Below are 57,671 nucleotides of genomic sequence, written 5' to 3' on the forward strand. Positions count from 1 at the left end.
GGAATTTAGCTTTAATATCCGCTTTGTTATTTGGAGATAAAGGCTATAATGCCGCCCTATTGCAGTATAAGGTTCGGTAGTGTGTTTAAACCTAAAGCAGCCAGTTGGATAAGTTTATATTTTTCAGGATTATTCTTTGCCTGGGGGATCTTTTTGCCTTTTTGGGCGCTGTGGCTTGAAAGCGAAGGCTTAGATCCAAGCCAAATAGGCATGTTACTCGGCTTTAGTATGCTGGCCCGTTTTCTTGGCAATGTGCTCCTTATGCCACGAATAAAATCGGCCAAACACTTATTACCTGGTATTCGTTATGTAAGCTTTGCCAGTATCTTGGTCGTCGCGAGCCTATGCTGGTTAAACGGCTACTTTTGGTTAACGCTACTTACACTAGCCGCCAACTTTTTTATTGCCACCCTTATTCCTTTGGGTGATGCAGTGGCCACCAAATGGGTAAGCCAACTACAGCTAGATTATGGCCGCGTTCGGGTATTTGGCTCCATTGCATTTATTGTCTCTTCCACCCTTTTAGGTCTTGGCCTCACCTACTACTCTCACTCACTCATTTTATATGCAACGCTTGCCTCACTGGTGGTGATGTGGGGCTTAAGCCTGCTTACGCCAGCAAGCCCATTGGTAGATGAAAACAATGAAGGAGAGCCAGTAAGCAGCAAGCTTTGGCCAGTGCTTAAACAAGCACATGCGCTTAAATTTGTGCTGGTAACCGCTTTAATTCAGGGCTCACATGCGGCTTATTATGCCTACAGCACGCTTTACTGGAAAAGCATTGGCTATGCTGAATCGACCATCGGTTACCTATGGTCGATAGGTGTGGCATTAGAGATGAGCATTCTTATTTTTGGCAGTAAATGGTTTAAAAGCTGGAATGCCAACAAGATGTTTTTGCTAGCGGCGGTGGGCGGGGTTATTCGTTGGGGTATATTTGGTAGCACAGAGCTACTGCCACTAATGATGCTATCGCAAGGCTTGCACGCATTAACCTTTGCCCTTACCCAACTTGCAGCAATTAAGTACATTGCGTCTGAAGCTCCAAGCTCTCAAGCTATCCCGCTACAGGCATTGTACTCCGCCATTGCGCTAAACATGGGAACCGCCCTGCTCACCTTCCTAAGTAGCGCCTTGTATGAGCCAATGGGTTCGGGGATCTTTTTAATTATGGGCGGCCTATCTGCGCTGGCCATTCCGCTATTGTTGCTAAATGCCAAGTCAGCTAAAGCAAGAGCCTAGAGATTAAATATCAGCTAACCGTTCGCTATAGGACCCAACAAAAAATCCGAGTGTAATAAACTACACTCGGACTTGATTTGGAGATGCGTTTTCTCGAAAGGCGAGAAAACTAGCTAAGCAGTTTTGCTAGTTATTGCCTAGCCTTCACCTTGTTAATTACCGATATGGTAATGCGACACAGCGAATTTAAAAGCTGCCCGCAGTTGATGCACCGTTCCCAGTATTCACAGCGTTATTGCCGCCAGATTGCCACTGAATCACGTTGCTAGGATCTGTTTCGTTACGAATAATACATTTCCATTCAATGTCGGTCGCCTGAGGAAGCTTGATGGTAGCACTCCAAGTTGGGTAACTTGTTGGGCTAAGTAACACTGCACTCGCTGCTTGCCAGTTACCTAAAGCTGCATTGTTACCTACTGCGTAAACGCTATCGCCCATATTGGTATAACCGTTATTACAGGTGAAGCTAACGTCCACTTCATCTGTTGGCTCAATATCTCCATCGGTTTCTGCTAGCCACATTCTTGCTGAGCCAGCTGGCACATTTACGGTGTAGTAAGAGCTATTTGCCTTAAAGCTTGAACCAGTGAATACATCAACATAGTTTTTCGCACTGTTTAAATTGCTCGCGTTAATGCTAATGTCTTTGGCGTAGCCACATTTGTTAATACCCAGTACGCCGGCATCACCGCGGCGTAAAACAATGGCACATTGGTCGGTATACAATACTTCTTCATCTGCACCCTGAACGCCATTGTGAAACTTAACCATGGCTTTAAGGTTGTCTTGCTTGTAATCATTTACCCAACGGCCATTATCCACACCTGTTGCGTCACTAAACACCATTGGAACACCCTCTTGGCGACCCATAATATAAGCGTAGGCAAGGTGCTCATTAGCTTCGCTCATAATCTGATAACGGAAGCCGTCATTACTTGGGATGTCGTGGGTAATGGTAAAGGTAAGTGCACGAATACCATCAATTGCTCCGCCCCAAGATTTAGGGTTAGCTAAGGCTTCTAAACTGCCGTTAACATCAAAGGCATCACGTAATGTTTTTAGTAGTGGGAAGTCGTAGGCACTGTGCGAGGTTTCACGGAGGTAAGGTTCTAAGAAGGTATCGTAATCAGCATTACCTGCTCCAGCACCAGTGATAATCTCACCAAATAAATACATATCTTGTTTGATGTTAGCGTCGAACACTTGGTTGATATGCCAAGTCGTCATGTGTTTGGCAGCATCAATTCGAAAACCAGTAACACCCATGTTTTTAATGGCTTGAACATAGCTTTTTTGCTGTGCACGAACCCAGTCATTAGGATCTAAATCAGGTAAGCCGGGGTCGCCATTACCACCACAGATACGGCCATTCATTGACTCCCATACATCTGTCCAGTTGGTGATACAGAACCCAGCATGAAAATCACCAGGAGAAAACAAGTTGTTACTCAAGTCACCAAAAAGCTGTTGTCGATTCCAGTAATCACTGTTACTTGCATAGTCGTTAAGCGTGTCATTACCAGGGAAGTAAGTAGAGTTGCCTCGCTCATTCGCCATTTGATTAATCACGATGTCAGCATAGGTATTTACGCCATGTGCTTTCAAGGCATTAATCATGTTTTGAAAGTCTTCTTTATTGCCGCGGTTATTATCGATAACACGATAGTCCTGCGGCTGATAGCGCGCCCACCATTGGGTATTGCTGCTATCCGATTTTAGCGGCGGAGCCACCAATACATTTGTGTAACCAATATCTGCAATTTCAGCAGCCTTTTCGGCAACTTCTGAATATCGCCAATCAAAGGCATGTAAAATAACATCGGCACTGGCCAGCTGTGAAAATACAGCTAATGAAGTACCTAATAGGCACGTATTTATTGCATCCGCTTTAGTTTTGTATTTCATTATTAGTAAATCCTTTCCCATGATTACTATATTTAATGAACACAAAGACCAATTTATAGAATTAAATTATGTTGTTACAGCATCGTTTAAAACAGTGGGAGCAATCAATACACTATTTCCTAGCTCTAAATTTTACTTGTTACTTATAAGTGAACAACAAAAACTGTTCAGTAATCTTGTTTAGAAGCTAAGACATAAAACCTGCATTGCGGAGATCTCCACTATTTTATCGCTGCATCACTGGTCCTTGTGGCTAAGTGAGAGTTTATAACTCTTTGCGTTTACTGCCTTATCGATACCGACAACATCAACAAAACATCAACTTCAGGTAATTTACTCACATATCAGAGTGTGTCAACGACGAGGAAAAGAGATATTCTAAAGTGTGACACAAGTGCTTATTACAGCTGGAAGTTATTTGATGTTACCTAAGGTTAAATCAGCAAATAAATTAAAAATAAAGCTTTTACTGCTTATTTAATAAGGTTACTAATACAATACTTTAAAATGTATAAGTATTTTCAAGCGCTAATTACTTTCTTTTTTAAACTTAAACGCCTTATTCCCACCTTTATTTATCTTCGCTATCAAATTAAATCAGTAAGGTGCGGTCAAAAGGCTAGCGAGGAAACCGCACTAGACGCTAAGCATCCCTTAGATGAACAAAGTTTAATCTTGGCACCAGCCAAACTTTGTTACATTAGGACCTAGGCAAAAACCAATTACAGCCAGAGGATTACCTCTTAGCTTGAATAATGCACAATACGCCCTGATATTATTAAGGTCTGTTGGTGTTTTGAGCTCTTTTTTACAGCACTTAGCTGGACTACTTGTACGAGACAAAGGCTTTTAGGCGCAGCTAGCCAACATGAGAAGCCAGTAGCGCTGTAGCAATGAGCCTAAAACGATGTTCCCTAGAACAAAAAGTTCCACCGAGAAAGGCTAACAGGCCCTCGTGTTCACCCATAAAAGGTTGCAGTTTCATTAATGAATTTATCTCGACTATCTAGCGTTAAAACTAAAGCCGATGACCTAGCTAAGCTAACTATGGATAAGCATATGCGTTTAGCAGTAACGGGCTTAAGTGGCGCAGGTAAAACCGCCTTTATCACTTCTTTAGTCAATCAATTGTTATTGGGTGCAGAAAACCATCAACTCCCCTTATGGAAGTTAGCCCGTGAGCATCGGTTTTTAGGTGCTAAGCGCACTCAGCAGCCTCACTTACATGTAGCTAGTTTTGATTATCAAGGTGGAATGGATGCACTGCAAAGCCAGCCACCACGCTGGCCTTCGCCTACTCATGGGGTGAGTGAAATACGCCTTAAGTTGCGATACACCCCACAATCAATGCTGTGGAGAAAGCTAAACCACACCGCCACGCTTAACCTAGACATTGTTGACTACCCGGGCGAGTGGCTACTCGATCTGCCCCTGCTCGAGCAAAGCTATGCGCAGTGGTGCGAACATATAGAAAGCAGTTTAAGGGATTCGCGTAAAGCTGAACTCGCCACAACTTGGCAAGACATGGTGCAACAATTAGATATTCATAGCACTGCCGACGAAAATCGCATGGCCGACATTGCCAGCACTTACACCGACTACTTGCACCAATGCAAACAGAAATTAGGCATGCACCACATTCAACCAGGTCGATTTGTACTACCTGGTGAACTGGCCGGTGCGCCAGTGTTGGCATTTTTCCCACTACCAGTAGCGCTGGCAAAAAGCCCAAGCAAGGATAAAAAACAACGTAAGCAATCCTACTTAGGCTTGTTGGAGCAACGCTTCGAGTACTACAAAGAACATGTTGTGAAGCAGTTTTACCAACAGCACTTTATTAAATTTGACCGACAAATCGTATTGGTAGATTGCTTAAGCCCGCTCAACAGCGGCCACGATAGTTTTTGCGATATGCAGCTAGCAGTAAACCAAATACTGCACAGCTTTAACTACGGAAAAACCAGTTTACTGCGCCGTTTATTTGCTCCCAAAATCGACAAGCTGCTGTTTGCCGCCACTAAAGCCGACCACGTGAGCAACGATCAACACAACAACTTAGTACAATTGCTAAGTGAAGTGGTTGCCGAAGGCAAACGCCATGTGAAGTTTGAGGGGATTACTACCGACACAATGGCCTTAGCCTCAATCAAAGCCACCCAAAGTGGTAAAGCCCAACTCAAGGGCGAAAGCATTTCGGCGATTAAAGGCATTTTGCAAAGCGACGTAGAAACTCAGCAGCAAACCACTTTGTTTCCAGGAGAAGTGCCTAGCCAGTTACCCAAGCAAGATTTTTGGCAGCAACAAGGCTTCGAGTTTAGTCCTTTTCAAGCGCCAAGCACCAGCCCTTATCAAGCTCTACCTCATAACCGTATCGACCAAGCGATTGAGTTTTTGCTAGGAGATAAATTTAAATGAATACCCCAATTAAGCAGCGCCAAGTACTGCAAACCGAAGTTAAGCCAAATGAACAAGCAGTTGAGACGCAAGCCGAACCTGCGCCGTTGGCGAGCAAACAAGTACTCGATGACGAGCTCAACTGGCAACAAGACAACACTCAAGAGCAGTTAGAATCACTAGACATTGAACTACAGCCTAAAAAAGCCAGCCCTTGGTTAAAGTATGGCATTAGTGCTGCGCTAATTATCGCCTTTGGCGAAATGGCACTAAGTCTGAGTGAGCTTTGGCAAAGCTCGCCAACTCGCGCGGCTATTTATAGCGCGGTACTAGCCAGCATTGTAATAGGTTTAGGGGCAATAAGTTTTAGAGAGCTAGCCAAACTACGTCGCTTAAAGCACTACCAAAAAGAACATCAAATGGGCGCACAGCTACTAGAACAAACCAGCGACGATAACAGCAAAGCCCATGATTACTGCGAAAAACTGGCGAAATTACAAGGCTTAAGCGACAGCCAAGAATACTTGAACTGGAAGAACTGGCTAAGTGACAGCCATACCAGTCAAGAAATAGTGAGTTTGTATAGCGAAACGGTACTCAGCCCTTTAGATAATCGCGCCAAACAAGTTATTAGCAAATGGTCGAGCGAAGCGGCGGTACTGGTTGCAATAAGCCCCTTAGCATTGGTGGATATGCTGATTATCTTTTGGCGCAACATTAAAATGATTGAAGCCGTAGCCAAAATCTATGGCATAGAGCTCGGTTACTTAAGCCGAATTAGGCTTATCAAACGAGTATTCTCTAATATGATTTACGCAGCGGCTAGCGAAGTTGTCGCCGATGTAGGCAGCGACCTATTGGGCGCAGAACTCACTGCTAAGTTATCAGCCAAAGCTGCACAGGGCATCGGCGCTGGGTTATTAACAGCCCGCTTAGGTTTCAAAACCATGGAACAAGTAAGACCTATTCCATGGACCTTAAACAACAAGCCTAAAACTCAACAACTAAAAGGCATACTGTTAGAGAAGGTGAAGCAGAAGCTAAAAGGCTAAGCAAAGTTGGTTAAGCAGGCCATTAGCTAAATGGCCTTGTTCCTCTTATCACCAACATAAACACTTAGCTATTTCAGCCTTAAAGAAAACACTTCAACACTATAAGCTGGCAGCGTTAACTCAAGTTCTTGCTCAGTCACTTGTTCACTTACCTTAAGGCCACTAAGCAACTCCTTGCCTAGTTGGACTTGCTTATTAGCCACACTGGTTCCCGCTAATTTTACCCCAGCTACTACCTCTTCATCGCTAAGGTTTACCACCACTAACAGGGTTTCATCGCTGTGTTTACGTAAAAATGCAATCGAATGGCGACTGCTATTGCCAGTGGTTTTAAGCAACTCGAACTCTCCGCTAGCTAATGCCGGGTGCTGATTTCTCAGAGCGATTACCTTTTGGTAATGCTTTAGCATCGAATCAGGATCTTCGACTTGCTGAGCAACATTAAATTGCGGATAGTCGGGATTTACATTTCGCCAGGTAGTTCCTGTGGTAAATCCGGCATTTTCAGTGTTATCCCATTGCATTGGAATACGCGCGACCGCGTCATCCCAAGGCACTAAGGAGCGCTCAATAACCGTCATACCAATCTCTTCGCCATAATAGACAAAAGGGATCCCAGGGCCTGTAAGCATTAGGCTAGCGGCCAACTTCGCCTTATCAAGGTTGCCTTTCATCGCAGTGGCGGTGCGCTCCCCAGCAAAGGGATCATGATTTGACAATAAAGTGGCAAAGTTAGCGCCAGCTGGCGCGCTGTTCGCCATGGTCAGGTAGGCTTGAACTCCCCGCTTGCTGCTTTTTATCACGCCATAAATTAGCTTTTGGCTGCACTTAAAACAAAAGGCAGAGTGAAACTCATTGCTGCCATCCCCCATGTACATATCGCCGGTGAACGGAGCCTCAGCAACGATAAACGCCTTGGGATATTGGTTAATTAGCTGCCTAAATTCCTTATAGAAAAGGTGGTTGTCTGGCTGGTTTTCTTGAGCCCCATTGCCATTTTCAATTAGGTGACTAGCAGCATCTACCCGAAATCCATCTACCCCCATATTAAGCCAAAGCTTTGCGCTGTCTTTCATATAGGCAACCACTTCTTGGTTACGGAAGTTCCAATCGGGTAAAAAGTCGAAAAACAAGCCGTAGTAGTAACCATGTTCTGAAGGGTGCCACACTGTGGCAGAACGATCCCAAGGGCGGCCCCAGCCTAGATCAGAATCTGCCCATATAAACCAATCTCTATATTTGCTATTGGGATTACTTACCGCATCCTGAAAAATAGGATTAGCACTGCTGCTATGATTGACCACTAAATCCATGATTACGCCAATGCCACGCTGGTGTGCTTCATCAACTAGTTGCTGAAAATCTTCCATGCTGCCGTAATCTTGCTCAATGGCTCTGATGTTTTTCACATCGTAGCCGTTAGTGTTAAATTCGCTTTCTGTCACTGGCATTAACCAAAGGCCTGTTATCCCCAACTCTTGTAAATAGTCCAGCTTGCTAATTAAACCTTGAATGTCTCCATGCCCGTCGCCTGAAGAGTCGTAATAAGCACGCACAAACACTTCATAGAATACGGCGCTTTCCCACCAACGCTCCGGCAGACTGCTACTTGGAGGCTTAACTTCAATCTGTTCTTTATAGGCGTTTGGATCATTGACCTTGTTTAATGCGACAGATTCAGATTCTGGTTGACTGGTTGAAGAGCAGGCAGCCGCAAAAGCCGCCAGCATAAAACAGATTATTACGTTTCTCACAATCCCTTCCTTGCAGTTATCACTTTTATAGTTATGTTTTTTCGAAACTATAAAAGTAATAGATTTAAATCAGCTGGATTGGAAGTTTAAGCATCAATTATTGTGCGCTTTGTAATTAAGCGAGTGCCTTAATAAACAAAAACTGAGGGTGTTCACTTAAACGCTGAAAATGCTCTGGCGAGAGCGTTTTTAAGGCTTCACTAGGTTTGCCTTCGTTTAACTCGGCTAGCAGCATTCCGTTGTTGGTAATGGCACCAATTAAGGCAGAAAGCGGCCTGCGGTAAAAGCTCACCTTAACTGGCTTACCTACGGTGTCCCACTGCTCTGTAATGAGCTCGGTGTTAAAGTATTTGCCACTAGAGCTGGCCTCAATATCAACCATCGGGTGATGGGTAGAAAATACAAACTGCCCGCCACTCACTAGCACCCGTTTCACGTCAGTAAATAAGGGGTTAAGATCTTCCAAGTAATGCAACATTAGCGGGCAAATAACCATGTCATAGCTGGCGTCACTTTCTTCAGGTAAACCCGTGCCTAGGTCTTGCTGATAACAGCGAACTTTTCCTGCTAGCTTTTGATTGACCAGCTCAATCATTTCAGCTGAACCGTCTATGGCAGTTACCACTGCGCCTTCTGCTAGCAAGTATTCGGCGTAAACCCCAGATCCACAACCTAAATCAAGCACACGCTTGCCCTGTAAGTCACCTAACATAGCTTGCAGAGATGGCCTCTCATAATGGGCATTAAACACATTGTCGCGAATTGCCAAGTCGTATTCATTCGCATAGGTGGAATACATGGGCGCCTTTTCGGCAGAGGGTTGCGTCATTGATTTATTGGCTTCTTGGTCGGTAGGCACAGTATCAAGTATGTATTCTAAAGTACTGGAACCACTAAAGCCGAGTAACCAATTAAGATAGGGGTAAGTTTCGGTTTTTACTACTTTAAACCCCTTACTAAGGTAGAGTTTTTTAGCTCGCGGATTGGTATCGATAACATCTAAACGTAGCTTGCTGAACCCCTGCGTACGCGCTTGCTCAATAATGCCATCTAGTAACATTGAGCCTAAACCTAAGCCGCGATAAGACTCGTCAACCACAATACCGTCCATCACCATAGTTTGCTGGCTAGCTTTGCGCTCAAATAAGCTAAACACTATGGCGGCCCAAGCACCTTTAAAATAGCCTAACAAATCAACTAAACCTTGCCAACCAATGCCACTGGTAAAGCCTGCTTTAGGTGTTTGAAAGCCAGCCACCGCAACCAACTTACCTTGGTCAATCACCGATAATGAATACTCTGCTTGAAAAGCCTGAGCCAATAATGTGATGCGTTGCTGTTGATCCGGCACTGCCAAGCGAAATTTTTGACCAAATGCTTGCTCATATAACTTGGCAACCTGCGCTCTTTGCTGTTCGGGCCAAGCAAGCTGAGCGCGCAACGGCGACTTATTCATCGCTAACTCCTGTAAACCTAGGGACTGTTAATTCTCTTATTAATTAGAGTGTAAGCGCCATCACCCAATCGTCCATCACATAACCTTGGCCAATGTCGGTACACTGCTCAGCCACTTTAACAAAACCCATTTTTTGATATGCCGCGATAGAGTCATGATTGTGTCGGTTTACTGTCAGCGAAATACGCTGCAACTTGAAATCCTTGGCCAATTGCTTAGTAAAGTTCATCGCTTGTTTAGCCAAACCTTGGCCTCGATGTTGAGAGTGCACATAAATTTTGCTTAAAAACAGCTGCTCTTCTTGTCGCTGCACACCTAAGTAGCCAGCGTATTTCCCTTCAGATTCAATGAAATAGTATGAGTAATCTTCCGCCGCTATTTGTTGCTTGATGCGCGTTGCAGAATGAAAGGTAGCCAGCATGTACTTCACTTGCTCTAGGCCAATAATCGGCGTGTAATGTTCTAACCATATCTCGCTGGCTAATTCGGCAAGCTGTTGAATATCATGCTGTTCTTTAATCTGGTGGAACACTGCCACCTCCTTGATGATGTCGACTATTGGCTTCCAGCTTATCACTATTAAGCGATTGCTATAGGGGCGGTTGACCTTTCGCGATTAAATTTCGTTCGAGGCAGAATCGTTTTAGGCTTCTCATGCAAGCTAGCAGCACATTAAAGCCTTTGTCTTGTATAAATAAGCCGCAAACTGTTGCAAAAATCAGCTCGAAAGATCAACAGCCCCAGAGTAGAAAGCTAAAACAAGATTGATCTAATTAGCACCAATGTCACAGTTTTGGTGTAAAATCGCCGCTCATTTATCACCAGCTCGCGCTGGGTACTTCACACGCCATTACGCACAGACTTAAGGTTTGCCCAAATATGATTAAACTTATCGCCCTAGATATGGACGGCACGCTTCTCAATGACGAGAAAAAAATTACTCCTCGTACTTATCAAGCTATTCAGCAAGCTAAGCAAGCAGATGTGAAAGTGGTACTTGCTTCAGGCCGTCCACTAGAAGGTTTGCGCCCGTATCTGGAACAACTAGAGCTAACCAGTGAGCAAGACTTTGTCATCTCATATAATGGTTCACTGGTACAGCGAGTTGGCAGCGGTGAAGTTATTCACAAAACCACACTAAGTGGTAGCGACGGTACCGAGCTAGCTAAAGTTGCAGAGCAATTAGGTGTATTCATTCACGCTTTCTCAGCAGAACATGGGCTGATTACTCAGCAGCACAATCCATGGACTGATATCGAATCATCAATTAACGGCATGGATGTAAGCGAAGTAGACTTTGCTAGCCTTCAAGCCAACGACGCTCTTACCAAAATTATGTTTGTTGCCGAAGAAAGTGTATTGGATAACGCCATTGCCAACTTACCTGCAAGCTTGCGCGAACAGTATACCGTTGTGCGCAGCGCTCCCTTCTTCTTAGAGTTTTTACATATCGAGAGCAACAAAGGTGTCGGCGTAGAGCAATTGGCGAATATTCTTGGTTTACAAGCCTCACAAGTAATGTGTGCCGGTGATGCCGACAACGACCGCCACATGCTGCAATACGCTGGTTTAGCAGTAGCCATGGGCAATGCCGACGAAGACATAAAAGCCATGGCCAACTACATTGCCCCCAGCAATAAAGAAGACGGTGTCGCTGTTGCGATAGAAGAAAACGTACTTAAAGCGCTTTGCACTGAGCAATAAAAGCTATCTTTAAGTAAACCATACAAAGGCGAGCCTCTTAATTTGAGTCTCTCCTTTTTATTTATAAAGCTACGATGTATAAACTTAGCGTATTAAAACCAGCCAAATATACTTTTTATAAAATCGAAGCGAAACAATGACTAAAATCTATAAAAACCCCGTCACAAGCCATTACAAATAAATCATAAAAATCATTAGTAGAACCTTTCCATTTTAGATGATTTAGATAAACGTTCGCTAAAGCAACACTTAAAACCCAAGCTATTGTGGTTACATTTCTCGGTGCTATATTCTCAGCTCAAATTATTAATAAATAAGGAAATTTGAATTATGAGCACAAAGAAAACCGCAGGAATAGTAGTGGCAGTTTTGGGCGTGATTTTGCTAGCTATTGGCGGCTTTAGCCTAAATGATATCGCAGTAGCAGAGCAGCAAGCTCAGGCGCTAGGCGGTTTATTTGGCGGTGCTGGAAATGACTTGTTAGGTGGTCTAGGTTTAGACGCCGCATTAGAAGCAGAAAGAAATAAAGCTTACGGCTTTATTGTATTTGGCATAGCTTCTATCTTAGGTGGATTATTCCTAGTTAAAACTTCTGGCGAAGACGCTGCAGAGCAAGCATAAATAGATAAAAATAATCACTTAACCTACAGCTATGGGTTAAGTGATTTAATAGTATACAACCGACCAAATGCGGTAGAAACAGGATTGCATTCAATGAGTTATTTCTAGTTATCAACTCACCTCGTTAAATGATTACTAAAAACATACCTATAAACATACCTATAAACAGCTATTTAAACTGTAAATCACTGCAGACTAACTGATTTTTCCCTAGTTATGTATTAAGCTGTGTACGTGTAACAATCAGCTTTTAGTAGAGGTATTAATGAACATTTTGACAAAAAAAATTAAAAAACATACCACCTTTATCTTTATTGTTTCGGCACTTATTTCACCTAGCTCCCTTGCAGAGGTGTTGCAGCAAAAACCTGTTAGCTTACCTTTTAACGAGATAGTGGATGTTAGCTCAAACCCCTCTCAAAATAAGGTCGCTGATTCCAATTTAAGTTACGAGATCCCACCTAATTCTGGTCCGGTTAAAATGACAATCGCCACGTTTATCGACAAGACCATATTTGTGCCCAACATTGCTGTTCTAGATGAACATGATTCTATAGTTGCTGAATATACATCTAAAGATTTAACCTATGTTTCAATGCAACCTAGCGATAAAGATAAGTTGACCGGAGAGTTTATTATCAACCCCTTGGCTAAAAACAATGCAATGAAGGTTGTTATTTATACTACCCAGCAGGATATTGAAGGCTTCACTGAAACGTATCCGGCATATCGCAAATTCTTAGAATCAGCGGCATTCTCTGACATTAAAATTCCTAACGAAAAAGTTCCTCATAGTAACCAAGGAACATTAGAAATTAACTTTGAGTCCGCTTATAACTAAACATTATCAGTAATAGAAACATCGTAACTCGACTTTCGTACTGCGATGTTTCTACTTTTCTATAGTCTTAACAATGACTAGGCTTTAGTTGAAAAAATACTTACTATTGATCATCACCTCTTATCTATATCCAATCAAAAGTGAAAACTTCACGGTAAGGCTTCCTCCGCCATCGGCGCTGCTTTTTTATAATGCTCTGGGCTAATACCAATAAGCTGCGGAAAGGTCACTCCCAAAGATATCGACGACCAAGTACCAAAAGCAATTCCTAAACACAGAGCAATAGCAAAGCCTTCTAAGGCAGGTCCGCCTAACAACCACAAGCTACTCACCGTTACCAAGGTGGTTCCCGAAGTAATCAAGGTTCGAGAAAAGGTTGCCCGTACCGCATCGTTAATCAGCAAGTTCGCCTCTTCATTGGGTTTGGCTTTAAACAACTCTCTGGTTCGGTCAGCGATAATAATCGAGTCATTTAGTGAATAGCCCAGCACCGCCAACACCGCCGCTAAGGTAGTAAGGTTGAACTCTATTTGGGTTAGGGCAAACATCCCCAAAACAATCACCACATCGTGAGTAAGTGCTAACAACGCCCCCAGGGCTAAACGCCACTCAAAGCGATAACTTAGATACAGCATGGTTAAGAGCAAACAAGCAAATACCGCTAAGCCGCCCTGCTCTACCATGTCTGAACCCACTTGAGGCCCAACAATGCTGCTGTTTAATACCTCAATCGAAGCACTAGAAGATTCCAACACAGAGACTAGGCTCACGATTGTGTCTTCTACTTGGTTGTAACGAAAGGTCCAGCGACCAGCTTCACTAGAGCCAATAAGCTGAACATCTTGCTGCAGTGCCTTGTCCACTATGGGCTTTATATCTGCGGCTTTTAGCTGCTGATCTAATCGTACTTCGGCCACCACACCGCCGGTAAAGTCCAAACCCCAGTTCAAACCTTTGCCTGCCAGTAAAGCAATGGCAAGTAACAACAAAATGCCGGAAATAGCCGACATGCTAAAGCGCGTACGAGTGAGTAATGAATGAGAAATCGTCATAATTAAACCCTTAGCTCTCGGCGTTGATCACGCCCCCAAACAAGATTGATGATGGCGCGAGATAAAAACACACCGGTAAACATGCTGGTTAACAGCCCCAAACCTAGAGTTACAGCAAAGCCCTGAACCGGCCCATTGCCAATGGTATATAAGGCTAGCGCCACAATCATGGTGGTGAGGTTGGCATCAAAAATTGAACTAAAAGCACTGCTAAAGCCTTTATCAATACTTTGAGCAAAGGTTCGCCCTTCCTGCATTTTGTCTTTGATGCGCTCAAAAATAAGCACATTGGTATCTACCGCCATGCCTACGGTTAATACCATGCCGGCAATGCCAGGTAAGGTGAAAACCGCTCCAGGTAGCAGCGCAATTAAGCCAAATAAACACACCATGTTGGCCAATAAAGCCAAATTAGCCACCCAGCCCATCTTGCGATACCACAGGGCGATAAAGGCCAAGGTTAAACCTAGGCCCAACGCCAATGCGGCAAAGCCATTGCTTACATTCTCGGCTCCTAAAGAGGGCCCAATAGTACGTTCTTCAATGATTGTCACTGGCGCGGTTAAGGAGCCGGCGCGCAGCAATAACGCTAACTCCTGCGCCTCTTGCATACTGCCTGCACCGGTTATGCGAAAGCGAGTTCCCAATTGCGACTGAATAGTGGCAACGCTAATCACCGTGCTTATTTGTTGGCTTTCACCTTTAGCATCTCGGCTGTATTCGCTATACACCGTCGCCATGGGGTAACCAATATTGTCGCGGCTAAACTGCGACATTGTTCTGCCGCCGCTAGCATCGAGCGAAATGCTCACCTCGGCAGCGCCCATCTCACCCATTCCGGCACGCGCGTCAATAATATGTTCGCCACTTAAGATTGCTCGGCGGTTTATCTCAAGCATTGTTCCATTTTTATCTGGAACGGTTTGGCTATTACGCGAAGCGGATTCAGCTAGGCTGTGGAATGACAAAGACGCGGTCGCACCAATCACATCCTTAGCAGCGGCGGGGTCTTGAACACCAGGCAGCTCAATTCGAATTCGGTCTAGACCTTGGCGCTGAATAGACGCTTCAGTAATTCCTAACTCAGCAATACGGCCGCGCATAATTTGCAAGTTTTGCTGTACTGTTAGGTTGCGAAGTGTGGATTTTTCCTCATCAGACAGCGACAAACTAAAAGTATTGCCGCTAGTACGGCTATCCCAATGAGCAAATTGATTGCGAATCAGTGTTCTAGCAGCAGCTAAATCTGCATCATTATGTATGCTTATCTGCACTCCGCCATCAACTAAACGGCCACGGCTTGAGCGTATTTCACGGCTGAAATCGTCGATAAGCGATTGAGCCTGTGCTTGATAAACCGGCGCCATATCAACTTCCAGCAGAAACTGCACGCCGCCTCGAAGATCTAATCCTAATGCGATGGGGCTAAAGCCCAAATCCAACAACCATTGTGGGGCTGCAGGCTCCATAGCTAAAGCAAGCGTTGTGTTATCGCTAAGCTTGCTAACTAATACCGATTTTGCGCTTGCTTGTTCACTTTGATGCTCAAGTAATACAACGGTGCGGTCTTGTTGCTGCTCGACCCGCGTAGCAGTAATACCTTGTTGCGCCAAAATGCGGTGAATCTCAGAGGCATCTACTTGCTGTCCTCGGTGGTTAATATGCAGAGCGGCATGCTCTCCGTAGAGCGACGGTAAAGCGCTAAACAACATCACCAGCAAGGTGACGGCCAGCACAAGGTATTGCCACTTGGCAAAACGGTTTATTGGCTTATGTGAATATTTTTTCAATGGAAAACTCTCCAAAAAGTAAACGGCCACACCCCAAACAGCCTTACCCCAAAAACCTTCAAGCATTTAATGAAAGGTAATCCAAGGCATAGCTGAGCATCATGCTAGGCATGAACTCTAAATTTGAGTGTGAGTTTTATTAAGGCTCAGACAGCGCTGAGCAAAGAGAGCTAAGTAGTGCGGGTATGTATATGAGAATACAGGGTGTTCGCTTCTTTCCAAGCGGATAAGCGAGAGGGAGACGAGCTAGCGTGGCCAGTCCAATGGCTTTGAGTAGGCTCTGGGTGCTGGGCTTGCGTAGCCATTGCTAACAATGGTGGCGGCAAAAACGCCACTAACAAATAGTAACTAGGGGCAATCCCTTGGTCGGCGCAATTATCGGTGCTCACTACGCGCCGAGAGATTGAAAGAAAGAATTGAGTTGATTGGGTATTTAATAGCGGCCCCGGCTCATCGGGCAAAGACTGCGATGCAGCCTGACAAGCATCAGATGAAACCGGCTCTTGTACTAAGCAGCTAATACCTACCCCAGATAGCGAATCATCGTTTGCTAGGTGCTCACCAGCGCTCACTGTGTAAGTACACACCGAGAAAATTAAGGCGATAAAAAAATGACAGCAAGCTTTAAGCAATGATTTATATACCTGTGAAAACTGCGCAGAACTATAACAGACAAACAAGCAAAGATGTTGATCTAAACACCATTACAAAAAAATAACAGAACTCTCTCATTAAGGCTGTTTAAATCGCTAAGGCAACTAACTGAAATAATTTATAAAAAGCATTTTCATCAATATATTTTCTTTAGCTTTACGCTGCACTTGTAAGCGGATTCCGTTCACTTTGCAATCAAAATGCCACAAATAAGTCACCTAATTGACATGTCTAGATAAGCTGACTGTCACATTCGAGGCCTAATTTATTGTTCAAAACAACGGCAGGATCGGCTTATGAACAATCAAGTAATCACAGTAAAACAGCTGAACAAACACTTTGAGTCAAACCACGCCCTTAAAAGCGTAAACCTCAATGTTCAGCAAGGTGAGATGGTGGCGTTGCTTGGGCCTTCTGGCTCTGGTAAATCAACCTTATTACGCCACCTCAATGGCTTGGTTAGCAGTGACAAAAACAGCAAAGGTTATATCGAAGTGCTGGGCACCCCTGTACAGAAAGATGGTAAGTTTTGCAAAACCGTTCGTAAAAGCCGCAGCCAAACCGGCTACATCTTCCAGCAGTTTAATTTAGTCTCACGCCTTAGCGTTCTGCAAAATGTATTGATTGGCGCATTAAGCGCTACACCTAGCTGGCGCAGCCTTAGCGGTCGATTCACCTTCGAGCAAAAACGCCAAGCCTTAGCCGCGTTAAAGCGCGTTGGTTTAGAGCAATTTGCCTTACAGCGTGTATCAACCTTGTCGGGTGGTCAGCAACAACGGGTGGCGATAGCTCGCGCACTGATGCAACAAGCCAAAATTATCCTTGCCGATGAACCCATTGCTTCGTTAGACCCAGAGTCATCGCGCATCGTGATGGAAATTCTCACCGACATTAATAAACAAGAAGGCATCGCAGTTGTGGTGACCTTACACCAAGTTGACTACGCCAAACGTTATTGCCCACGAGTTGTGGCGTTAAAACTTGGCGAAGTATTTTACGACGGGCCTAGTGAGCAGTTAACCGAAGCCAAACTCGCAGCCTTATATGGCTCGCAAACCGAATTAACCAACACCGAAAACCAAGACCAAGCAGTACCACAACTTTGGCCACAGATGGCCTAAACCCATTCAATAAGGAGATAGATGGCATGTTAAAGCTAATCAAGCAGACAGCCTTTGCAACCGCAGTTGTTGCGACAGCGTTCAGTTCAACCATGGTTTCAGCTGCTGAAAAAGCGATGGACACCATCAATTTTGGGATTATTTCTACCGAGTCTCAGCAAAACTTAAAAACTACTTGGACACCGTTTTTAGAAGCGATGGAAGAGAAAACAGGTTACAAAGTAAAAGCATTTTTTGCTCCAGACTACGCCGGCATCATTCAAGGCATGCGTTTCGATAAAGTAGACGTAGCTTGGTATGGCAACAAATCAGCCATGGAAGCAGTAGACCGTGCTGGCGGCGAAATTTTCGCGCAAACAGTTGATGCTACAGGTAACCCAGGTTACTGGAGCGTGTTGGTTACTCACAAAGACAGCCCGCTAAACAGCCTAGAAGATGTTATTGCCAAGCGTGGCGACCTTACCTTTGGTAACGGCGATCCAAACTCTACTTCTGGTTTCTTAGTACCTTCGTACTACGTCTTCGCTCAAAACAACATTTCAGTTTCAGACTTCAAACGCAGCATGAACTCAGGTCACGAAGCTAACGCTTTAGCCGCTGCAGCCAAGCAAGTAGATGTTGCTACGGGTAATACCGAAAACATGGACCGCCTAAAAGTAACGGCGCCAAAAAAATTCGAACAGCTAAAGGTTATTTGGAAATCACCACTTATCCCTTCAGACCCAATCGTATGGCGTAAGAACCTACCAGAAAGTGTGAAAGGCGAAGTATATGACTTCTTCATGGAGTACGGCACTTCTGGCGACGCGCAAGAACTAGCGGTATTAGAAGCACTGCAGTGGGCCCCTTTCAAAGCCTCTAGCGACCTTCAACTATTGCCTATCCGTCAATTGGTATTGTTCAAAAACCGCATCGTAACCGAGAACGACACCAAGCTATCTAAGGCCGAAAAAGCCGCTGAGCTAGCCGTAATCGACGCCCAACTTGCCGACCTAAACCGCAAGCAAAGCGCTATTACTGCAATGGCTAAATAGCCAATTATGAGCTGGGCTTATGCCCAGCTTTTTTCAAGGCAACTTATCTAGACATATTGAGAACTGAAATGAATACCGAAGCAGCCATTCTTAACCCAAACAGTAAGCCTTCATGGTTAAGCTTACTATTTTGGGCCATCGCCATCGCCGGTTTAACTTGGAGCTGGCAAGGCGCAGAAATTGCCCCAATGAAGATCTATAACGATGCTGGCAACATGGCTGAGCTAGCCAGTGATTTCTTTCCACCAGATTTTACTGACATAAATTACTACCTCGAAGAAATGCTTGTCACTCTGCACATTGCCATTTGGGGCACGATTTTCTCGATTTTTTTGTCTGTTCCTTTCGGTTTAATGTGTGCCGAAAACATGGTTCCGGCTTGGGTTTATCAACCGATGCGCCGCCTTATGGATGCCGCTCGCGCGATTAACGAAATGGTATTTGCCATGCTGTTTGTGGTTACCGTGGGTTTAGGTCCTTTTGCTGGGGTAATGGCCTTGTTCATTCACACCACTGGGGTATTAGCCAAGTTGTTCTCAGAAGCAGTAGAAGCCATCGACCCAGGCCAAGTTGAAGGCGTACGCGCCACCGGTGCTAACAAACTTGAAGAAATTGTTTACGGGGTTATCCCTCAGGTATTGCCCTTGTGGATCTCATTCTCATTGTATCGATTTGAGTCCAATGTTCGCTCGGCCACGGTAGTTGGCATGGTGGGTGCTGGCGGTATTGGCGTTATTCTCTGGGAAAGTATTCGCGGCTTTATGTTCCCCCAAACCTGCGCAGTGATGATCATTATTGTTGCCACCGTAAGCCTACTAGATTTCGCCTCGCAGCGAGTCAGAAAACTGTTTATTTAGTCGAGTTCACTATGCCGCGTTATCAAGAAATAGCCCTAAGCCTAGAGAAAGAAATTAGCCATGCTTACCAAGCAGGCCAATACTTGCCGCCAGAGCAGCGCCTTGCCGAGCGCTACAAGGTAAATCGCCACACCTTACGCCGAGCGATTGACGAGTTAGTGCTAAAAGGCTGGCTATTACGCCAACAAGGCAAGGGCGTAATGGTGCTCAGCAAGCCGGTGCGTTACCCGCTGCACTCTGGCTCTAAGTTTACCGATAACTTACTTAATGCAGGCGCCAAACCTAATAGCCGGGTACTAAGTTTTAGCCAAACTAACGCCAATCAACAGGTCGCCAATGGCTTAGGCATCGCCGTTGCCAGCCCGGTTTTGCAGCTTAAAACCTTGCGTTTCATCGACCAAATGCCGATTAGCATTGTGTTTCACCACCTGCGTTTAGGCGAGCATGAAAAGCACTTAAGCCAATATCAACAAGGCTCCTTACATAGCTTTCTTAAGCAGCATTGTCAGGTGGAGTTACGCCGCCAACACACGGTAGTGGGGGCGCAACTGGCCAACCAAGAAGATTGTGCCTGCCTGCAAATAGATGGCAGCCACCCCTTGCTCACTCTGCAAACCATTAACGTCGATCAAGCACAGCAACCCTTTGAATTTTCTATCTCCCACATTAGAGCCGAGCTAGTAGAGCTCAGCTTGGAGCATCCTCTATGAGTACCCAAAACTCCAGTTCATCAGCAGATATCGCCCAGCGTCAGCAATGGATGAGCATCTTAGCCAATGCCTCCTATCAAGAACTATCGCGTCGCTGGCAACAACTGGGTCTAGACCCTGAATGCGAGATTATTCGCCAGCCCGAAATTGGCCTAGCCAAACTACAAGGCCGCATAGGTGGCAGTGGCGAGCGCTTCAACTTCGCCGATACCACCATCACTCGCGCAGCCGTGCGCCTTAACAATGGCACCTTAGGTTACGGCTACCTGCGTGGCCGCGCCAAACAACATGCCTTGCTCAGCGCATTAATCGACGCGCTGATGCAACAAGCCGAATACGCGCATAGCCTGCAAGAAGCTGTGATTCAGCCCTTGGCAGAGTTACAGCAACAAGCTAAACAGCAGCAAGCTACGCGCGCCGCCGAATCGAAAGTAGATTTCTTCACCGTGGTTCGAGGAGAAGACTAATGCAACAAATTGAAACTGGCTTTAGCCACAGCGTACATAACGCCCAGCATTGTTTTCGACAAATTCTTAAAGCCCTAAGTGAACCGGGCCACCAAGTTGAGCTCGATAAACACCAAGGCTTCGCACCGCTAAATGCAGCCGCCAGCCAAGTAATAATGAGCTTATGTGACCAACAAACCACAGTGTATTTAAGCCCAGCACTGGGTGACTCGACCACCAGCAACATTGAACAGGCTTGGCACAACCTAAGTTTTCATAACGGTGTAATGGCAGCGACGCTTAATCAAGCCGATTTTGCGGTAGTTAGCGCCAGCGAAAACCTCAACTTTAGGCAGCTAAAAGCCGGCAGTGATGAAAGCCCAGAACATAGCTTAAGCCTAATAGTGCAAAGTACAGGTTTTAACCAAGGGCCGCGCTTTCGTCTATCAGGCCCTGGGGTAAAACAGCCACGAGAAATTCAACTAGGCGAGCTGAGTGACAGCATCATCAACTACCTGCTAAAACCTTGCCACCGCTACCCCCTGGGCATTGATTTCATGTTCTGTCATCAACAATCCCTGCTGGCAATTAGCCGCACTTCTAAGCTGGAGTTAATCTAATGTATGTAGCAGTAAAAGGCGGTGAAAAAGCCATTGCCGCAGCACATAAACTGCAAGCGGAGCGTCGCCGCGGAGATCGCGAGATTGCCGAGTTAAGTGTTGAGCAAATCAGCCAGCAGCTCAGCTTAGCCGTTGAACGCGTGATGACCGAAGGGGGTATTTATGACCGCCAATTAGCGGCTTTAGCCATTAAACAAGCCAGTGGCGACCAAATAGAAGCAATATTCTTGTTGCGCGCTTATCGCACCACACTGCCGCTGTTAGCCACTTGCGAACCCTTTGATACCAATAAGATGCAAGTGCAAAGACGCATCTCAGCCACCTACAAAGACTTACCCGGCGGGCAGCAACTAGGCCCAACTTATGACTACAGCCATCGCCTGTTAGATTTCAACCTACTGGCAGAACAGCAAGCCGATGAGCAAACGGCAGCGGCGTCTGATTCATTGGCAGATAAAACCGATGCGACCGAGAGCCAGCCCAATTGCCAAGCCTTTAGCAAAGTCTTTTCATTGCTTGAGCAACAGGGCTTAGCCCAGCCCGAACAAGATAGCGGTGAAGAGCCTGCCGATATTACTCAACAAGCCATTAGCTACCCTTGCTCTCGGGCTGCGAGGTTGCAGCAGCTTAGCCGCGGCGACGAAGGCTTTTTGCTATCGCTGGCCTACTCCACCCAACGAGGTTACGGACGTAATCACCCCTTTGCTGGCGAAATCCGCAGCGGTGAAGTGGCCCTAGAGATTTGCCCCGACGAACTCGGTTTTAAGGTCGAAATAGGCAGCATTACCCTCACCGAGTGTGAAATGGTTAATGGCTTTGTTAGCCCAGAGGATAAAGACGCCCACTTTACTCGTGGCTACGGCCTTGCCTTTGGCTTTAGCGAGCGAAAAGCCATGGCGGTTGCGCTACTCGACCGCTCTTTGCAAACCGAGCGCTATAACGAGCCCGTTGCCAGCCCCGCTCAAGATGAGGAGTTTGTGCTGGCCCACGCCGACAATGTGGAGGCAGCAGGCTTTGTTTCTCATCTTAAATTACCTCACTACGTTGATTTCCAATCGGAACTAGAACTGCTGCGCAAAATGCGCCAGACAGGAGCCAAGCATGACGAGCTTTAGCCAACAAACTGCTGCCATTGATGACGCCAACCAACAGTACAACTTTGCCTATTTAGATGAGCAAACCAAACGGATGATTCGTCGCGCCATCTTAAAGGGCGTCGCCATTCCGGGTTATCAAGTTCCTTTTGGTGGCCGCGAAATGCCCATGCCCTATGGTTGGGGAACCGGCGGCATTATGCTCAGTGCCTCGATTCTTGGTCAGCAAGATGTACTCAAAGTGATTGACCAAGGCGCCGACGACACCACCAACGCCGTATCTATTCGCCACTTTTTTAGCAAGGTGTGTGACATCGCCACCACCGAGCAAACGGAGCAGGCCAGTGTGATTCAAACTCGCCACCGCATTCCCGAGCAAGCATTAAGCAATGAGCAAATTTTGGTGTTTCAAGTGCCTATTCCCGAGCCCTTACGCTTTATTGAACCACGCGAAACCGAGACCAAGAAAATGCACGCTTTGGAAGAGTACGGTTCGATGCAAGTTAAGCTCTACGAAGACATCGTAAAGTACGGATACATTGCCACCAGCTACGCCTATCCGGTGAAAGTACATGGGCGTTACTTAATGGATCCTTCACCGATCCCTAAGTTTGATAACCCCAAATTACACCAGTCTGAAGCCTTGATGATTTTTGGTGCTGGCCGAGAAAAACGCATTTACTGCATTCCGCCCTACACTGATGTACACAGCCTCGATTTTGAAGATCACCCTTTCAGCATTCAGCAATGGGACGAGCCTTGCGCCCTATGCGGCAGTCACAACACCTTCCTCGATGAAGTGCTTATCGACGACCAAGGGCAACGCATGTTCATTTGCTCAGACACCGATTACTGCCAGAAGCAGCAAGCAGGAGCTAATCATGACTAATCTCGCTAGCCAAGTTGCGCCAAGCAAGCCTGTTACCTTTAGTCAGGCAGACCAAGCCTTATTAGAGGCACAAGACCTCAGCATGTTATATGCGCCCGGCAAGGGTTTTGAAGGTGTTGATTTAAGCCTTTACCCAGGAGAAGTATTGGCCATTGTTGGCGAATCAGGCTCTGGCAAAACCACTCTGCTAAAAACCTTATCTGGCCGCTTAGCCCCGCAAAGCGGCAGCGTGAATTACAGCTTAGAAGACGGAAAAACCGCCGCGCTTTATCAGATTAGCGAAGCCGAACGCCGCAGCTTAATTAGAGCTAACTTCGGCATTGTGCATCAACACCCCATGGATGGGCTGCGCCCAAGAGTATCGGCTGGCGGCAATATTGGTGAGCGGCTAATGGAAAATGGCTGGCGTAACTACCAGCAAATTCGCGAACAAGCGCTAACTTGGCTTAAAGCGGTGGAAATAGACCCAAGCCGCATCGACGATATGCCGCTTACATTTTCTGGCGGCATGCAGCAGCGCCTACAAATTGCCCGCAACTTAGTCACGCATCCCAAGTTGGTGTTTATGGACGAACCCACCGGCGGTTTAGACGTATCGGTGCAAGCGCGCCTATTAGATTTAATTCGCAATTTAGTCACCGAACTGCAACTCGCGGTGGTTATTGTTACTCACGATCTTGCAGTAGCAAGGTTGCTGGCGCACCGAATTATGGTGATGAAACAAGGCCAAGTGGTAGAAAGCGGATTAACCGATAGGGTGCTAGATGACCCGCGTCATCCCTATACCCAATTGCTGGTTTCATCGGTTCTTCAACAATAATCGCCTAGCTTACAAGGAGTCATCATGCATCCCGTCATGATTGCTAAAAACATCGACAAAACCTTTGTATTACACAACCAAGGGGCTGCGCGATTACCGGTACTACGCCAGCAAAATTTAGAGATTTTTGCCGGCGAATGCTTAGTGCTAAACGGCAGCTCGGGCTCGGGTAAATCAAGCCTGTTACGCTCGCTTTATGGTAACTACCAAATCGATCACGGTGAGTTACTGATTCGCCAAGGCGAGCAATGGCTCGATTTGGCCAGCGCTCCCGCTCGAGAAATTATTGCGCTACGCCGCGATACCATTGGCTGGGTCAGCCAATTTTTAAGAGTTATTCCGCGTTTATCGGCCTTAGACATTGTTATGCAGCCAATGCTAGAAAATGGCATTAGCGAAGCCCAAGCAAAGCCTAAAGCGCAATCGCTATTGCAGCACTTAAATGTGCCAGAGCGACTATGGGGCTTAGCGCCAGCCACCTTTTCTGGTGGCGAACAGCAGCGGGTAAACATTGCCCGCGGATTTGCCCTCGATTACCCGATTTTATTATTAGACGAACCCACCGCTTCTCTCGACAAACACAATGCCCAGCAAGTGGTTGAATTGATCCTAGCCGCCAAGCAGCGCGGTGCCGCCATTGTGGGTATTTTTCACGATGTATGGGTTCGAGAACTGGTCGCAGACCGTTTACACAACATGCAAGCCGCGACCCCAATAGCAGGATAAGACAATGATTATTACTAATGTAAACATGGTGTTAGAGCATGAAGTTGTTAAAGGTTCATTAGAAGTACGCGAAGGCCGAATAGTGGCGCTCAGCGATACCTTAAGCCAACACAGCAGCGCCATTAATGGCGACGGTGCCTACCTATTACCCGGCTTAATTGAACTACACACCGACAACCTCGAGAAGTTTTTTACCCCTCGGCCCAAGGTGAGTTGGCCTAGCGGTTCGGCCATGGCCAGCCATGATGCCTTAATGATCTCGAGCGGTATTACCACGGTGCTAGATGCCATTGCGCTGGGTTACATAAACGACCACGGCACCCGCTTGGCTAACTTAGAGCGCATGTTGCACACCATTGTGAATAGCCAACAACGCGGGGTTAACCGCGCCGAGCACATGCTGCACCTGCGCTGTGAACTGCCTAATGCCGACACTGCCAACATTTTCGAAATCTTGGTTGAGCAAGGGCCTGTTGCCATGGTGTCGTTAATGGATCACACACCTGGCCAACGCCAGTTTGTCGATAGCGAAAAATACCGCACCTACTACATGGGCAAATATGGCTTAAACGATCAGGAAATGGCCAGCTTTGAAGCCGAGCAAACGGCGGCATCTGAGCAATGGTCAGACGCTAACCGCAAACACATTGCCGCCTCAGCGCGTGAGCGTGGTATCGCGCTTGCCAGCCATGACGATGCAACGGTAGAGCATGCGCTAGAATCAGCAGCTTTAGGCTGCGCAGTGGCCGAATTCCCTACCACCGTGGCGGCGGCCAAGGCCTCACACGATGCCGGCTTACAAGTGATGATGGGCGGGCCAAACATTGTGCGCGGTGGCTCGCACTCTGGCAACGTAGCCGCGGCCGAGCTTGCTCGCGAAGGGGTATTGGATATTTTGTCTTCTGATTATTACCCAGCAAGTTTATTAGATGCAGCCTATATGGTGGCGAACATGGACGACAATCACTACGATCTTTGCCAAGCCATCAACATGGTAAGCCTAACTCCAGCTCATACCTTAGGCATGGACGACCGTGGCAGCATTTGTGAAGGCAAGCGAGCCGACCTAGTGCTGGCCAAACCCAACGACGAGCGCTTGCAAGTGCTGCAAGTATGGCGCGAGGGAGAGCGAGTATTTTGATGACTACGCTAACTGCCAGCGAACTAAGCGGCGAAGCCAAGTTGTTTTACTTGGTGGGTCCTTCAGGCTCTGGCAAAGACAGCATCATAAACAGTTTGCGCAGCCAGTTAGAAGCCGACAGTAACTTGTTGATTGCTCACCGCTATATCACTCGCGCAGTTGATGACAGCGGTGAAAATCACATTGCCCTGAGTGTGCCCGAATTTACCCACCGCAAACACAGCGGTCTATTTGCCATGGATTGGCAAGCCAATGGCTGCAACTACGCAGTAGGTAACGAAGTAAACACCTGGTTAAGCATGGGCTTCTCGGTGCTGTTTAACGGCTCTCGCCAGCAAATTCCTTTGGCTGAAGAATTGTTTGGCGAGCGCTTACGGGTTATCGCCCTTGATGTTGAACCGCAAGTACTGGCCGAGCGCCTACGCAAGCGCGGGCGTGAGTCTGAACACGATATCGCAGCACGGCTGCGCCGCAGCGAGCAATATCAAGCATCTCTACCAGAAGATTGTTGGCGCTTAGACAATAATCGCAATCTAGACAGCACCGTGAGCAAACTGCTCAAATACATTGAAGCACAAACCACAGAGTTATATATCCAATGAAACTAAGCCTACTTGGCACCGGTAATGTTAGAGGCTGCCCAGTTTACGGATGCGATTGCCCAGCCTGCCAGCGAGCAATTTTAGACCCAAGTAAAGCGAGATTACTGTGTTCTGCAATGCTTGAAGTTAATGGCCAGCAAATCCTTATCGATGCCAGCCACCCGCAGTTACAAACACGTTTTCCGGCAGGAAGCATTGATGCCATTTTGCTGACTCACTTTCACATGGATCATGTTCAAGCCTTGTTTGAATTACGCTGGGGGCTATGCGAGGCCATTCCGGTTTATCATCCCGATGACCCACTGGGCTGTGATGATTTATTTAAGCACCCCGGCATTCTCGATTTTCAGCCAGCGTTAGCTGCCATGCAGACTTTTCAGCTAGCAAACATAAGCGTTACCCCGCTGGCTTTAAATCACTCTAAGCCCACCTTAGGCTATTTGTTTAGCAGCGAAAAAGGTCGTATCACCTACCTCACCGATACGCTAGGCATTCCCGACAAAAGCTGGCAGCAATTACTGCGTCGGCCACCCAAATACGTAGTGATTGATTGCAGCACTTCGCCACTGCACAGCTCAAGTAATCACAACAACCTTAACGACGTACTTGAACTTGCACATGCTCTACCCGACAGCACGTGGGTACTCACTCACATTGGCCACGACTTAGATGAATACCTAATGCAATACCCCAAGTGCTTACCCAGCAATGTGCTGGTTGGGCATGACGAACTATGCCTAAGCCTATAAAAGTAAAGGAATAACCATGGCTATTGTAGATCCCGGTGCAAACTTAAACTCCCAGCCCAGTATTGCGAATAGCAGTAAAGTGACTAGCTCCGAGCTAGGCAGCTGGACCGAAATTGGCGAACGTTGCTTGTTAGATAACGTGCAATTTGGTGACTACAGCTACGCGCAAAATGATGTCGATATCGCCCTATGCACGGTGGGTAGATTTGTCTCAATTGCTTCTAGCGTACGAATTAACCCCAGCAACCATCCGTGGTGGCGCCCTAGCTTGCATCACTTTAGCTATCGCCCACAAAAGTACGGCATGGCCGCCAAGGTAGATGAGCAAGTATTTGATTGGCGAGCAGACAACAAAGTCAGCATCGGCCACGATGTTTGGATAGGCCACGGCGCGATCATTATGCCAGGGGTAAATATTGGCAATGGGGCAATTGTTGGCTCTGGCAGCATCGTTACCAAAGACGTGCCTGCTTGGCACATTGTGGTAGGCAATCCTGCCAAGGTATTAAGACCACGCTTTGATAAAGCCGATACCGGAGAGCGCTTAGAAAAACTCGCTTGGTGGAATTGGTCACACGACAAACTGGCCGAAGCCCTGCCCTTGTTCCAAGAAGACTGCATAAGTTTTCTTGAGCACTATGAAAAGCAGACCATTAGCGAAGGTGCTTAGTGGCCGCAAATTTATTGCGAGTTCGCTTAGCTACACATGGAATGGCGATTGCCCAAACTCTGCTGTGGGCAAGCCTTTACTATAGCTTTCCGGCGATGCTGCTCACTTGGCATCTGCAACTTAGCTGGTCTATTGCTGATGTGTCTTTAGCCTTTACCATCGCGCTGGTAGCCTCGGCGCTTTGCTCTCCGTTTATCGGCCGTTTAATCGACAAGGGCTTTGGCCCGCAGGTGCTAAGCCTTAGTGCATTGTTAGGCGGTTTAGCCCTGTTGGCTGTAAGCCAGGTTGAACACTTATGGCAATTCTATGGTGCGTGGTTAATGCTGGGTTGTGCCAGTGCCGGTTGCTTATACGAGCCTTGTTTTGCCTTTCTTACTCGCTATCGTGGCAGCGATGCTAAATCGGCAATTACTAAGGTCACCTTATATGCTGGATTTGCCGGCACAGTAAGCTTTCCCCTTTGTCATTATTTAGTTGGCTTAGTGGGCTGGCGCGCCACCTCCGTAAGTTTGGCCTTAATCGTTATATTTATTGCAACACCACTTTTGTTTAGCTGCGCCAAGCTGATACAAGGTGCACAAAGATCTTTGTTGTCTCAAGCTAAAACTCGCCTTACTTCTACGCCTTCAAAAGGGGTGAGCCATTCGCTTAAAAGCGCGATCTTTTGGCTTATCGCCATGGCTTTTTCACTTAGCGCACTTAACCACACAGTACTGGTTAACTTTTTACTGCCCAGCATGCACGCTATCAACTTTACGCCTAACGATGCGGTGTTAGTAATGGCAATGATAGGCCCTATGCAAGTGGTTGGGCGCATTGCCATGATGAGCGTAGATAAGCGGCTTTCAAACACCGTGATAACCATGCTGTGTTTTGGCAGTTTACTGGTGGCAGCAAGTTTGTTGTGGCGGCTTAGCACTAGCCAACAAGTCATTTGGCTATTTGTTGTATTGCAAGGCAGTGCCTATGGGGTAACCAGTATTTTGCGGCCAGTATTAACTAAGCAGCTATTAGGTAAAGAGAGTTTTGGAGCGATATCGGGGTTGTTAGCAGTGCCCTATTTACTCGCCAGCGCGAGTGCGCCGTTTTTAGGAGCTTATGCTTGGCAAGTCAATCAGCAGCAGGGGATCTTTAGTCTAGTGAGCCTAAGTGCAGGCTTGGGTTTTGTAGCAATGGCAGCCTGTTGTTTGCAACAAGCTGCCAAAACCACTAACTATCAGAAGTTAACGGCTAAGCCTAAGTAAGCACCGCTATCGCTGGTGCTGTAGCTACGGGTAGCGATATCTTCGTACTGGTAACCCGCAGAGATATCAATGGTGCTAGCTACTAGGTCAAACAGTTCATAGTTTACCCCAGCACGAAAACGGTTAGCTTTGTAATCTTCATCGGTAAGTGACACTTTCAAATCACTCTCTAAACCAAGACCCGAACCTGGAAAACGCCATGCAACACGCCCTACTGCGTATACTTGCTCGCCATTGTCAGAGCCAGCTAAAGCAGCGTTAGCACTATCCCAACGCTCGTAACCTGCACCTAAATCTAGGTAAAGACCAGCTGTATCAAATAGGTTGTAGTACAACTCACCTTGGTAGCTAGAGCCATCAGCTGCATCACCTTGCTTACGCTTGTTTGCGCCAACAGCTACATTAGGAATAAGCGGAATAGGATGCTTAAAACGCAACTCTAAATCACCTTGCCAAGCCGAAGAAGCTTTTGGGTCAGTATTGGTTTGAGCGATATGGCTAGCCAGAGTTAAACCGAGTAGATCGGCTTGAGCAGGAAGAGCAGCGAACATTGCAGCGCCAACAGCAGCGAGGCGAAATTTCATGTTGAGTCCTTTAACTAAACAAGTTCTAAGAAGGTAAGGCGGCATTCTGCCACGCGACTCAGTTAAGGCCAAGAGAAAAAGCTACGCCATCAACCCCTTTTAGTTTATTTTGCTAAAAATTTACAAATTGCCTTATTTTACTGCAATATAGGTATTACCTTTAGCTCAAACAACACTCGCTATATTTACCATTGATTGTGCATATTGTTGAGCGCCGAATGCAATAGCTCATCATCATGACTATCCATAGCAGTATTATCATCAACCAGTTGGTTATGGTTATGATCATGGTCTTGGGCATCATCAAGTTGATGATGTTGGTCCTCTCCTTCAGCCAATGGATTGTCAAACGGATCCGGTGAATGTCCAGCCAAGTCATCTTCATCAGCTAGAGGGTTGTCTACGTTAAACTCCGGTAGTAAGTCTGTTTGGCTGCCAGCTAAAGACTCAGACGGCGCATCATCTCTGCTCATTCCCAGCATTTGAAAGTAGTGGTCTACCGGTGACGTAGGCTGAAGGGTAGATGTTAAATCCGAGGTCTCTGTTTCACTTTTAAGCTCTTGATGGTGTTCAGACTCACTAACAGACCCATAACTTGCCAACTCATCACTTGGTGCTATGACTAGGTCAACATCAATAACATCAACATCTAAAGGAGCGTCACTGGCATCTGGAGCTGCTGGAGGTGGAGTATGGTGGCCAACCACTGGGGTAACCGTCATATCCAACACTTCCGATCCTAAAGTAAGCTTACCGCTGTGACCAGGTCCATGATTTAAAATACTCACTTGAACATGCATTACAACATCATCGTGATGGGACCCCTGCAAAGCGACTTCAAATCTATCCTCATGAACACCGACATCTTGAGCGCTGCCGTGAGGACCAGTATGAGTATTGGCATGCTCTTGATAGCTGAGTTGACCGGTTTTAGGGTCAATAGTCAGCGTTCCCCAATGGCTGGTATAAGAGGTTTGATAATGGCCATTAACTAATATTTTCCAGCCTTGCTCTGCAACAGGTACCGGAGTTTGGCCGGGTACAATTGTTGGTACGCCAAGTGAGGCACCAATATGGTGACTGCCTGGTGGTGCTGTGACAACGATGGGCTCAGGTTTAGCACTTGCTGCCATGTTTAAAGCGGAGTTTACGTTGCCATGCTCATCGGTCATGATGGCTTTAACAATACTGCTGGGAGCAACTTCGAGTTGAATTCCGTGCGCTAAGCTATTCGCGTCGAGTACATGGTCAACGCCATTAATACTAAGGTGTTCGCCTACTTTGGCATCTGTTGCTGCATGCACCGTTGCGGTAATGGTTCCAGCGTGGCCATGGGCTATTTCAGCTTTGTTGTATAAGTTATCACTGCCGGGACTCTCAAAAGTGATACTCGGTCTACCAACTTGGAGATCAGTATCATAGTGTAAGGTTTGAGTTGCATTGGCTTTATTGCCTGCATTGTCGACAGTGGAAACAGAGGCCGAAACTGACGAATCAGAGGCCAACTCACTACCCGCAACTACAATACTAAATTGTCCATGACTATCTACAGTTCCTGTGTAACTTTGTTGATTAATACTTAACGTAACAACATCACCTTGATGTACATCGCCGCCAACTTGGCCAGTGATGTTTACCGATGTATGACTTTCTTGAGCATTAATAATATTGTCGGCGGTAATAGGGTCAAGGTGAATGCTAGTTTGGGCTTGGGTATCAATTTTCACATCGAGTACTGGTGATACAGCAGGCACCACTGATGAAGGAGCCAATGCTTTAGCGGATAGATTATGATCGCCTTCAGTTAAGCGGCTTACAGCAACGCTATATTGCCCAGAGGCATCAGAAACCGCGTGTCCAACGGGTGTTGAACCATCGTAAACCGTCACTTGCGAATAGGGAATATCGGTGTGTCCGGTGATTGTTGGAGTTGTATCCTTGGTCAAGTTGTCAGTTTGTGATGAACCCGAGTCGCTCATCGATGCAAGATCCAAAGTCACCGTGTTGGTTGGCGCGACGTTTGCGCCAACAGGTAAGGTTGGTTGCGTGGTTGTAACCACAGGTTGAGGAGGTACAGTTGTTGATGTAACTATGCCGCCAGTAGTCGAAGTGGTTACCTGTCCAGATGCATCAAAGGTGATGAATTTCGAATCCTCAGCTTGGCCATCACTGACTTTGACTTCAAACACATCAACACCATGGTAGGAGTTGGTTGCAGCATTGTAACTCATCCCTGCCACAGATGTGTTTGGCGTATAGACATAGTCACCAGTATTGGGATTAACGGTTAGTGAACCAAAATGACCTGTTGAACTAACGACAGAGAACGTATGAGAGTCAGTAACGTCTGCATCCGTCTCTGTTAATGTGCCCGTCGTCGATGATGCTTGGCTGACACCGAGCATCGGTGCGTCGTTGGTGCCAGTTACCGTTAACGTTGCGGTTTGCTGTGCATTACCACCCTGACCATCGGTTACATTGTAGGTGACCACTATGGTTTCAGACTGGTTTACCCCTAAATGCTGAAAGGCTTGGTGCGTTGCATCAACGACCAATGTGTGCCCATCAGAAGCAACAAAAACACCCGCAGGCAATGCCGTTGATGTTGCGCCGCCATCCACTTGGTAGTGCAGGTTAGTAATCGACAGCGTATCGCCATCGGTATCTGTCGCGCCTTGCAATAAATCCAATTGATGATGATTTGTTTGGTCTTCGCTCACGGTATCTGTGACGGCCGCTACCGTTGGGGCATGGTTTACTGAATCGACCGTTATGGTGTTAGTGGCCTCTTTCGAGTCTTGGTGTCCATCGTTAACAGTATATTTAAACTGAACATCGCCATTAAAATCTTGCGCAGGAACGAACTGAAGTTTAGCGATATCGGCAGTAGCAATACTCTGACCTGCGGTAATATCGTGTCCATCAAGTACAAACTTACCTTGTGTTGCTGGTGGTAGATCTGTGATTGCTATGGAATGTAGCGTATCGCCGGTATCAATATCCGTAAACCCAAACTGACTGGCTTGCATTTGGTAGTGCGTGTCTTCAGTGCCATGTGCAAGTGTCGTCGCAGTGATGGTCGGCTGATCATTGGTTCCTGTCACCGTTATTGTTATATCGTGGGCAGTGTGGTCTGCAGAATAAACACGGTACACAACCTTTTCTACTTCACCTTCAGCTAATGATTGCAAGTGACTGTTGGCTACTTCATAACCCCAAGCGCCATTTGGTGTTATGCGTAAAAAACCACCAAAGGGGTCGTTAATCGCTTGCTCTCCAAACCGATTGACCTGAAAGTGGTCTTGCCCTGCATCAGGATCACTGACATTCAATAAACCTGAAGCCGCTACGGGGTGATTTGAACTATGACCAACATTATGATCTTCAATAATCGTCCCTGTATCAGTACCAGTAATCACAGCAGAATCACGTGTGGGAGCCAGAGTGATTGAGGCTGATGTAGCCACACTTCCACCATGTGAATCCTGCACATCATAGGTAAATGAGACCTTGCCGTTGTAATCTTGTGTAGGATGAAAGGTGAAGGTTCCGTCATGATTATCGGTAATCTTTCCATGATCAGCGATAAGATTTGCTACAGAGAGTTTCCCCGCATCATCGTGGTCGATGTCTGTAGCGTTAGCGAGTAAATCAGCAGCGTGTAGAACGACATCTGTATCTTCAGTACCAGCTGTAAGTGTAACTGCTGAGCTAACAACGGGAGCATCATTGTCACCTTGAATAGTGACTTGAATTTCATGAGTCGTACCATCAGCAGAACGCACAGTAACAGTATCAATTAAGGTTTCGCTACTAGCGAGAGATTGAATCTTTGCGAGGCTATTATCAATTTCATAGCGATATGAACCATCGGATTGAAGAATGAGTTTTCCACCTTCCTGTGTCGTATATCCGGTATCCCATGTGCCTGTCTGTTGGTTTTGATGAAGATTTCCATCAAAATGTTCTTCTCCAGCATCAGCGTCAGTAATGGTCAATTGGCCGTTGTATATAATCGTATTGCCTGAGTTTAGGGTAAGGTTATGATCCTCTTGAACAGTAAAGGTGTCTTGCCCGCCAATAACTGCTGTATCACCTACAGCACTCAATGAAGTGCTTGCACCCGTATGCGTAACTCCACCATGCGCGTCTTGCACATCATAGGTGAAGTGAACTTGGCCGTTATAGTCTTTGGTTGGCGTGAAGGTGTAGGTGCCGTCTTTGTTATCAATCACAGAGCCGTGGTCTACTAACAGATTAGCAATGGAAAGCTTGCCAGCGTCATTTGTATCAACGTCGACAGTATTGGAAAGCAAATCAGCCTTTGTAAAAGTAAGAGCAGTGTCTTCGGTACCTGTAGTAAGTGTCACTTCAGAACTGATGTACGGTCTGTCGTTATCTCCATGAATGGTAATAACGATATTTTGAGCAGTACCATCTTTAGAATATACGGTAATGGTGTCGGTTAGCGTTTGCCCTTCACCGAGTTGATCTATGGTAGTGCCAATAGTTGTTTTTCTATTGCCGACCCAATCAACGCTTCCAACCGTCACGTCGTAATGCCAAGTACCATCTGTATTTAAGAGTAAGTGTCCATATTGTCCGTGGTAGGAGTTATTCCAAGCGCCGCCCTTAGGGTCGAATTGGGCTTCACCACTATCAGGGTCAACAATATCCAACTTGCCATCAGCTGTTAATGCTGCCTGTCCAAGTTTAGCCATACCAGGTTGTGCGTAATCGGGTGACATATCACCATAACTGCCATGCCCTTCATCGACATCGCCAGTTGTTATTCCGGTGATTATGGCTTTGTCGTCAGTGCCATTAATCCTAACCGTAACTTTTTGCTCTGTCCCATCAACAGAGTGTACTACTAGCGTATCGGTAAGTGACTCGCCTGTTTTCAGGCCTTGAATAGCCTGTTTGGAATTGTCTGCAGTATAAGTCCAGTGGCCTAGTTCGTTAATAGAAAGGCTTCCGAATTGCCCTTGTTGTACGCCCGCTTGGAACTGATTTTGACCTGAATCCACATCAGTAACTGTGAGCGTACCATCAACATGGAGTTGCCCTTGATGCAGGTCTTTATCTTCGGTTAATTGTGTTGTGCTGGTTCCTGCAATAACAGCCTTATCGTCAGTGCCATTAATGGACACAGTGATTTTCTGTTCAGTGCCATCGACTGAATGAACGACTAGCGTATCGGTGAGCGACTCTCCGGTTTTCAGGCCTTGGATTACTGGCTGAGAATTATCTGCCGTATAAGTCCAGTGACCGAGATTATCGATACTGAGCGTGCCGAACTGCCCTTGCAATACGCCCGCTTGGAATTGATTTTGACCATTATCAACATCAGTGACAGTGAGCGTGCCATCGACATGAAGTTGTCCTTGATGAAGGTCTTTGTCTTCAGTGAGACTCGCCGTACTAGTTCCACCAATCACCGCCTTATCGTCGGTGCCGTTAATAGTCACAGTGATTTTTTGTTCGGTACCATCGACAGAATGAACAACTAGCGTATCGGTGAGCGATTCTCCGGTTTTCAGGCCTTGGATTACTGTTTGAGAATTATCTGCCGTATAGGTCCAATGGCCTAGTTCGTTAATGGAAAGCGAACCGAATTGACCTTGTTGTACGGTGGCTTGGAACTGGTTTTGGCCATTATCGACATCAGTGACAGTGAGCACGCCATCGGCATGCAGTTGCCCTTGATGCAGGTCTTTATCTTCGGTTAATTGTGCTGTGCGGGTTCCTGCAATGACTGCCTTATCATCAGTGCCGTTAATGGATACAGTGATTTTTTGCTCTGTGCCATCGACGCTATGAACGACCAAAGTGTCAGTTAATGATTCACCTGTTTTCAGGCCTTGTATAGCCTGTTGTGAATTATCAGCGGTGTAGGTCCAGTGGCCTAGGTTATTGATCGACAGTGTGCCGAACTGGCCTTGTAACACATTGGCTTGGAACTGGTTTTGACCATTATCTACATCAGTAACAGTAAGTGAGCCATCAACATGAAGTTGCCCTTGATGAACATCTTTATCTTCGGTCAATGATGCTGTTGATGTCCCTGCAATGACCGCCTTATCGTCAGTGCCGTTGATAGTGACAGAGATTTTTTGCTCAGTGCCATCGACGCTGTGAACGACTAGCGTATCGGTAAGTGACTCACCCGTTTTCAGGCCTTGAATTACTGGCTGAGAATTATCTGCCGTATAGGTCCAGTGGCCTAGTTCGTTAATGGAAAGCGAACCGAATTGACCTTGTTGTACGCCCGCTTGGAATTGGTTTTGGCCATTATCGACATCAGTGACATTGAGCACACCATCTGCATGAAGTTGTCCTTGATGAAGGTCTTTATCTTCGGTTAATTGTACTGTGCTGATTCCTGCAATGACTGCCTTATCGTCAGTGCCATTAATGGACACAGTGATTTTCAGCTCAGTGCCATCGACAGAATGAACGACTAGCGTATCGGTGAGCGACTCGCCCGTTTTCAGACCTTGGATTACTGGCTGAGAATTATCTGCCGTATAAGTCCAGTGACCTAGACTATTGATACTGAGCGTGCCGAACTGACCTTGTAACACATTGGCTTGGAATTGATTTTGCCCATTATCTACATCGGTAACAGTCAGAACTCCATCAACATGAAGTTGCCCGCTATGCAGGTCTTTATCTTCGGTTAATTGTGCTGTGCTGGTTCCTGCAATGACTGCCTTATCATCAGTGCCGTTAATGGATACAGTGATTTTTTGTTCAGTGCCATCGACGCTGTGAACGATTAGCGAATCGGTAAGTGACTCGCCTGTTTTCAAGCCTTGAATAGCTTGTTGGGAATTGTCTGCAGTATAAGTCCAGTGGCCTAGGTTATTGATCGACAGTGTTCCGAACTGACCTTGTAAAACGTTCGCTTGGAATTGGTTTTGACCATTATCTAGATCAGTAACAGTAAGTGCGCCATCAACATGAAGTTGCCCTTGATGAAGGTCTTTATCTTCAGTGAGCGAGGCTGTTGCAGTGCCTGCAATCACCGCTTTATCATCAGTGCCATTAATGGACACAGTGATTTTCTGTTCAGTGCCATCGACAGAATGAACAACTAGCGTATCGGTGAGCGATTCACCTGTTCTCAGTCCTTGAATGACAGCTTGAGAATTATCTGCCGTATAGGTCCAGTGGCCTAGTTCGTTAATGGAAAGCGAACCGAATTGGCCTTGTTGTACGCCCGCTTGGAATTGGTTTTGACCATAATCTAGATCAGTAACAGTAAGCGTGCCATCGACATGAAGTTGTCCTTGATGAAGGTCTTTGTCTTCAGTGAGACTCGCCGTACTAGTTCCACCAATCACCGCCTTATCGTCGGTGCCGCTAATAGTCACAGTGATTTTTTGTTCGGTACCATCGACAGAATGAACAACTAGCGTATCGGTGAGCGATTCTCCGGTTTTCAGGCCTTGGATTACTGTTTGAGAATTATCTGCCGTATAGGTCCAATGGCCTAGTTCGTTAATGGAAAGCGAACCGAATTGACCTTGTTGTACGGTGGCTTGGAACTGGTTTTGGCCATTATCGACATCAGTGACAGTGAGCACGCCATCGGCATGCAGTTGCCCTTGATGAAGATCTTTATCTTCGATCAGAACGCCGCTAAAACCTCCGCCAATGATTGCTTGTTCATTAGTGCCAAGAACTTGAATACTAAGGTCTTGCTTAACCATTTCACCAGCACTGTCGGTTACACTAACAACAAAGTGCTCAACTCCCTTCTGCCCTTCGGTTAAAGCAAGGGTTGCTGGCTGCTGGTTATCAAGCTGATATTGCCACTGGCCATTATCAGGATTAATGGTTAATTGGCCATATTGACCTTGAGAGTGGCTAACTGACCATTGTAGTTGTTCATTATGGTCTGGATCTTTAGCGAATAACTGACCATCAACTTCTGAAAGTGCAGCCATCTCAGTAACATTGGCGTGGTGCAAACCCGAAATTTGGGGTTTATCATTACTGCCCTCCACCTCTATTGAAACTACCATTTTAATTTGATGCTGCAGATTGTCTTTAACTACAACAACAAATTGCTCACTATGGTGCTCTCCTTCAGCCAAAGCATTGGTCGTGGCTAGTGCATTATCTAACTGATAACGCCACTGTCCAGTATGCGGGTCCACAAACAGCTGGCCATATACTCCACTTCCAGACTCAACTGTCCAACTTACTTGGTTAGCGCCCACGCCAGAAACATGCAACTCACCACTAACCTCACTCACCTTATCTTCTTTCACTGCTCCGCTTTGTTGCTGCGCCCCTTCAGCATGCATAACCGGTGCTGGCTGCTGGTCAGTTTGAGAATGATTAACGTGAGTAAGCTGTTGCACTGTCACACTGGGCTTATAATGGCTACCCTCAACATGTCCCGAATGGTTGCTAGTTATTCCCGTAGCCCCAACGTGATTAAGAAGTGAGTGTGTTGTAAGCCAATGAGAGCTGGCACCATTTCCTCCACCCCCTTTACCCACTCTCGCAACACTTGCTTTAGTATCATCAACTAAGGGGTCTTCAACCAAGGCAGCACCGGCAATGGCTTTTGAAGCAGCGTCAGGTTTGAGTGACTCAGACTCAGACTCAGCATCAGCAAACTCTTTAATTTGTTTAGAGTCTATTTCAGTAAGGTCTTTAGTAGATGTTAATAAGGTTTCATCTGGTAAAGCTTGCTGCTCACCAAGAAGTTGTTGATGAGATTTATCAGCAACCAAATCCTGATTTTTAAGCCCCTCAACTTTCACATCTCGCAGCTCTTTAGCCTGCAAACGCTGCACATCTTTATCTATGCGTTTAGCTTTTTTGATGCTTTTGTCTGAATTACTTTGCTTCTTTGAAGAACTTTTTACTGCCTTATCTTGAGGCTTGTTATGATCATCTTTAGTCATAATAAAATTCTCTTAACGTTCGCCAAAGGCAGTGGTGATGTTGGTAAATACTGGCTTCCATAAGTATTGAAATACCGTTTTATCGCCAGTCACAATATCTACTTCACCGGTCATGCCGGGAATAAGGCCAAAGCGCTCGGGGTCGTCATTAAAAAATGGGGTTTCTATGCTTATTTTAACCTTGTAGAAAACGCCCCCTTTCTCATCGGTGTCTGTAGAAGGAGAGATCCTTTGCACAATGCCATCTAAAGCCCCATAACGGCTGTAATCAAAGGCGTCTATTTTTACCCTTGCACGTTGCCCTTCGGTAACAAAACCAATATCACGTGGAGATAACTTAGCTTCAATTAGCGCTTCCTTGGTGGTAGGAACAATTACCGCAACGGTTCCACCTGGTGCAATTACGCTGCCTGAAGAGGTAGTCGGAATAGATTGCACAATCCCATCAACTGGCGCTAAAACGGTAGTTTGAGAAACTTGTGAACCGGAAGATTTTAAGCGCGCTTCAACCCCTAATAGCTCAGCTTGAGCCTCGGCACGTTTTTCGCCAACTTGATTAAACAGGGCGGCATTTTTCTGTTCGAGCTGCTTGCTAAGATTGGTTAGGCTTTTACTTAAAACTTGCTCTTTGCCCTCTAAAGATTTTAGCTCTCTTATGTAAGAGTCGAGCTTTTGTTGAGCTTCTAGTACCTGTAGTTTAGACACCACCTGAATACCGCCCGGTGATTTCATCATGTTGATGGTTTTACGAGAGGCCGATATTTGGTCACTTAGTGCTGGCACTTCATTCTCTACCGCAGCCAACTCTGCTTTAGCTTTAGCTATCTCCGACTCTGTTAACGCTGAAGTGGCGGCTAACTCAGCATTCATCCTTTTGAGCGCTGAAACATGCTGCGCCACTAATTTAGGATACTCAGCTTTAAACGCCGAGAAGTCAGCTTGGCGCTGCTCAACAAAGGCGTTGTAACGCTCAATACGTAATTCTAAATTGGCTTGTTTACTGGCTAATTCTTCCTCTAAAGACTGGCTATCAATGGCCACAAAATTTGCCAATACATCGCCCTGCTTAACCACATCACCTTCCTCTACACTCACAGAGGCTAAGGTTCCACCTAGCTGACTTTGAATAACTTGCCGGTGACCAAGAGGCACCACCTGCCCCTTGGCTTTAGCAATTTCTTCCACTGTGGTAAAAATTGACCACAACAGCATTCCCAATACCGACAAGGCAATAAACCACGCAATACGGCGAATCAGCTTTCTCTCTGCTGGTGCTTCAATGGCATCAGTAAATTCATGTTCTGGCCAAATACGATTAGCTAATTGACGCTGTTCCATATTTACTGCTCCGTTTCACTGTTGGATTGAGGCTGCTGCGAAGGAATAGGTCCAACATAAGCGGCTGTACCTTTGTCTAAAATTATTACCTTGTCGGCTAATTGGATTAGCTCTTGGTCATGGCTGGTGAAAATAATGGTTGCCTTGCCTCGCAAGCTTTCTAAGGTGCGAATAAACTGGCTTTTAGCATCTGGGTTTCGGTTGGCCAAGGGCTCGTCTAACAACAAATACTGAGAACCTTTTAGTAGTGCTCTCGCTAAAGAAATATAACCACCTTCTACTGCTGACAGCATGGCACTATCATCACCAGCGATTGGCGCATCTAACTGTTCGTTTAACGCGCTAAATAAAGCGCGCCCACCAGCTGCGAACAAAGCATCAACCAACTGCTCGTCACTGGCATCAGGGTTTGCTATTCGTAGGTTTTCTGCCAAAGTGCCGGGAAATAAATCTGGCTCTGCGGGGCAATAAGCCGCCCATGAACGCAATAGCTCTGGGTCGTACTGGCGAATGTTTTTGTTGTTTATTGCTACATAACCGGCTTGAGGTTCAATCACCCCTAAAGCTGATAGCAACAATGAGGTTTTGCCGCAGCCATTAGGACCAATAACCGCCACCATTTCTCCGGCGTCTATTTCAGCATTAACCGCCGATAGTGCTGGCTCCATTTCGGCCCCGTAACGCAAGGTTAAATGTTGAAAAGATACACTAGGAACCTGGCTCATATCGGGAACATCTAAACGCAATTCGCTATTTTCAGTTTTCACCTGCATAAATCGATCAAACTGCTCAGCCGCCCCCTTTAGCAAGATGAACTTTTGGGTAGAGCTAAACGCCAGTTGCGCTGGGCCGGTGATTCGCCAAATCAGCATGACACAGGCAATCAACGCCCCGGCGGATATTGACTGATTGAGCACCAAGAAAATGCCACAGAAAACAGTTACCAAGGCAGTAGACAAACTTAAAGCATGAGCCACTGCAGCCATCAAGCCATTGCGAGCCGCATAACGAAAGTTCTGCCGGCTATTCTCTCGGCATAAACGGGCAAACTTAGTGGTCCAAGCATCTACTTGCCCGGCCGCTTTTAGCTGGGTGAGATTTTTAGCTAACTCGTTAAGCGCATTTTGATACTCACCCGATACCGTAGGAGAAGCGCTTTGAATGTAGCTGCGCATTAGCCGCATAAGTAAATAAAACACCAGTAACATTAACAGCGGAACCAGCACCAACCAACCACTTAACAAAGTAATGGTAGCTAAGGCGATGAAGGTAAAAGGTAAATCGATTAGGCCGCCTGCAGCAGGGCCAGATAACACCGTGCGAACCTTTTCTGCGTTGCGCATACGAGCCACATGATTGGCAATGCCCACTCGCGATAACACCATTAACGGCATGTTTAACAAACGGTGAAAGGTAAGCTCAGACAAATCTCTCGCCATGCGATTACTCGCTGAGGACATTACTTTGGCTCTAATCAAGCGTGATGCAACTAAAATACTTAAGGCCAACGCCGCCCCTAAAGCAATGCTGGGTAATACCTCAGGTGTTTGCCCGCCAATCACACGGTCATAAACTGCCATTGTAAATAGCGGTACGGCTAAGCCAGTCAAGCTAGACAATAAACTGAGCCAAAATACCGGCCGATACCATTTACTTCGCTTGCTTACTTGCTCGGCAAAAGCTTTGGCAGAAGATCCCTGCTGAGGCAGCCGCTCAATCATTATTAAATGTGCGTCTTCGCCAATAGTGGCTGGGTCACAGGCCTGCCACTGCTGCTCAAACTGTTCAAGTTGCTCACCATGGCGACGCAACAACTTAGGTGCATGGTGATCGGATATCAGTACAAAAGGATGAGCCGCTTGAGAAACTAAAGAAGGCAAGTGGCGATGCACCGAATAGGCAATATGGTGCTTTTTAAGCAAGCCTACAAAGTCCATAACATCTAGTGAATCTAAACGCTGGTCTTGTTCAATATTGGTCGCTTGAGAGTACAAACCAAGCTGTTGCAACAAGCTAATTAACGTGGGTTTTAAATCAGGATTTTGCTGTTCCATGTTAAGCCCCCTTCTGTTGCTTTAGCAGGCTGACTAAGCCGTCTTCTGCTATCTGCAGCTGTATGTCACAGTGGTTTTTCACTTCATCAAAATGCGAAGCAATCATCACCGTCATGTCATCGCCTTGCTTACTTAGCAAGGCCAGTAAACGCTGCTGAGCATCTGCATCTAAAGACAACATCGGTTCGTCTAACAGCAATATCGACGGTTGCTGCGCTAACGCGCGCACCAAGGCGATAAGTTTAATCGCTCCCTTGTTAAGCATTTGGTTGCCACTGTCTCCCACGCGGGTTTGATAACCGGCTGGCAACAAGGCAATAGCAGCACTTAAACCTAAGTCATCTGCTAACACCATGGCGTTGGCTTCTAGTTCAGGTCGAAACAAGGTCATGTTTTCCATCAAACTACCGGCAAACAAAGTAGGCCACGGCGCTAAATACACTACAGATTGGCGATACTCATTAGCATCATGCTGGCCAAGTTCAACACCAGCAATACTAATGCTGCCTTGCTTATGTTGATGAAAGCCAGCCAGCATACTTAATACCAAACTTGCATGGCTAAGAGGATTAGATTGCACTACCACCATGCTGCCGGCGGGCAGGTTAAAACTCGCGTTTTCAATACAGGCCACAGAGGTTTTAGCACTCAATTGGCTGTATTCAATGGGCCCTGCAGGCAACTTTTGCTGATAGCAATGTTCGGCGCTAAAGCGCTCTCCTTCTAAACTGGTTAGCTGCTTTACTTGCTGCATCGCAGACTTAGCGGTAACCATTCGAGAGCGCAAACTAATAATGGCGCTTAAAGGCGCAACCGCTCGGCCCGCTAAAATAGAACAGGCCGCTAAACCACCCGTGGTTAGTTGTCCGTCTAGTACCATTAAGCACCCCAACAAAACCAATACTAAGGTTGTTCCCTGAGAGGCGCCTTGAATAAACTCCTGCAGCTTGGCCGATAACCAATCCACCCGCTGTTGCTGCTGCAAGCGCTTAAAGTTAACTTTTCGGTAATCGGCGGCAATCCCACTTTCTAGGGCTAAGGCTTTAGTGGTGGTAAGCCCAGACAATACGTTCAGTAATAAACGTGAGCGCTCGGCTTCACTAAGGGCTAAATCTTGGGTGGCTTGAGCTAGCTGCTTACCAAGCAGCAATACAAATAGGCTAATTAATCCCCACACCGCAATCGGAATAAAAACTAATGGCCCGCCAATGTAAGCCACTAAAGCTAAGAAAATCACCACGAATGGGAAATCAATCAGGGCCAAGGCCGCTTGACCAGAATATAGGTCTCGCATACCTGCTATTGAACTTAAGCCATTAAACACCCCACCCCTGCCAAGTTTGGCGATAGGTTCAAAACTGCTGCCCAGTAGAGCTTTCACCGCATCAATAGTGGTATGCAACTCAAAGTTAGCGGCTGCCGAAGCCAATAACCAGCTCCGTATATATCGCAACACTAGCTCTAGTAAAATAGCCACCGCTACACCGAGCATAAGAACCGTAGCCGTGCCGTAGCCTTGGTTAGGTAATATGCGGTCGTAAATCTGCAACATGGCAAAAGGCAAAGCGAGCGAGAGTAAGTTTATAAATGTAGATGAGAGCAATACATCGATTGCTGAGCGGTTTCGAAACAATAGGCTTAACGCATACCTCATGTAGCTGGCTTCCTTTCTCAATAAACACTGCGATGAGTTATTGATAAGCCTAGCAAATAATCGGATTTTTTCTTTTTTAGTGTGTTTTTATTTAGGCCTGCGAATAAGCCCCAACATATTCATTAACAAAATTGACACAAATACAAAACTAATTCACTATCGCTTACAGTTAAACCAGCTCATGATTTCAGCATTGCTGTATATGTTGTCATTTAAATCTATTTATTACTGCGTAAACAAACAGATATGAATGAATCAGTTAATTTAGCACAAGTATTGGCTTTACCCAGCCACTGCCACCACCATAGTCATCGCTATTTTCAGGTAGTGATTGGCCTGCAAGGGCAAACCGAGTTTGATATTCAAGGCCAAGCTAACATGGTGGGTCCAGGTCAAGGTTGTTTGGTTCCTGCCACTACCGATCATGCCTTTACTGGCGTAGGTCGAAATCAAATCTTGGTGATCAATCTTGCTAGCGCCTATCAAGCCAATTTACAAAGCAAAATCGACCAGCTATTTGAACAGCAGTCCTATTTCAACTTAGCCAATCAATCGCAAGTGCTGATTAACGCGCTATGTCAGGAAATGCTCAGCCAACCACAAGACACTGCGCTCGCCGAAGCCTGCGCCAATACCTTGTTGTGTGTGCTACAAAACCAACTGGCACAAGCCAAACAGCAACAAACTAAAGTCACCCGTTTGCAAATGGAGCATATCGACCGCTACATTCAGCAACACTTACATCGAAAAATCACCGTGGCGCAGCTGGCTGGTTGTGTATTTTTAGCCGAAAGCCAGTTCCACTTATTGTTTCGCCAGCAAACGGGATTAACGCCCCACCAATACTTACTTCGCCAACGCTTTAGCGCGGCAAAGCAGTTCTTGAGCACACCGCAATTAAGCATTGAGCAAATCTCACATCGCTGTGGCTTTGCCAGTCAAAGCAGCTTTACCAGCGCCTTTAGCGCCTTTTATGGCATCTCGCCCGCTCGCTACCGCAAACAAGTGCACTAAGGCTAAGCGCCAAAACAGCGTTGCCCCATTTTCAGCTAGCTTATTTCCGTTAAGCAATAGCCTTGCTGCGCCCTAGCCTGACTACACTATAAATAAGCAACATGAAGCTAGATTAACGACTGGGCTGCAGGATTATCGTCACTCCCTTATCACGAGTTCAGGTTAAACAGATTGTTAATCGCTTGCTTCGCTTTTTGTTCATCAACAGAGAGTTTCGAAAAAAACGCGGAGTTTTTCGAAATACGCGACGCTTAAAGCGCTCTACAATCGGCCTCTAAATAACAAAGCCGCAACATCCTCTGTCCCCTCGCAGAGGATGGCACTACGAGGACAAAGCATGCACCAATCATCGCAACTCGATGCAAAGGCCATGACCCAAGCTTGGTTTATTGAGCAGCCTTTAGATAAAATTTGGCAATGCATTTCGCCGCTTTACTGCGTGGATGAATCACACTGGTTAAGCCAACTCCTGCCTCTAGCAGAGCCAAGCGCAGCCGAATTAAGCCAAACAACAGTGCTAGCCACCCAACTTATCGAACGGGTTCGCGCCGACAAAAAAGCGGTGCAAATGATCGACGCCCTGCTGTTGGAATACAGCCTCGATACCCGAGAAGGCATTTTGTTAATGTGCTTAGCAGAAGCCTTAATGCGCGTTCCCGACGCGGCCACTGCAGATGCACTTATCCGCGACAAACTCAGTGTGGCCGATTGGCAGTCTCACCTTAAAAACTCCGACTCACTATTTGTGAACGCCTCCACCTGGGGCTTAATGCTCACCGGTAAAGTGGTGAGTTTAGATACCCCAGCAGACGGCCAAGCAGGCAAGGTACTTAACAAGCTGGTGAACAAGTTCTCCGAGCCGGTGATTCGCCAAGCCATGCATCAGGCGATGAAGATCATGGGCCATCAGTTTGTATTAGGTCGCAGCATTGAAGAAGCCCTAAACAATGGCCAGCCTCTGCAACAGCAAGGCTTTGCTTATTCTTTCGATATGCTGGGTGAATCGGCACTAACTCGCCAAGATGCGCAAAAATATTTTGATGACTACCACCAAGCCATTAGCGCCGTGGCCAAGCAGCAAACAAGAGCTAATCAGGCTCAACCTGCCGCCTCGGTATCAATCAAACTCTCGGCACTGCATCCACGTTATGAGGCAGCCAATCAAGCTAGAGTGCTGCAAGAGCTATTCGACACCGTGCTGGCACTGCTTATTCATGCCCGCGAGCATAATGTGGCGATTACCATAGATGCAGAAGAAGCCGACCGCCTCGAAATATCCTTAAAGCTGTTTGCCAAACTTTACCAAGATCCCGCCATTAAAGGTTGGGGGAAATTTGGCTTGGTAGTACAAGCCTACTCCAAACGCGCCCTGCCAGTAATTGCTTGGCTGGCCAGCTTAGCCAAACAGCAAGGCGATATTATTCCGATGCGTTTGGTAAAAGGCGCCTATTGGGATAGCGAGCTAAAACTCTCTCAGCAACATGGCCACCATGCTTACCCAGTGTTCACCCGTAAAGAAGCCACCGACGTAAGCTACTTAGCCTGTGCTCGGCTGCTGCTTAGCGAGCATATTCGTGGGCTCATTTATCCGCAATTTGCCAGCCACAATGCGCAAACTATTGCTGCAGTGTCGGCCATGGCTACCCATCAAGATTTTGAATTTCAGCGCTTACATGGCATGGGAGACGCGCTATATAACCATGCCAAACAACTGCTCAACAGTGATGTACGCATTTACGCGCCAGTAGGTAGCCACAAAGATCTGCTGCCCTATTTAGTGCGCCGCTTATTAGAAAATGGGGCTAATAGCTCCTTTGTGCATAGGTTGGTTGATGCCCGCTGCCCAGTAACAGATTTAACCGTTCATCCGGTAGATTTACTGCGCTCACGCAGCAGCTTACATAATCCTAAAATTGCGCTGCCACCGCAGCTATTTGGCAAACAACGGCAAAACTCCTTGGGTGTTGCCACCGATATAGAAAGCGAATGGCAACCCTTTGAACAGCAAGTGAGTCAGTTTTTAGCCGCCCACCAATGGCAAGCCAGCTCGCTAATTGCAGGGCAAACTCAAACTGGCGAAAGCCACTTAATAACTGCGCCTTATCAGCGAGACCAACAGCTAGGCCAAGTCACTTGGGCCAATGCCGAGCAAGCCTTAGAAGCGATAAACCAAGCCGAACAAGCCTGTCAGTCGTGGCAGCAAACACCGGTAAACGAACGCGCCAACTACTTGCTGCAATTAGCCGACAAGCTTGAACAACACATGCCTGAATTAGTGGCCTTGTGCCATCGCGAGGCAGGTAAAACCGTATTAGACAGCATTGATGAAATTCGTGAAGCAGTGGACTTTTTGCGTTACTACCCGCAGCAAGCCATTCAACAATTTGGTGCTCCCATAGAGCAACAATCGTTTCTAGGTCAGGCGCAACAAGTCAGCTATCAAGGGCGTGGCATCTTTGTTTGTATTAGCCCGTGGAACTTCCCCCTAGCCATTTTTATCGGTCAGGTATCGGCAGCTCTAGTGGCCGGGAACTGCGTGATAGCCAAACCCGCCGAGCAAACCAGCCTTATTGCAGCCCGCTGTATTGAGTTGCTGCTAGAAACCGGCATCCCACAATCAGTTATTCAACTAGTACTGGGTAATGGCGTACTGCTAGGGCAAACCCTGTGCAGCGACAAACGCATTGCTGGCGTGGCCTTTACTGGCTCTACACCTACTGCCCAAGCCATTAATAAACAACTGGCTAAACGCGACGCACAGCCGGTGCCGTTTATTGCCGAAACTGGCGGGCAAAACGCCATGATAGTAGACAGCACCGCCCTGCCCGAGCAAGTGGTAAGAGACGTGCTGCGATCTGCTTTTGCCTCTGCCGGCCAGCGCTGCTCGGCGCTGCGGGTTTTGTATGTTCAAGAAGATATTGCCGAACGGGTTTATTCACTGATTAAAGGGGCCATGCAAGAACTCAGCATTGGCAACCCCGAGCTATTAAGCACTGATGTAGGCCCGGTTATCGACCCACAAGCGCAGAGCAAATTGCAGGCACATATTGATTGGTTGCAACACAACGCCGAGCTTATCTATCAATGTCCATTACCCGATGATTGCGCGAAAGGCAGCTTTATTGCTCCCTGCGCGTATCAAATAGACAACATTGCACAACTAAGCCAAGAGCACTTTGGCCCCATTTTGCATGTGATTAAATATCAATCAAATCAACTTGATAGGGTGATCGATCAAATAAATCAAAGTGGATTTGGTTTAACCTTGGGCGTGCATAGTCGTAATGAAAGCACCTATCGACATATCGAGCAACGCGCTCGAGTAGGTAATTGCTACGTAAATCGAGACCAAGTAGGCGCCGTGGTAGGAGTACAGCCATTTGGTGGCCAAGGCCTTTCTGGCACAGGCCCCAAAGCCGGTGGCCCGCATTATTTATATCGGTTTGCCAAGGCCAAGGTAACCAACATCCTTGCCGAGCAGGAGCGCTAACATGACGACGACAAACAAAGTTTTGCAACAAAGCCTTGCCGTGCAAGAAGCCTGGCAACAACAAAGCGCTGCATCGCGTAGCGAGATACTCATGGCTTGGGCGCAGCTGCTTGGCCAGCGCGATCAAAACTACGCTGAATGCGCCGCAATGATCCGCTTTCAATGCCAGCAGGCTTTAGCGGTCATTGGCAAAGAGCATCAGCTACAAGGGCCTACGGGCGAAAGCAACGAGCTGTATACCGCAGGCCGAGGTTGTTTTTTAGTGCTTGCCGATGACTCTGCCGGTAAAGAGGCTTTGGTAGGCTTAATTACTGCGGCTTTAATCGCCGGTAATAGCGTTATTTGTAGCGCTGCCGATTGCCCGCTCGACGAGTTGCTGGGCGAGCTATTACGTGCAGGTTGCCCTAACAGAGTTGCCCTGCCCTTGGCCTATAGTTTAGCCCCAGAGCTGGCGCAACATCGTGCAGTAGCAGGTATTGCCTTGGCGGGCTCGCAGCAAAGCGCTGTGCACTACAACCAGCTTATTGCTGAACGCGATGGCCAGCTAGCGCAGCTAGTATGTGAAAGCGACATGCGGAACTTTAGCCACATGAGTGAACCTAAGTTTTGCTTGCGCTTTATTACCGAGCGCACCCGAACCATAAACATTACCGCTGTTGGCGGTAACGCCAGCCTGCTAGAGCTAGGTAGCGGCGAATAACACGAATGGCTTGGTTAGCCATTCACAGTAACAATCCAAATTAACCAAAATGCTGAACTCAGCAATAAAAGGAAAAAGGAATGATTGAAAATAGCTTTGCTATCAGTGCCACATTTATAGCCTATCTTATCGTTATGCTATCAATTGGCATTTACGCCTATAAACGCACCTCCAACTCAGAAGATTACTTCTTAGGTGGTCGCTCATTAGGCCCATGGCCAGCAGCCCTATCGGCTGGCGCCTCAGACATGAGTGGCTGGTTGCTACTTGGTTTGCCGGGTTACGCTTATGCCGCTGGTATCGAAGCTATTTGGTTAGCTGGCGGCTTGTTAGTAGGCACCTGGTTAAACTGGCTGATTTGTGCCAAACGCCTGCGCACCTACTCCATTGTTATGAACAACGCTCTCACCATTCCTGAGTTTTTTGCCCGCCGTTTTGAAGATAAATCTAAACTGCTGCAATCAATCTCAGCCTTCTTTATCTTGCTGTTTTTCTTGTTCTACACCAGTTCTGGTCTGGTGGCTGGCGGCAAACTGTTTGAAACAGTATTTGGTTTAGACTACACCACCGCAGTGATTGTAGGCACCGTTTGTGTTGTCTCCTACACCCTGTTTGGCGGCTTTTTAGCGGTATCGTGGACCGATTTAGTGCAAGGCTTGTTAATGGCTGCAGCCTTAATGATTGTGCCTATCGCCGCAATGGAAGGCTCCTTTGGCGATCTAAACCAAGCGCTAACCCTTAAAAACCCAGAGCTACTAAACCTGTGGACCGACGTAAAAGGCGAGCCGCTATCGGCCATTGCGATTATCTCGCTAGTGGCATGGGGTTTAGGCTACTTTGGCCAGCCACATATTTTGGCGCGTTTTAAAGCTACTCGCAGCAACAAAGACATTGGCACCGCTCGCCGTATCGCAGTAACTTGGACGGCGCTGTCTATGGCCGGCGCACTGCTTATTGGCGTAGTGGGCATTGTGTATGTAGATTCTCACCTAGGCGGCAATATTAAAGATGGTGAAACTATCTTTATGCTATTGGTGAATGCGATTTTCCACCCAGTTATCGCCGGTATTTTACTAGCCGCTATTTTGGCTGCGATTATGAGTACAGCTGACTCGCAACTATTAGTATCTTCTTCTGCCCTAGCAGAAGACTTCTACAAACAAGTATTTCGCCCGCAAGCCAGCCAGCAAGAAATTGTTAAAGTGGGTCGCATAGCGGTAGTTGCCTTGTCTATTGTGGCGCTAGTATTAGCCATGAACCCAGAGAGCTCGGTACTCGGTTTAGTTTCTTACGCATGGGCCGGATTTGGTGCAGCCTTTGGCCCAGCTCTATTGATTAGCTTGTTCTGGAAAGACATGAACCGCAACGGCGCATTAGCTGGCGTAGTGCTAGGTGGCGTAACGGTTGTAGTATGGAAGCAGCTAAGCGGCGGCCTATTCGACATTTATGAAATTGTGCCCGGCTTTATCTTCGCCAGCATTGCCATTATCGCAGTGAGCAAAGCCACCGGCGGAGCCAGCCAATCAATTCATACTACTCACGCTGAATATGAAAAACAGCTGGTTGAATTAGATTAAACGCTAAATCAAATAACAACCGCTTGCCTTCGGGTTAGCGGTTTTTTTGTACTCGTAAATCCTCCCTTGTTTAAGCAATAAAACTTCCTGCCCTAAAGCTGCTATTTTGTTTAGCAAGTAAGCCCCAAACGGCAGTATTTTTGTCAGCTGTTTTCCGCGGTTTTGAATACTACTCATCCCCACGCTGAACAAATTACAATAATGTACCTATCAATCTGCGCTATCGTAACTGGAGTGCATTTAACTTATGTACTGGTAATCAAGTTTATCGCTCGTAAACTAAAGGCTAGGGATCTTGTTAAGTTGAAAGGCTCAAATATAATCGGCAGTTAGAAGCATCTAGCCAGGAACGCTTATGTTTTGTATATCAGTACAAAAATGTTTTTAGATTATAATCCGACTCAAGGAAAAGTCGCTGACAAGCGCGCCTATCAAACGCGGCAGCCATTGCCGCCGTTAAATCGTTGGGTGCAATCGTATTGGCAGCTCACAGTCCCTAAAGGTCAGTTTCAATACCACAGTGTGCCGGATAACTGTGTTGATTGGATTATTAACCTAGATAACTTCAGCGATAATTTTCTGGTTCCGCCATTTCTCTCATCTACTGTATTTCATATCAATGGCCCTGCCTCTTTTTTTGGTATTCGTTTTCAAATTCTCGGGCATAAAGGCTTAATCTCTGTGCCCTTAGGCGAATGGGCAGAGGCTGGTAGCGTAAAGGCGGAAGACTTACTAACGGCAGAAATCGTTTACTCTGTATTTGAAGCCATTGATAAGGCAAAGTGCTTTGATTCGCGCTGTAATAGCCTGTTTGCAGTAATGCTTTCTGCTATAAAGTTTGGCAAGGAGGACCCTCGCCTAGCTCGTTACATTCAATACTGTTACAAATGTGTCAGCGCTAATCTAGGCCTAGCGGAGAGCCACAGTTCTGAATTTGGAGTGTCTGCACGTCAGCTTAGAAGGTTGACCAAACAGCACCTTGGTTTGGCCCCCAAAGATTTTGGTAAGGTACTTAGATTTCAGAGTGCCCTCAAAGCCATGAACACTTGGCACCACAACAAAGCCTACCTCGATAATTACTACGACCAGCCACATTTTGTGCGCGAGTTTAAACGCTTATCTGGAGTTACACCGACACAGTTCAGAAAAATGTCCGTTTTATACAATCACTACTCTTCTAAGTGAAAGATAATGCTAACTATCTAATCAACAGCAAGAGGTAAATAACATGATTGAAATAGACGCTATGTTTCCTGTGATGGTAACGGCAAACTTAGAGGCGGTGAAGGCATTCTATGAATCTGTGTTTGGCTTTAATGCCGTATTTTACGACGCTGACTTTTATTTACACTTGGTGTCACCCCATTCAGGTATTCAGCTTGGCTTTTTGATGCCAGAACATGCTAGCCAACCAGACTTTCTTAAACCATTAATGTCTCCCGACGGTTATGTAATTTCCCTAGAAGTTAAAGATGCTACTAAGGCCTATACCGAAGCTCAGAAAATGGATTTGACGATAGCAATGCAGCTCAAAGAAGAAGTGTGGGGCCAGCTACATTTTATGCTGCAAGACCCAGCTGGTTTTAAGATAGACGTAGTGCAACATGTGGACGCTTCAGGTAACTAGTCACATTCCCATTATAGCAGTGAGCAAAGCCTTTGGTGGTGCTAGGCAAGCTATTCATACTTCTCACGCTGAATATGAAAAGCAGCTACTAAACAAAGCAAGCTAAATAGAGAAATACAAAAAGCCGTTTACCCAAGGGTAAACGGCTTTTTTATACCAATGCAGCTGCGCAGCTAGCGCCAACTAACGCAAGTTTTTACACACCATAGTTGGCATCAATTAACTTCCCAATCACTACTTGAGAAGTGCGAGGTTGAGCACTTAGCCATTGCTCAACAGCCTGTCGGTCTTCCTCAGTTGCAGAACCATAGCGTTGCTGAGAAGCTACAAACGCAGCGAATTCCTTAGCTGAACCACCACCGCCAATAATAAGCCCGCGCGCTTCAACCACATCGACAAGCTCATCTAAGAACAGATCAAAACCAGCTTCTGTTTCATCTAAATCACAAGCGCATATAAATCCAAATACTGCGAATTCTTCAAGATATAGCTTCTTGCGTAATCTGCGACTTGTTGTTTTAGTCATGGTGTTCTTTATAGCGGGATTTTTCTATTTTTTCTCTGCTTATTCAGGATTCGATGCATCCTAAATGCATTACCTACCTCACTCATTGTCTGGCTTGAAACTATTTTGTTTCTAAACTGAATGCGAGAAGACACTCCTTCAAGTGAAAAGAACCAAAAAAGACCCATCAACGGGCTGATAAATTGCTCACTATTCACTGTTCTTGGAGTTGGGTGCACATCTCCAAATTCCCCTTTCATTGAAGCCGAAATAGAATTTGTAACGATGCTCATATGTCCCGGATGCTTTACATTTAAATAATCTACCAGCTCGATATATTCCTTGCCCTCCTTCATATCTTTGGTGATAGAAACACTGCCAAAATATGAGTCATTTTTAATCAATGTAGAAATATTCTCTAAACACGAATGATGATTAAGATTATGAAATTGCTCGACACCAAAACCTGTGGCTACAAGAAAGCTTTTTTCTACTGTAGACTGTGATGCAGCAACTATCGAACAAGCATCTTCCACCATTGTGGCAACACCAGACTCATCACCAAACATCAAACCATCCGTGCCACCATCAACCAAAACTAAACAATCAACACCATGCTTATCAATAATCTTTTGGTAAGCATGACTTAACGGAGCCACGCCTAGTTCGTCAGAAAAGCCATAAATTATTGGGTCTTCACCTTTTGATCGTAACCATTTAGCCAAATGTTTTTCAGGAAAGTAATCAAGGTCTTTTGATTCTGGTTTAATAAGGTATGTTCCACGGCATAAAGGTTCACAGTCGGATAACGCTAACTCAGTGAAAGAGAGGTTAGCCAGTATCACTTCTTTGCCGAGTTTTCGTAAATAAGAATAAATGGGTATACCACTTACAATATCAAAGCCACCGCCTACTCCAGCAAGTAAAACAACTTTCGATCCAGATATTGAATCAAAGAATGGAATTTGCATATTACATTTGACCTCAGGGTACGTATTAGAAAAATTGCGATGAATGAACTTAGCACTTAATTTAAAGCTAGCTTTAGGCTTCTTATAACGACTTATTTTTAAATAAATTTTATCTTCGCGACTATTATGCGGCACTTTCCGCAAACCAGTACGAATGACTACAGCTTTTTGTCCTGTAAAACTCTAAATTTTTGACCGCTGACTTTTACCACAAAACTCTCCGAGTGATTAGACCGCTAACAACTTATTAAGAGGGAAGTTTCCCACTAATTGTAACAAAGCCAGACTAGCATCTTTTATACTATCTATCAGTAATCTAAAACAACAAATTGACAAAAAAGTCAGCATGAATAAATACCAACCCTTGTAAAAAGTAGGGGCAGTGGTAAGCCGGCCAAACTCACGTTATTTTTGCGCGATGCTCTACTCAAATAGTTGCGATACGCTTTGGCAAAAATTTCTACTGGTAGCAGCTAGCAAGCTGTTGGTTTCTTGCCCACTCAAGAGTTAACCGGTTCAGGTTAATGTCTCAACTCTCCTCTACTCTACTCTACTCTCCTGCCTTATCTTACTTGTATTACAACTAGGTCTAACTTCATCTCAGGGAGAGAACAAAACCACTGGACAACGCCAGAACAGACTTAGCTTAAGTTTCAACAACTTATTTATATGTATTATTAAAATATTTTAATACGATCACTTTTTATTGATAACTATTGAGTAATATGTCGCCTATTGCTTTGCCCACTTACCATTAACACAGTGAAAAGGAGATCCCATGTACTTTAAGAAGTACCTGCCAGTTGTTCTTGGCTTAATAGTTGTTGGATGTAATAGCAGTAGCGACTCCCCTGCCACCCCGCTAGACCCTACAGAACCTGCAGACCCACCGGTAATTGTTGATCCGCCCGTTGATCCAGAACCAAGCCCCAACGAACCTAGCTTTGGTTTGCCGGAAGGGGTGTTAACAGTTCCGAGTATAAGTTGTGACGAGGTATTTAGCTCTACCTCGGCTTTAGCCGATGCGGTGTCTAAAGAGATGGCAGCCGGAACAACCCTGTGTTTGGCAGATGGTGAGTTTAGCGGCGACCTACAAATTAGCTTTGGCGGTGCTGGCACCGCAGAACAACCGATTAAAATTGCTGCCCAAAACCCCGGCAAGGCAATACTAAAAGGCGGCGAAGTGGCCATTAACATGGGCGGTACTTATACCCAGTTACAAGGCATAGTATTTGAAGAAGTACGCTATGGCAGCAACCTTATTGCTACCCGCTTTGGCACTAACGACCTTTGCCACAACTGCCGTATTAGTGAAATAGCGATTATTGATGCCAAGGCCGAGGATGACTACGGCATACTGTTACACATTTACGGTAAAAACGTTTGGCTAGACCACAGCATTGTGAGTGGTAAAACCGTTAAAAACCCGATGATTTCTTTTAACCGCTGGGTAGACGATAGTTGGGATGAGGCCACTAAACTGGCAGAGCTAGCCCAAGGCATTGTGGTGTATAACAACTACATTGCCAACCGTACCCCAGCCGATAACAAAATGTATGCTGGTAGTAGCGATAACGACTACGAGGCCATTCGCACCGGTTTAAGCTTTACCCATCATTATCCTGGTAATTCGTTTATTGTGCGCAACGTGTTTGAGCGTATTCAAGGTGAGGCCGAAGTTATCTCTAACAAGGGCTCTAACAATGTGATTGCTTATAACACTATTCGCAATAGTTATGGCTCGCTCACTAACCGCCACGGCAACAGTAACGCCATTGAACACAACTTTATTATTGGTGAAGACTACCCGCTTGCTGGCGGCATTCGCATTGCCGACGACGGCCACTCAGTAGTAAATAATTACATTGAGGGCGCACGTTACCAAAATACCAGCCACCACGGCGGCATTGTGCTGTTGGGTTACGACGGCGCGGGCGATGGTGATAACGGCTACCAACAAGTCGAAAACGTACATGTTGCCAATAACACCATTGTAGACAGCGTAAATAGCTTAAACATTGATGGTGGCAGCAAGCCCCAGCAGCCTAAACAGGTTTACCTGGCAAACAACTTAGTTGATATGGCAATTGGCCCAGTGATTACCCAAGCCGAACGCGGCATGCTGCCCGATTCAACCGTGGTGGGTAATATATTTCATGGTCAGGCGTTTTCTGATGATGATGCAGTGCCATTAGGCACTGGCGGTATCGAGTTTGTAAGCGCTAACTTGAGCAAAGGGGATGATTCGCTGTATCGCCCCACTGATAGCTCGCCCGATTTAATGGCTGTGAGTGACTACAGTAAAGGGGATTTTGCTGATGTAAGCCTAGATATGGATGGGCAAACCCGAAGCGCAACCACCACTGTGGGTGCAGACCAGCCATTAAGCTCAACCGTTAATTTACGACCACTCAGCTTTGCTGATGTAGGCCCCAGCAGCTACCAACTTAGCAAACCTAAAGCCACTATGTTAGAAGCGGATATTGCTAACCCTGCCTTTGATGATGGCTTAACGGGCTGGACAAATAGTGGTGCGCAACAGGCCGAAGAGAGCGCTTCCTTCTCTCGTAAATCCAGCGCCAAAGTTTCTGCCAACAGCAGCCTTAGCCAAAGCATTACATTAAGCGCCAACACGCCTTACGTATTGTCGGCCTTTGTAAAAGGCAGTTATCAATTGGCATTGGGAAACCTCGCTAGCAAGTCTGGCGTAGTGACTGGTGACAAATACCAGTGGGTAAGCACCGAGTTTAATTCGGGCAGCAATACCGAAGCTACGCTGAGCTTAAGCTTGCCCGATACGGTAACCACTAGCACCGAACTTGAGGATGGTAACTTGGGTGAATTTAGGAGCAATAGCGGCTCAAGCGATGCCTGGGTTCAGCATGAAGATAGCAGCGGCGGCTTAGGTGATGTTGGTAGTTCTGGCGATACAGCCTTTAGTGATAGCGGCTCCGCCAGCAGTGGATCGGCTCGCATTCGCTTTAAAAGCTCGGAATCTAACCACGACTTTACGGCGACTCCGGGCTTGTCTCAAACCGTTGCTAATATCCCACTAAACACCGATTTGCAGCTATCTATGTACTATTGTGATAACAAAGGTGATAACTCCTTAAGCACTTTACATTACGGCGTAAAAGACAGTACTGGCGCTATTATTGCGCAAGCTTTCGCCCACGTTAAAGATTTGGATGATGCACCACAAGGTGATATTAAAAGCTGCTTTAAACAAGTGAGTTTAGGCTTTGATTCAGCCAACAACAGCAGCATAGAAGTGTTCGCATTTATGCAAATAGATACCGCCAGCTACACAGATGCGCAGATCTACGCCCATGAACAATTTACAGATGACGAGGTAGAAGTTCGTATCGACGAATTTGCACTTACTTATGCCGCTGCACCGAGTGGCGAGAGTGAAGCATTTTTTGATGATATTCGCCTAATGAGCAGAGAGGATTAACAAGCAAAAAAAGAGCAGTAGTTAACTACTGCTCTTTTCTCTTAGGGTCATTTATTGGCAAGTATAACCAGAAACCACATTACCGTTTTTGTCGTAAAACTGAGGCGCATTACCTGTGCCGTTAAACGAGCTTTGATTGTAACGAATATTACTGTTAGTACCGCGTGCTGTGCTGGTACTTAAACCACAAGGCACGTTGTAAAAAGACGCCGTTACTTGGTAAGGGTTGCGCGTTGTAAACTGAGAAGCATCGTTGTTTTCAACCACCAAGTTAGAGAAACCAAAAGCTAAAATAGTGTTCTCACCCGTTCCTTTAAAGATGTTTCTTACCAGCGTTATATCACTACTTGCTTGAGCATGGTTAAGCGGTGCGTGGTGATCCTGAAAGGACAATACGTTAATCCCCGTTGCAAAGTTACCACTCGCACCTACGGTAATAGTGTTGCTATCTACCACAATGTCACGGCTATTGTGTTCAACATTAATGCCAGCAGTAAAGTTGTTTTCGATGTCGTCGGAAGAGTTAATGTCATCTTCAGTGGTACTAACGGTATTACCTGCAACGGTGATGTTTGCCACAGTTGC

At 46.3% G+C, this 57,671-nt stretch carries 43 protein-coding genes (1 of these 43 only partly in view); 28 read left to right on the plus strand and 15 right to left on the minus strand.

The features are described 5' to 3' along the window. The first annotated feature begins 81 nt into the window (after positions 1–81). The gene (locus G6R11_RS07930; RefSeq protein ID WP_163132542.1) at positions 82–1,242 is read left to right on the plus strand and encodes a 3-phenylpropionate MFS transporter; all 1,161 of its coding nucleotides are present in this window, start codon (positions 82–84) and stop codon (positions 1,240–1,242) included. Positions 1,243–1,428: 186 nt separating this feature from the next. Here G6R11_RS07930 and G6R11_RS07935 read toward each other — a convergent pair whose 3' ends face one another. After that, positions 1,429–3,147: a carbohydrate-binding module family 20 domain-containing protein gene (locus G6R11_RS07935; protein WP_163132543.1), complete on the minus strand. Its 1,719-nt coding sequence runs from the start codon at positions 3,145–3,147 to the stop codon at positions 1,429–1,431. Positions 3,148–4,134: 987 nt separating this feature from the next. Between G6R11_RS07935 and G6R11_RS07940 the strand changes: the two genes are divergently transcribed. Together G6R11_RS07940 and G6R11_RS07945 are read left to right on the plus strand one after the other, a co-directional pair. Beyond that, complete coding sequence (locus G6R11_RS07940) at positions 4,135–5,562, plus strand: YcjX family protein (RefSeq protein ID WP_163132544.1); 1,428 nt, start codon at positions 4,135–4,137, stop codon at positions 5,560–5,562. After that, complete coding sequence (locus G6R11_RS07945; RefSeq protein ID WP_163132545.1) at positions 5,559–6,593, plus strand: YcjF family protein; 1,035 nt, start codon at positions 5,559–5,561, stop codon at positions 6,591–6,593. The genes G6R11_RS07940 and G6R11_RS07945 overlap by 4 nt, the downstream gene beginning before the upstream one ends. A gap of 68 nt (positions 6,594–6,661) precedes the next feature. On the opposite strand, the gene G6R11_RS07950 is transcribed toward G6R11_RS07945, so the two are convergent. From G6R11_RS07950 to G6R11_RS07965, 3 genes are all read right to left on the minus strand, one after another. Beyond that, positions 6,662–8,347 (minus strand): alpha-amylase family glycosyl hydrolase, encoded by a 1,686-nt coding sequence (locus G6R11_RS07950; protein ID WP_163132546.1) that lies wholly within the window; start codon positions 8,345–8,347, stop codon positions 6,662–6,664. A gap of 115 nt (positions 8,348–8,462) precedes the next feature. Further along, entirely contained in the window at positions 8,463–9,803 is a 1,341-nt protein-coding gene (locus G6R11_RS21770; protein ID WP_240352425.1) for a GNAT family N-acetyltransferase, read from the minus strand. 43 nt (positions 9,804–9,846) lie between these two features. Next, the gene (locus G6R11_RS07965; RefSeq protein ID WP_163132547.1) at positions 9,847–10,335 is read right to left on the minus strand and encodes a GNAT family N-acetyltransferase; all 489 of its coding nucleotides are present in this window, start codon (positions 10,333–10,335) and stop codon (positions 9,847–9,849) included. A gap of 347 nt (positions 10,336–10,682) precedes the next feature. On the opposite strand from G6R11_RS07965, the gene yidA reads away from it, so the two are divergent. The 3 genes from yidA (at position 10,683) to G6R11_RS07980 (ending at position 12,969) form a co-directional block, all read left to right on the plus strand. Next, positions 10,683–11,507, plus strand: a complete 825-nt coding sequence (yidA, locus tag G6R11_RS07970) for a sugar-phosphatase (protein WP_163132548.1) — start codon at positions 10,683–10,685, stop codon at positions 11,505–11,507. 330 nt (positions 11,508–11,837) lie between these two features. Further along, positions 11,838–12,128: a hypothetical protein gene (locus tag G6R11_RS07975; protein ID WP_163132549.1), complete on the plus strand. Its 291-nt coding sequence runs from the start codon at positions 11,838–11,840 to the stop codon at positions 12,126–12,128. 265 nt (positions 12,129–12,393) lie between these two features. Further along, positions 12,394–12,969, plus strand: coding sequence for a MalM family protein (locus tag G6R11_RS07980; RefSeq protein ID WP_163132550.1), 576 nt, complete (start codon positions 12,394–12,396; stop codon positions 12,967–12,969). 149 nt (positions 12,970–13,118) lie between these two features. Here G6R11_RS07980 and secF read toward each other — a convergent pair whose 3' ends face one another. The 3 genes from secF to G6R11_RS07995 all read right to left on the minus strand — a co-directional run bounded on the left by secF (position 13,119) and on the right by G6R11_RS07995 (position 16,443). After that, positions 13,119–14,015, minus strand: a complete 897-nt coding sequence (secF, locus tag G6R11_RS07985) for a protein translocase subunit SecF (protein ID WP_205472741.1) — start codon at positions 14,013–14,015, stop codon at positions 13,119–13,121. Between the two features lie 8 nt (positions 14,016–14,023). Further along, positions 14,024–15,877 (minus strand): protein translocase subunit SecD, encoded by a 1,854-nt coding sequence (gene secD / locus G6R11_RS07990; protein WP_163132552.1) that lies wholly within the window; start codon positions 15,875–15,877, stop codon positions 14,024–14,026. A gap of 104 nt (positions 15,878–15,981) precedes the next feature. Next, entirely contained in the window at positions 15,982–16,443 is a 462-nt protein-coding gene (locus G6R11_RS07995) for a hypothetical protein (RefSeq protein WP_163132553.1), read from the minus strand. A gap of 318 nt (positions 16,444–16,761) precedes the next feature. Here G6R11_RS07995 and phnC point away from each other — a divergent pair, with 318 nt between their 5' ends. The 15 genes from phnC (at position 16,762) to G6R11_RS08070 (ending at position 29,188) form a co-directional block, all read left to right on the plus strand. Beyond that, positions 16,762–17,586, plus strand: coding sequence for a phosphonate ABC transporter ATP-binding protein (phnC, locus tag G6R11_RS08000; RefSeq protein WP_163132554.1), 825 nt, complete (start codon positions 16,762–16,764; stop codon positions 17,584–17,586). 26 nt (positions 17,587–17,612) lie between these two features. Beyond that, entirely contained in the window at positions 17,613–18,620 is a 1,008-nt protein-coding gene (gene phnD / locus G6R11_RS08005; RefSeq protein ID WP_163132555.1) for a phosphonate ABC transporter substrate-binding protein, read from the plus strand. A gap of 68 nt (positions 18,621–18,688) precedes the next feature. Further along, the gene (gene phnE / locus G6R11_RS08010; RefSeq protein ID WP_163132556.1) at positions 18,689–19,477 is read left to right on the plus strand and encodes a phosphonate ABC transporter, permease protein PhnE; all 789 of its coding nucleotides are present in this window, start codon (positions 18,689–18,691) and stop codon (positions 19,475–19,477) included. 11 nt (positions 19,478–19,488) lie between these two features. Continuing rightward, entirely contained in the window at positions 19,489–20,187 is a 699-nt protein-coding gene (phnF, locus tag G6R11_RS08015; RefSeq protein WP_163132557.1) for a phosphonate metabolism transcriptional regulator PhnF, read from the plus strand. Beyond that, positions 20,184–20,654, plus strand: a complete 471-nt coding sequence (gene phnG / locus G6R11_RS08020; RefSeq protein ID WP_163132558.1) for a phosphonate C-P lyase system protein PhnG — start codon at positions 20,184–20,186, stop codon at positions 20,652–20,654. Before phnF ends, phnG begins: the two co-directional genes overlap by 4 nt. Further along, entirely contained in the window at positions 20,654–21,253 is a 600-nt protein-coding gene (phnH, locus tag G6R11_RS08025; protein WP_163132559.1) for a phosphonate C-P lyase system protein PhnH, read from the plus strand. The genes phnG and phnH overlap by 1 nt, the downstream gene beginning before the upstream one ends. Further along, on the plus strand, positions 21,253–22,368 hold the full coding sequence (locus G6R11_RS08030; protein WP_163132560.1) for a carbon-phosphorus lyase complex subunit PhnI: 1,116 nt from the start codon (positions 21,253–21,255) through the stop codon (positions 22,366–22,368). The genes phnH and G6R11_RS08030 overlap by 1 nt, the downstream gene beginning before the upstream one ends. After that, positions 22,355–23,236 carry an alpha-D-ribose 1-methylphosphonate 5-phosphate C-P-lyase PhnJ gene (locus G6R11_RS08035; RefSeq protein WP_163132561.1) on the plus strand — a complete coding sequence of 294 codons (882 nt, stop codon included), beginning with the start codon at positions 22,355–22,357 and terminating at the stop codon, positions 23,234–23,236. Before G6R11_RS08030 ends, G6R11_RS08035 begins: the two co-directional genes overlap by 14 nt. Further along, positions 23,229–24,056 carry a phosphonate C-P lyase system protein PhnK gene (gene phnK / locus G6R11_RS08040; protein ID WP_163132562.1) on the plus strand — a complete coding sequence of 276 codons (828 nt, stop codon included), beginning with the start codon at positions 23,229–23,231 and terminating at the stop codon, positions 24,054–24,056. The genes G6R11_RS08035 and phnK overlap by 8 nt, the downstream gene beginning before the upstream one ends. Before the next feature lie 24 nt (positions 24,057–24,080). Further along, on the plus strand, positions 24,081–24,782 hold the full coding sequence (gene phnL, locus G6R11_RS08045) for a phosphonate C-P lyase system protein PhnL (RefSeq protein ID WP_163132563.1): 702 nt from the start codon (positions 24,081–24,083) through the stop codon (positions 24,780–24,782). Between the two features lie 4 nt (positions 24,783–24,786). Further along, a complete protein-coding gene (gene phnM, locus G6R11_RS08050; protein WP_163132564.1) occupies positions 24,787–25,923 on the plus strand; it encodes an alpha-D-ribose 1-methylphosphonate 5-triphosphate diphosphatase in 1,137 nt (378 codons plus the stop codon). Continuing rightward, complete coding sequence (gene phnN, locus G6R11_RS08055) at positions 25,923–26,525, plus strand: ribose 1,5-bisphosphokinase (RefSeq protein WP_163132565.1); 603 nt, start codon at positions 25,923–25,925, stop codon at positions 26,523–26,525. Before phnM ends, phnN begins: the two co-directional genes overlap by 1 nt. Beyond that, positions 26,522–27,274, plus strand: coding sequence for a phosphonate metabolism protein PhnP (gene phnP / locus G6R11_RS08060; RefSeq protein ID WP_163132566.1), 753 nt, complete (start codon positions 26,522–26,524; stop codon positions 27,272–27,274). The genes phnN and phnP overlap by 4 nt, the downstream gene beginning before the upstream one ends. A 16-nt stretch (positions 27,275–27,290) precedes the next feature. Beyond that, a complete protein-coding gene (locus G6R11_RS08065) occupies positions 27,291–27,944 on the plus strand; it encodes a DapH/DapD/GlmU-related protein (RefSeq protein ID WP_163132567.1) in 654 nt (217 codons plus the stop codon). After that, positions 27,944–29,188: an MFS transporter gene (locus G6R11_RS08070; protein ID WP_163132568.1), complete on the plus strand. Its 1,245-nt coding sequence runs from the start codon at positions 27,944–27,946 to the stop codon at positions 29,186–29,188. Before G6R11_RS08065 ends, G6R11_RS08070 begins: the two co-directional genes overlap by 1 nt. Here the strand turns inward: G6R11_RS08070 and G6R11_RS08075 are convergent. The 5 genes from G6R11_RS08075 to G6R11_RS08095 form a co-directional block, all read right to left on the minus strand. Then, positions 29,161–29,772 (minus strand): hypothetical protein, encoded by a 612-nt coding sequence (locus tag G6R11_RS08075; protein ID WP_163132569.1) that lies wholly within the window; start codon positions 29,770–29,772, stop codon positions 29,161–29,163. The genes G6R11_RS08070 and G6R11_RS08075 overlap by 28 nt on opposite strands. A 185-nt stretch (positions 29,773–29,957) precedes the next feature. After that, a complete protein-coding gene (locus tag G6R11_RS08080) occupies positions 29,958–38,699 on the minus strand; it encodes a VCBS domain-containing protein (RefSeq protein ID WP_163132570.1) in 8,742 nt (2,913 codons plus the stop codon). Between the two features lie 12 nt (positions 38,700–38,711). Continuing rightward, positions 38,712–40,037: an HlyD family type I secretion periplasmic adaptor subunit gene (locus G6R11_RS08085; RefSeq protein ID WP_163132571.1), complete on the minus strand. Its 1,326-nt coding sequence runs from the start codon at positions 40,035–40,037 to the stop codon at positions 38,712–38,714. Between the two features lie 2 nt (positions 40,038–40,039). Further along, a complete protein-coding gene (locus G6R11_RS08090; protein ID WP_163132572.1) occupies positions 40,040–42,091 on the minus strand; it encodes a peptidase domain-containing ABC transporter in 2,052 nt (683 codons plus the stop codon). Position 42,092: 1 nt separating this feature from the next. Next, positions 42,093–43,745 carry an ABC transporter transmembrane domain-containing protein gene (locus G6R11_RS08095; RefSeq protein WP_163132573.1) on the minus strand — a complete coding sequence of 551 codons (1,653 nt, stop codon included), beginning with the start codon at positions 43,743–43,745 and terminating at the stop codon, positions 42,093–42,095. Positions 43,746–43,991: 246 nt separating this feature from the next. Here G6R11_RS08095 and G6R11_RS08100 point away from each other — a divergent pair, with 246 nt between their 5' ends. The 6 genes from G6R11_RS08100 to G6R11_RS08125 all read left to right on the plus strand — a co-directional run bounded on the left by G6R11_RS08100 (position 43,992) and on the right by G6R11_RS08125 (position 52,153). Beyond that, positions 43,992–44,759: an AraC family transcriptional regulator gene (locus G6R11_RS08100; protein WP_163132574.1), complete on the plus strand. Its 768-nt coding sequence runs from the start codon at positions 43,992–43,994 to the stop codon at positions 44,757–44,759. Between the two features lie 337 nt (positions 44,760–45,096). Then, entirely contained in the window at positions 45,097–48,249 is a 3,153-nt protein-coding gene (putA, locus tag G6R11_RS08105; RefSeq protein ID WP_163132575.1) for a bifunctional proline dehydrogenase/L-glutamate gamma-semialdehyde dehydrogenase PutA, read from the plus strand. A 1-nt stretch (position 48,250) separates the two neighbouring features. Continuing rightward, positions 48,251–48,949, plus strand: coding sequence for a hypothetical protein (locus G6R11_RS08110; RefSeq protein ID WP_163132576.1), 699 nt, complete (start codon positions 48,251–48,253; stop codon positions 48,947–48,949). An 80-nt stretch (positions 48,950–49,029) separates the two neighbouring features. After that, positions 49,030–50,526 (plus strand): sodium/proline symporter PutP, encoded by a 1,497-nt coding sequence (putP, locus tag G6R11_RS08115; protein WP_163132577.1) that lies wholly within the window; start codon positions 49,030–49,032, stop codon positions 50,524–50,526. A 378-nt stretch (positions 50,527–50,904) separates the two neighbouring features. Further along, a complete protein-coding gene (locus tag G6R11_RS08120; RefSeq protein ID WP_163132578.1) occupies positions 50,905–51,711 on the plus strand; it encodes a helix-turn-helix domain-containing protein in 807 nt (268 codons plus the stop codon). A gap of 43 nt (positions 51,712–51,754) precedes the next feature. After that, positions 51,755–52,153: a VOC family protein gene (locus G6R11_RS08125; RefSeq protein WP_163132579.1), complete on the plus strand. Its 399-nt coding sequence runs from the start codon at positions 51,755–51,757 to the stop codon at positions 52,151–52,153. 196 nt (positions 52,154–52,349) lie between these two features. On the opposite strand, the gene G6R11_RS08130 is transcribed toward G6R11_RS08125, so the two are convergent. Then, the gene (locus G6R11_RS08130) at positions 52,350–52,679 is read right to left on the minus strand and encodes a YggL family protein (RefSeq protein ID WP_163132580.1); all 330 of its coding nucleotides are present in this window, start codon (positions 52,677–52,679) and stop codon (positions 52,350–52,352) included. 8 nt (positions 52,680–52,687) lie between these two features. After that, complete coding sequence (locus G6R11_RS08135) at positions 52,688–53,764, minus strand: DUF1152 domain-containing protein (RefSeq protein ID WP_163132581.1); 1,077 nt, start codon at positions 53,762–53,764, stop codon at positions 52,688–52,690. A 643-nt stretch (positions 53,765–54,407) separates the two neighbouring features. Between G6R11_RS08135 and G6R11_RS08140 the strand changes: the two genes are divergently transcribed. After that, the gene (locus G6R11_RS08140; protein WP_163132582.1) at positions 54,408–57,086 is read left to right on the plus strand and encodes a polysaccharide lyase 6 family protein; all 2,679 of its coding nucleotides are present in this window, start codon (positions 54,408–54,410) and stop codon (positions 57,084–57,086) included. Positions 57,087–57,137: 51 nt separating this feature from the next. Here G6R11_RS08140 and G6R11_RS08145 read toward each other — a convergent pair whose 3' ends face one another. Beyond that, positions 57,138–57,671, minus strand: partial view of a hypothetical protein gene (locus G6R11_RS08145; protein ID WP_163132583.1) — the final stretch only. 810 nt of this gene lie beyond the right edge of the window; 534 of the gene's 1,344 nt are visible here — the last part of the coding sequence; the start codon falls outside the window, past its right edge; it ends in the stop codon at positions 57,138–57,140.

Origin of the sequence: Agarivorans sp. Alg241-V36 (genome assembly GCF_900537085.1) — a bacterium.
Taxonomy (GTDB): Bacteria; Pseudomonadota; Gammaproteobacteria; order Enterobacterales; family Celerinatantimonadaceae; genus Agarivorans.

Excerpts from the sequence above, each read along its gene's own strand:
- phnM (WP_163132564.1), top strand. The coding sequence starts at position 24,787 with ATGATTATTACTAATGTAAACATGGTGTTAGAGCATGAAGTTGTTAAA.
- phnN (WP_163132565.1), top strand. The coding sequence starts at position 25,923 with ATGACTACGCTAACTGCCAGCGAACTAAGCGGCGAAGCCAAGTTGTTT.
- G6R11_RS08095 (WP_163132573.1), bottom strand. The coding sequence starts at position 43,745 with ATGAGGTATGCGTTAAGCCTATTGTTTCGAAACCGCTCAGCAATCGAT.
- phnH (WP_163132559.1), top strand. The coding sequence starts at position 20,654 with ATGCAACAAATTGAAACTGGCTTTAGCCACAGCGTACATAACGCCCAG.
- G6R11_RS07980 (WP_163132550.1), top strand. The coding sequence starts at position 12,394 with ATGAACATTTTGACAAAAAAAATTAAAAAACATACCACCTTTATCTTT.
- yidA (WP_163132548.1), top strand. The coding sequence starts at position 10,683 with ATGATTAAACTTATCGCCCTAGATATGGACGGCACGCTTCTCAATGAC.
- putP (WP_163132577.1), top strand. The coding sequence starts at position 49,030 with ATGATTGAAAATAGCTTTGCTATCAGTGCCACATTTATAGCCTATCTT.
- G6R11_RS08030 (WP_163132560.1), top strand. The coding sequence starts at position 21,253 with ATGTATGTAGCAGTAAAAGGCGGTGAAAAAGCCATTGCCGCAGCACAT.
- phnP (WP_163132566.1), top strand. The coding sequence starts at position 26,522 with ATGAAACTAAGCCTACTTGGCACCGGTAATGTTAGAGGCTGCCCAGTT.
- G6R11_RS08130 (WP_163132580.1), bottom strand. The coding sequence starts at position 52,679 with ATGACTAAAACAACAAGTCGCAGATTACGCAAGAAGCTATATCTTGAA.
- phnG (WP_163132558.1), top strand. The coding sequence starts at position 20,184 with ATGAGTACCCAAAACTCCAGTTCATCAGCAGATATCGCCCAGCGTCAG.
- G6R11_RS07975 (WP_163132549.1), top strand. The coding sequence starts at position 11,838 with ATGAGCACAAAGAAAACCGCAGGAATAGTAGTGGCAGTTTTGGGCGTG.
- G6R11_RS07940 (WP_163132544.1), top strand. The coding sequence starts at position 4,135 with ATGAATTTATCTCGACTATCTAGCGTTAAAACTAAAGCCGATGACCTA.
- phnK (WP_163132562.1), top strand. The coding sequence starts at position 23,229 with ATGACTAATCTCGCTAGCCAAGTTGCGCCAAGCAAGCCTGTTACCTTT.
- G6R11_RS08085 (WP_163132571.1), bottom strand. The coding sequence starts at position 40,037 with ATGGAACAGCGTCAATTAGCTAATCGTATTTGGCCAGAACATGAATTT.
- G6R11_RS08090 (WP_163132572.1), bottom strand. The coding sequence starts at position 42,091 with ATGGAACAGCAAAATCCTGATTTAAAACCCACGTTAATTAGCTTGTTG.
- phnC (WP_163132554.1), top strand. The coding sequence starts at position 16,762 with ATGAACAATCAAGTAATCACAGTAAAACAGCTGAACAAACACTTTGAG.
- G6R11_RS08125 (WP_163132579.1), top strand. The coding sequence starts at position 51,755 with ATGATTGAAATAGACGCTATGTTTCCTGTGATGGTAACGGCAAACTTA.
- secD (WP_163132552.1), bottom strand. The coding sequence starts at position 15,877 with ATGCTTGAAGGTTTTTGGGGTAAGGCTGTTTGGGGTGTGGCCGTTTAC.
- G6R11_RS08065 (WP_163132567.1), top strand. The coding sequence starts at position 27,291 with ATGGCTATTGTAGATCCCGGTGCAAACTTAAACTCCCAGCCCAGTATT.
- G6R11_RS08035 (WP_163132561.1), top strand. The coding sequence starts at position 22,355 with ATGACGAGCTTTAGCCAACAAACTGCTGCCATTGATGACGCCAACCAA.
- G6R11_RS07935 (WP_163132543.1), bottom strand. The coding sequence starts at position 3,147 with ATGAAATACAAAACTAAAGCGGATGCAATAAATACGTGCCTATTAGGT.
- G6R11_RS08140 (WP_163132582.1), top strand. The coding sequence starts at position 54,408 with ATGTACTTTAAGAAGTACCTGCCAGTTGTTCTTGGCTTAATAGTTGTT.
- G6R11_RS08080 (WP_163132570.1), bottom strand. The coding sequence starts at position 38,699 with ATGACTAAAGATGATCATAACAAGCCTCAAGATAAGGCAGTAAAAAGT.
- G6R11_RS08075 (WP_163132569.1), bottom strand. The coding sequence starts at position 29,772 with ATGAAATTTCGCCTCGCTGCTGTTGGCGCTGCAATGTTCGCTGCTCTT.
- phnD (WP_163132555.1), top strand. The coding sequence starts at position 17,613 with ATGTTAAAGCTAATCAAGCAGACAGCCTTTGCAACCGCAGTTGTTGCG.
- phnE (WP_163132556.1), top strand. The coding sequence starts at position 18,689 with ATGAATACCGAAGCAGCCATTCTTAACCCAAACAGTAAGCCTTCATGG.
- putA (WP_163132575.1), top strand. The coding sequence starts at position 45,097 with ATGCACCAATCATCGCAACTCGATGCAAAGGCCATGACCCAAGCTTGG.
- phnF (WP_163132557.1), top strand. The coding sequence starts at position 19,489 with ATGCCGCGTTATCAAGAAATAGCCCTAAGCCTAGAGAAAGAAATTAGC.
- G6R11_RS21770 (WP_240352425.1), bottom strand. The coding sequence starts at position 9,803 with ATGAATAAGTCGCCGTTGCGCGCTCAGCTTGCTTGGCCCGAACAGCAA.
- G6R11_RS08110 (WP_163132576.1), top strand. The coding sequence starts at position 48,251 with ATGACGACGACAAACAAAGTTTTGCAACAAAGCCTTGCCGTGCAAGAA.
- phnL (WP_163132563.1), top strand. The coding sequence starts at position 24,081 with ATGCATCCCGTCATGATTGCTAAAAACATCGACAAAACCTTTGTATTA.
- G6R11_RS08120 (WP_163132578.1), top strand. The coding sequence starts at position 50,905 with ATGTTTTTAGATTATAATCCGACTCAAGGAAAAGTCGCTGACAAGCGC.
- G6R11_RS07945 (WP_163132545.1), top strand. The coding sequence starts at position 5,559 with ATGAATACCCCAATTAAGCAGCGCCAAGTACTGCAAACCGAAGTTAAG.
- G6R11_RS08100 (WP_163132574.1), top strand. The coding sequence starts at position 43,992 with ATGAATGAATCAGTTAATTTAGCACAAGTATTGGCTTTACCCAGCCAC.